The organism is Undibacterium parvum (genome assembly GCF_003955735.1).
Lineage (GTDB): Bacteria > Pseudomonadota > Gammaproteobacteria > Burkholderiales > Burkholderiaceae_D > Undibacterium > Undibacterium parvum.
This window is the reverse complement of sequence record NZ_CP034464.1, coordinates 1,899,276-1,956,946: the sequence shown is the minus strand read 5'-3', so window position 1 is coordinate 1,956,946 and position 57,671 is coordinate 1,899,276. Positions and strand designations below refer to the sequence as shown.

Below are 57,671 nucleotides of genomic sequence, written 5' to 3'. Positions count from 1 at the left end.
TAACCCTAGCCCAGCAATGACTGCGGGTGACGTTGCTGGTTTGGGCGGTGCGGTGCCTCCAATTGATCAAAGCCGGACTATTAATTCTGTATTTGGTGAATTGAGCGTTCCTTTCCTGAAAAACCTGGAAGGTGGCTTAGCCGTACGTAACGATCGTTATAATGACGTTGGCGCATCAACAAATTACAAGGCTAATGTACGTTGGCAGCCGACTAAACCATTGGTGTTGCGCGCTTCTGTCGGTACAGGTTTCCGTGCTCCTACTTTGACCGATCTGTGGACTCCTCAAACAACAGGATCAACTGCCCAATTTAACGATCCAGCCACTGGTCAGAGCCAGTTGCAAGTGACGGGTGTTAGTGGTGGTAACCCTAATTTGAAACCTGAGAAATCCAAGCAGAAATCAGTTGGTATGGTGTTGTCGCCATTTAATAACTTCACATTTGGCGTGGATTTGTTCGAAGTTCAGGTTAAGGACATTCTGGCGACTCCTTCTGCGCAAGAAGTTGTTTCTCGCTTCAGAGCTGGTGACCCTGCTTATAAGAACTTGGTCACTTTGAACGGTAACGATGTTGATACGGTTCAAACGACTTTAGCGAATACTGGCGATGCGATAGTTGCCGGTGCTGATGTCTTTGCAGTATGGCGTCTTAATAGCTCAGTCGGTAAGTTTGATTTTGCCTTAAACGGTACCTACATGAGCAAGTATGATCAAACTAGCCCAGGCGGAACTATTTCTCAGAAAGTCGGTACTTTGGTTGACGCCAACGGCGATCCTGTTTTGGGCGCAGATAGCGGCGGTATCGTATTGCGCTGGAAGCATGCTTTGAGTGGCACTTGGACTTATGGTGATTTTGCTACAACTCTGATTCAGAACTATTACAATGGTTACGAAACAGGTTTCAGACAAGTTGATGGCGAGCGTAACTTCGTCTCTGCGCAATCTTTGTACGATGCAAACGTAACTTACAAAGGCATCAAAGGCTTAACATTGGGTCTGGGCGTACGTAATTTGACAAACAAACAGCCACCAATATTTGTACCTGTAAGTAATCAGTTCCAATCTGGCTATGATATTACTCAATACGATCCACGCGGACGTTTCGTGTATGTCACAGTTGGATACCGCTTCATGTAATATTAAACTCCCACAATACCTGATCTAGGTAATGTGGGATGCATTAAAAAGCCCGGACATTTGTGATCGATAATCAATTTATCGTTCATGCATGTCCGGGCTTTTACGTTTTTACTTTGAATTGTTGAACTGAAAAGTAAATTTGCAGTTATAGATCCTATAACTGCATGTGCAGATAGAAATTTGCGTAAAAAAACTGATTAGATTTTTAAACAGATAATTTGATATTCCATTTGCCCGAAAAATCGATCTGATTCAATTTTTGCGGTGCACAGCAATCATTTATCTTCCTATCGTCAACGGGCCGTTACTACGTTTTGTGGCCTCTATTTCCTCTTTACTCATTTGACCCACATTACTGCTTCCTTTTTTCTGAGGAAGATTGCTACCAGTTATATAGACCTTTTCTTCTTGTGGCGTATTTTGACTCGTGACTAAAGGTTCCGCGCAGCCAAATAGAAGCGAGAAAATAGGCAAAAGAAAAAGTGATTTTGAAGTCATGAAAAATTCCTTTCATTTTTAAAAATAATTATTCTACATTACTGTCAGATACAAAAAGCACAAGTTATAAATATATTTTTTATTAACAATCTGAATGCGCCGCGAGTAACCTTGAAAGCTACCCCATTTCTTATTTTAGCAATTTATTGCTAGACAACAAAAATCATGGAGAATATTTTTTCGGGATAAAGCTCGCATCCTTTTTGGCCGTTGAACTTTAATAATTCAGTCCGCCATATCAAACATTGTTTGGTTTGATTTGTAGCAAAGAAAATTTGGGCTAATAGGGCAATTTTTTCCGATAGTTCTCTTCTTATTTTTAAGAAAAAACTGATGGATTCATAAAAATCGAGACGACTTTAAAATTTCTTATCAACGATGAATCGAGCTGCTTTTTGACTTCAAAAAATCTCTTGCCTTCAAAAAATAATAGAGTATATTCGACGCAAGTATGTTTTCTGGTTTGTCGGAAAACGTCAAAAAAATAATAATAAAAATGTAGAAAATCTACAAAAAAATTTCGATATGCTGTGTACGGCAAGCTGGGCACTGCAGGCTTGTTTAAATTAAGTAAATTCGAAGTTGATAGCGTTTCTGACTCACAATTCCCATCAATTTTAGATATCACTCAAAATATAATGAATTTCACAAAAATGAAGGTAGGGAAACGTTTGGGCTTAGGCTTTGCGTTGGTCTTGGTCTTGTTGACTGTGGTTACCTTGTTGGGTATTACGCGCATGGCGCAAATCCAGGACAGGCTGGAAAAGATCGTTGGTGTGAGTAACGTCGAGACCCGTTTGGTGATGGACATGCGCGCCATTGTTTTTGATCGCATGGTGTCTTTGCGCAATTTGACTTTATTAAATGATGCCGATGATATGGCACCGGATCTGGCGAAGATCAAAGAACAGTCTAAGAAGTATGCGGAAGCGGAAGAAAAGCTGGCGAAAATGTTCAGCACTGAGACTGCGACCACCGCTGAAGAGAAGGCTCTCTTGGCGAAAATTAAGGAACAAGAAACTGCCGCTGCGGCCTTGCCAGCTAAAGCGCAAGAATTAGGTCTGGCGAATAATCCTGAAGTAGCGACTGTCGCCTTGATCAAAAAAATCCGCCCTATCCAGAAAAAATGGCTCGATACCCTTGATGAGTTGGTGGCCGTCGAGGATAAGCTCAATGCTGAAATCGCTCAGGACGCCAAATCAGCCTTTGCCAGTGCCAGGGCCCTGATGTTGGTACTGGGTGCATTGGCTTTGCTGGCGGGGATTGCTGCTGCCGTGGTGATTACCCGTAGTATCTTGAAGCAGCTCGGCGGTGAGCCGGATTATGCCGCGCAAATCGCTAGCCAAATTGCGGCAGGCGACTTGGCCGCTGTGATTGAAACTAAGGCGGGTGATGAGACTAGCTTATTGGCTGAAATGAAAACCATGCGCGACAGTCTGGTGAATATTGTCGGTCAGGTGAGAGTCGGTACCGACACCATCGCTACCGCTTCCAGTGAAATTGCCAGCGGTAATCTGGATCTCTCGAATCGTACTGAGCAACAAGCAAGTTCGCTGGAGAAAACCACCTCTTCCATGCGTGAACTGACCACCACGGTTAAGCAAAATGCGGATAATGCCCGTGAGGCGAATCAGTTGGCAGCATCGGCTTCAGAAGTGGCGCGTCAAGGCGGCGTGGTGGTGACACAAGTGGTCGAAACCATGAGCTCGATTAATGAATCCTCCAAGAAAATTGTCGACATCATTAGTGTGATTGATGGGATCGCTTTTCAGACCAATATTTTGGCCTTGAATGCCGCGGTGGAAGCGGCGCGGGCTGGTGAACAGGGTCGTGGCTTTGCTGTGGTTGCCTCAGAGGTGAGAAACCTGGCGCAGCGTAGTGCCGCGGCCGCCAAAGAGATTAAGACCTTGATAGGGATCTCAGTAGAGAAGGTTGAGATTGGTACCAAGTTAGTTGGGCAGGCCGGCGTTACCATTGATGAAGTCGTCACTAGCGTCAAGCATGTGACCGATATTATTGCCGAGATCAGTGCCGCCAGCCAGGAACAAAGTTCCGACATCGAGGCGATTAACCGCTCGGTGATAGAAATGGACGGTATGACTCAGCAGAATGCGGCGTTGGTAGAAGAAGCAGCCGCAGCGGCTCAGAGTTTGCAAGATCAGGCCTCCGAATTGGCAAAAGTGGTCAGCATATTTAAACTCAACGCGGGCGAACAGCGTGGCCAGATCAAGGCAGCGGTAGCACCAGCTCGTCGCGCCGAAGTGACACGTCTGCCTGCAAAAACTAAGCCTAAAGTTGCTGCCTACAAGTCTTTACCAGCGACTAAAGCGGTACCGAAAAAAGCCGCTGCTGCCGGTGCTGACGAGTGGGAAGAGTTTTAAGGACTTACGCAAAACCGTCCCAGCGTTGTTGTATCCGCCTTGCCGTACTAAAGTACTGTCTGCGGCGGTACGCCTAGCTGGAACAGTTTTGAGTAAGTCCTTAAAGACTGGGGCAAAGCTGCCTCAGGATTGGCGCTGTTATCGTAAGTTGACGTAGAATTTTTAATTATTTAATAAAGTAGAGTGTATTTATGAAAACTCGTTTGTCTCTGATTGCTAGCGCTTGTTTATTGGCTGCCGCTTCGTCTTCATTTGCGGCAGAGGTCGCACCCGTGATGGATAGTAAGTCTTGCGATCCTCCAAAATATCCAAAAGCAGCGCTCATGAACGAAGAGACCGGTACGGTCGGCATGGGTTTCCTGGTTGGCACCGATGGCAAGGTAGTCGAATCCAAAGTCGAAAAATCGAGTGGTTCTAAGAGCTTGGACAAGGCGGCGCTGAGTGCTTTGAGCCAGTGTAAATTTAAGCCTGGTAGCAAAGACGGCAAAGCTGAACAACTGTGGTCTAAAGTTGATTTTGTCTGGAAGCTGGAATAAGTTTTATCTGCGTCAAATAAGAAAGGGAGCCTAGGCTCCCTTTTTGCATCTACGCTAGTTTCAGCGAAGCTATTTGCTCTCGGTCTTGAGTCCACGTCGCAACAGTAAGGGGGCGATTTGGGCATCGCGTCCGCGGAACTGGCGGAACGCTTCGATGGCATCGACGCTGCCGCCGCGCGAGAGTAATTGTTGACGGAACCAGTCGCCATTTTTACGGCTCAAGCCGCCGTTCTCCTTAAACCAGTCTACCGTATCTGCGTCTAGCACTTCACTCCACAGATAAGCGTAATAGCCGGCCGAATAGCCGCCGCCAAATATGTGCGAGAAATAGCTGCTACGGTAGCGTGGAGGTGCAGGAGCAAAGGCAACCCCAGCCTGCTTGAGTGCTAGCGCTTCAAATTCCAATACATCCGTAGGAATCTGGTTGGCTGTGAGCTGATGCCAGCGCTGGTCCAGCAAGGAAGCGGCCAGATATTCAGTGGTGGCAAAACCTTGATTGAATTTGCCAGTGGCAGCGATCTTGGCGAGTAACTCGGCCGGCATCGCTGCACCAGTCTGGTAGTGTTTGGCATAGTTTTGTAAAACCTCAGGCCAGGTTGCCCACATCTCATTGACCTGGGATGGATACTCGACGAAGTCTCTGGGCACATTAGTACCCGAGAAGCGTGGGTAACGGACATTCGAGAACATACCGTGTAGTGCATGGCCAAACTCATGGAAGGCAGTGCGTACTTCATCGTAACTGAGTAAGGTCGGCTGGCCAGCTGGTGGTTGTGGAATATTGAGATGATTGGCAATCACAGTTTGCGCTGCAAACAGACCCGATTGTGGCGTGTAGGCATTCATCCAGGCGCCGCCGCGCTTGCTCTGGCGCGCATACATGTCGGCGATGAACAAGGCCATGGATTTTCCATCGACGTCAAACACTTCAAACACCCTTACGCTAGGATGATAGACCGGTAAATCCTTGCGCTCTTTGAATGTGATGCCGTATAGCTTGGTGGCGGCAAAGAAAACGCCGTCGATTAGCACGTGATCGAGTTCAAAGTAAGGGCGCAATTGGGATTCGTCAAAGCTATATTTTTGCTTGCGAACTTGTTCGCTGTAATAGGCGCTGTCCCACGCCGCCAATTTGAAGCCGCCCTTTTTTGCATCGATCAGCTTTTGCATGTCGGCCGCTTCCTGGCGCGCATTGGCCACCGCTGCCGGGGCTAATTCACTGAGCATTTTATTCACTGCGCTGGTGGTTTTAGCGGTTTCATCTTCCAGCGTGTAGGCCGCATGGTTGGCGTAGCCCAACAAGGCGGCGCGTTCGGCGCGTAGCTTGACGATGCTCAGTATGGTGGCTTGGTTGTCGAACTCTCCGCCGTGGCTGGCGCGCTCGGTCGAGGCTTCATACAGGCGTTTGCGTAACTCGCGATCGGCGAGGCTGCTGAGGTAGGGCTGGCCAGTGGTGTTCATCAAGGCGATCAGGTATTTGCCTTCTAAGCCGCGCGCCTTGGCGGCATCGGCAGCGGCTTTAATCTCATCTTTGGATAAGCCCTTTAACTCCGCCTTGTTTTCCACGATCAAGGCCGACAGATTGGTTTCGTTCAAAATGTTTTGGCCAAAGCGGGTGGCCAGTGTTGCCAATTGGGCGTTCATGCTTTTCAGATTGATTTTGTCAGCGGCCGAGAGCTTGGCGCCGGACCGTATGAAGTCAGTGTAATAGCGCTCTAGCAGACGCCGCGATTCAGCATCCAGCGCCAGGTTAGCGCGGAATTCATACACCGCACTGAGGCGCTCAAACAGTTTTTCATTGAGATAAATGGTGTCGTTGTGCGCCGCCAGTTTGGGGGCTAAGTCGCGCGACAAGGCTTCCATGGTCGGATTGGTATTGGCAGAACTGAGATTAAAGAAATCACGAGAAACCCGCCCTAAGGTTTGCCCGGCGCTCTCCATCGCGAGCACGGTATTGTCAAAGCTCGGTTTGGCTGGATTGTCGGCGATCGTTCTGATTTCGGCGTTGTGCTGACGCATCGCCTCGGCAAACGCCGGTGCAAAATGGGCGTTTTGTATCTTGTCGAAAGGCGGGAATTGGTACTGCAAAGTGCTGACGCTGAGCAAGGGGTTGAGACCAGACACGTCAATTGGGGTAGCAGCTAGCTTAGTCTGGGCAGAATTTTTTTCTGCCGGCGTGCTTGGGGTCGTGTCTGCGGCTAGACTGGCTTGGATTGCCAGGCTAGAACACAGCAACATGAGCAAGGTTTTTGTCATGATCGCTTTCTAGGTTGGGTCGGGGCAGCGGGCTGCACCAGATATTTTTAGGGGGAACATTGCGTTTTAAAGGTACTAGCTATTTGCCAAGCGAGCTAAAAAACGCATACACAAAATCATAGCATTGGATCAGCTTGGTAGTGATCAGTTCAAAGAATAAACCGCCAAGCACCTCTGCCAGCGCGCATATTCCATGCGGGCTGCAGGCTAGGCAGGCTGGAAAGCCGCATGGGTACTGGGTCTAGGGCGCATCGATTTTCAGCACAAAATAAAACGATTGGCCAGATCGAGTACAAATGCTGGTTGCAGATAAGCCAGAAACGCCAGCGTCAGTATGGCTGCCAGCAAGGCGCTCAGCAACAACTTGGCGAGTAAGGGATGGCTCTTCATGCGGCTAGTGCGCTGGCGCGCTGTATCGGCTTTTCATTGATAGGTAAATTAATCAAAGTGGCAAAGAGGCCCAATGCCAGCGTGATCATCCAAACCATATTGTAATTACCGGTCTTGGTATAAATATAGCCGCCCAGCCAAACCCCGAGGAAGCTGCCTAGCTGGTGCGAGAAGAATACAAAGCCCGACAACATAGACAGATATTTCATCCCAAAAATACCGGCAATCACGCCATTGGTGAGCGGCACGGTCGAGAGCCACAATAAGCCCATTGCAGCGGCAAAAATATACACAGAATAGGGCGACAAGGGCGCCAGTAGGAACAAGCCTATAACCACGGTGCGGCTGATGTAGATGGACGAGAGCAAGTAGTGTTTAGGGAAGATGCCGCCTAGCTTGCCTGCGTAATACGAGCCGAAGATATTGAACAGGCCTATCAGCGCCAGTGCGTAGACCGCCACGTTGGGATCCATAATTCCTTTATCCTTCAGATAAGCGGGCATGTGCACCGCGATAAATACGACCTGGAATCCGCATACAAAATACCCTGCTAACAGCAGGCGGAAAGGGCCATGCGCGAAGGCTTCGCGGATCGCTTCCATGATGCTTTGCTGTGGCCCGTCGTGATGGATGATGGCGGGTTCACGCAGACGTAATGCCATCGGTATCATCACCACCAGTAGCAGCGCCGCTAGCAAGTAGAACGCATTTTGCCAGCCGCTATGGTTAATCAATTGCTGCTCGACCGGCATCATCACAAATTGCCCAAAAGAGCTGGCAGCAGACGACATGCCAAAGGCCCAGGAGCGTTTCGCTTCCGGTGCGGTGCGCCCTATGATGCCGCTGACCGCGCCAAACGCAGTACAGGCCAGCGCCGCCCCGATCAAAATACCGGAACCGGCAATGAACAGAGTGGGCTGGTCGATGAGCGACATCCATAGCAAACCGGCGGCATACAAAACCGCACCGATGATGATGACACGGGTGGTGCCGAATTTATCCACCGCCATACCGGCAAACGGGCCGAACACGCCCCACATCAAATTTTGTACTGCCAGTGCCAGCGAGTAGGTTTCGCGGGTCCAGCCATGTGCCTGCGAGATCGGTTGCATCCAGAAACCAAAACCATGCCGCACCCCCATCGCCAGAGTCAGAATAAAGCCAGTGGCGATCAGTACGGTTTTTAAATCAGGAGTAGAGGCTGTGCGCATGGGACTGTGTGTTAGTTGAGGTAAACGTAGCTAGCATCAAGCTTCACGCTTGAGCAAATCAGTGTAGCGCAATTTAAAACTGCATGTGGACTGGTCAACCCGACCTGCCAGAGCTGGAGGAAACCAGGCAGGCGGCTACAGGATAGCGGCACGCTGAAATGGAAAAATAACTAGGTAGCCCAAGGCGCATATTCCATGCGCCTTGCAGGCAAGGCTGGCTGGAAACCCGCATGGAATATGCGCCTTGGGCATGCCTAATTTTATTTTCAGACAGTTGCGCCAAAGCGGGGCACGGCGATGGTTGCTACGCGTAAGCTCAGATTGGAGGCCGGGCAATGTGCATCTTGAATGCTGATTTACTGTCCGAAAATGGCTAGATATCGATGGTGGATTGCCGTATAACGATCAATATCTTACAGAAAAACAGGCAATACCCGCATTCGATATGGCTAGTATACGCACACCACTACACTCCCAGTCCGACTTGCCGGACGCCCCATTCACCAGCATGCCTTGCGAGTCTGCGTCCAATTCTGCGCCGAATTTTAGTCAGCGGGATCAAGCCTATTACCGTGCGGTGCTGTCTAAGGACAGCCGTTTCGATGGTGTATTTTTTACTGGCGTTACCACCACCGGGATTTATTGCCGGCCAGTTTGTAGTGCCAAGAAACCGCGTGCTTCGTCCTGTGTCTTTTATAGTTCGGCGGCGGCGGCTGAGGCCGCTGGTTTTCGGCCTTGTCTGCGTTGTCGTCCTGAACTGGCACCGTATGCTTTACAACAAAATCTGGCCTTCGGGGTCTGGCAAAAAATTGTTGCCGGTGCCTTAAACGAGGGCAGCATAGAACAATTGTCGGAACAGGTCGGTTTATCCTCACGCCAGTTACGGCGGGTCTTACTGCAGGAGTTTGGCGTCACGCCAGTTGAGTTAGCGCAAACCCAGCGCCTGCTATTTGCCAAGAAGCTGCTGCAGGAAACCCGCTTGCCAATGGCGGAACTGGCTTACGCCGCTGGCTTTGGCAGTCTCAGACGCTTTAATGCCTTGTTTGAACAACGCTATCAAATGACACCGAGTTCAATCCGGCGCGCCAGCAGGGACGAGAGTGAAGGCCTGGTACTGCGTCTGGCATATCGTCCGCCATATGCCTGGGATGCCTTGCTGGCTTATTTAAAAGGGCGCGCCATGCCGGGGCTGGAGGCGGTTTTGGAGAGTGGGGCGTATGTACGTAGCGTGCAAATGAACGGCAAGAGCGGCTGGATCCAGGTCAGCCATTTGCCTGAAAGCGGACAATTGGCCTTGCAGGTTGCTCCTGGTCTGTCATCGGTGTTGATGCCCTTGTTGGCGAAAGTGCGCACGCAGTTTGATCTGGAAGCCAATCCCAGTGTGATTCAATCGCATTTAGAGAGCGATGCGTTGATGGCGGCGCAGATGGCGCGCAATCCCGGCTTGCGCGTGCCTGGCGCTTTCGATAGTTTTGAGCTGGCGATACGTGCAGTACTGGGGCAACAGGTCAGCGTGGCGGGTGCCACCACCGTGTCAGGACGACTGGTGCAAAGATTTGGTGAAAAAATTGAAACGCCATTTGCCAGTGTCAGCCATCATTTTCCTAGTCCTGCCTTACTGGCACAATTGCCGCTTGAAGAGATCGCCAGTATAGGTGTGCCAAAGACACGCGCCGCGACGATACAAAACCTTGCGCGTTTCACCCTGGAAGGTGGCTTGCAAGCACCGCTGCAATCGAGTCAGGAACAGATGGTCGTGCATCTTAAAACTGTCGTTGGCATCGGTGAGTGGACCGCGCAATACATCGCTTTGCGAGCTTTGCGTTACCCGGACGCTTTTCCCGGCGGCGATCTGGGTTTGCAAAAAGCGGCTGCGATCGCGCCGGAAACCAGGTTGACTGAGAAACAGTTGTTGGCACGCGCACAGGCTTGGTCGCCTTGGCGTTCGTATGCCGCTTTATTGTTGTGGCAATCTTTGTCTGAGGAATAAACATGCTTGAGTATCTCTATTATCAAAGTCCGCTCGGCCCTCTGTTACTCGCGGCGAGCGAGCGTGGCTTGGCAGGTGTGTATTTTGCAGAGCACCGTCATTTCAAGGGTATGGCCGGTTGGCGACGTAATGATGAGCATGCTGTGTTGCAACAAACTGCTGCACAGTTAGGCAGCTACTTCAAAGGGCAAAGACAAGAGTTTGATTTGCCGCTGGATTTGTCGCAGGGCACGCAATTTCAACAAGCGGTATGGCAAGCTTTGCGTAAACTTACTTACGGCAGCACGGCAAGTTATGCCGATATCGCAGCTCAGATCGGCAAGCCAGCTGCTGTGCGTGCAGTGGGCGCTGCGAATGGGCGGAATCCAATTTCGATTATTGTGCCCTGCCATAGAGTGATTGCCAGTTCAGGTGCACTCACAGGATATGCTGGTGGTTTGCCCAATAAAGTGGCATTGCTAAGTCTGGAGAAAAGCATAAATACTTAAATAATTTACATTATTGTTTTAAGATAAGATGCAATAAATATATTTGGTGCAGCGCACAAAAAGTGCTTGACTCGATTAAATTAAGGCGTAGAATAGAATTTGTTGCAGTGCGTTATTCAAGTAAATTTTTGAACATCACTGCCATTTATGTTTATTTTTTACTACACCGGAGAAGACCATGTACACAACACCAGAACAATTTATTGCCGCTACTAAAGCTAGTTTGGAAACACAATTCGCTGCTTTGACTTCATTGAACAAAAAAGCATTCGAAGGTTTGGAACAATTCGTTTCCCTGAACGTGAATGCCGCTAAAGCTTCTTTCGAAGAAAGCTCAGCCGCTGCTAAACAATTAGCTGGCGTAAAAGACGCACAAGAATTCATCTCTTTGACTACTGCACAAGCTAAACCAACTGCTGAAAAAGCATTGGCATACGGTCGCCACTTAGCTAGCATCACTACTGCAACTCAGCAAGAATTCACTAAAGCAGTTGAAGCGCATATCGCTGAAACTAACGCTAAAGTATCTTCCCTGATCGACGAAGTAACAAAAAATGCGCCAGCTGGTTCCGAGCAAGCTGTTACTGCATTGAAAACAGTGGTTGGTAACATCAACGCAGGTTACGAGCAACTGTCTAAGACAACTAAGCAAGCCGTACAAACTTTGGAAGAAAACCTGGCGAATGCAACTCAGCAATTCACTCAGGCAGCAGACAAAGTGACAGCAAAGAAAAAATAAGTTGAAACCGTATTTTTGGTTTTAATGCTTTAAAAAAGCTCCCGTTTTTGCGGGAGCTTTTTTTTGTCCAAAATTCTTCATGCCGCATTCTCTTCAGCAGCTTTTCAAAACTTTCATGTGAAAAGGGCATGTAGATTGCAGTAAACTGTTTTTTGCAGTTTCCCCACTAGGCTCGTCTGCTACGGGCATTTTTTCTTAGGAGTATCACATGCAAGATGTCGTCATCGTTGCTGCGGGCCGTACCGCAGTCGGCAAATTTGGTGGTTCTTTGGCAAAAATAGCCGCCTCTGATCTCGGTGCGCATGTCATCAAAGCGCTGTTGGCGAAGACCGGTTTAAGTGGCGATTTGATTAATGAAGTGATTCTGGGACAAGTTTTGACTGCCGGCGTAGGCCAAAACCCTGCACGCCAAGCGGTGATGCGCGCGGGTCTTCCGCATATTGTGCCAGCGTTTACCCTGAATAAAGTATGCGGTAGCGGTCTAAAGGCAACACATCTGGCGGCGCAAGCGATCAAAGCGGGCGACGCCGACATTATCATCGCCGGAGGCCAGGAAAATATGAGCGCTTCACCCCATGTGCTGAATAATTCACGCGATGGTTTCCGCATGGGCGACGCTAAGCTGGTCGATACCATGATCGTCGATGGTTTGTGGGATGTGTATAACCAGTACCACATGGGGATCACTGCCGAAAACGTGGCTAAAAAATTTGGCATCAGCCGCGAAGAGCAGGACCTTTTCGCGCTAGCCTCGCAAAACAAGGCTGAAGCAGCGCAAAAAGCCGGCAAGTTCAAGGATGAAATCATTCCTTTCGATCTCGTCAGTAAAAAAGGCACGACGGTATTTGATAGTGATGAATTTATCAAGCATGGCGCAACTCTGGAATCATTATCGAGCTTGCGACCAGCTTTCGATAAAGCCGGTACCGTGACCGCCGGCAACGCTTCCGGTCTGAACGACGGTGCTGCTGCCGTGATCATGATGTCCGCCAAGAAAGCCGAAGAACTCGGTCTGCCGGTGCTGGCACGTATCAAGGCTTACTCTTCGGCCGGTATTGATCCGACGATTATGGGTATGGGGCCGGTACCTGCCGCTCAGTTGTGCCTGAAAAAAGCGGGCTGGACGCATCAGGATCTTGATCTGATGGAGATCAACGAAGCGTTTGCCGCCCAGGCGATAGGGGTCAACCGTGAAATGGGCTGGGATACCAGCAAGATCAATGTCAACGGCGGTGCCATCGCTATTGGTCATCCTATTGGTGCATCAGGTGCACGTATTTTGGTCAGTTTGATCCATGAAATGATACGCCGCGATGCCAAGCGCGGTCTGGCTAGTCTGTGTATCGGCGGCGGCATGGGGGTAGCGCTGGCGATAGAACGTTAAGCGCGATTGTTGACGGTATAAAAAAACCCGCGAAAATCGCGGGTTTTTTTGTTTCGCAAAGCCTAGGCTTGCGCTAGCCGATTCGTTAGGCTTTGCCGTGCATCAGTTTTTTCAGCAGTGGCGTAATCATGAGTAACACGATACCGGCACCGATAGAGCTGACCACCAGGAATCCGAACAGTGGGAAGGACGAACCTTTGAGTATCTCTTCGAGGAAACCTGCCAAAGTATTTGCCGCTGCATTCGCCAAATACCAAACGCCTAACATCAAGGCGCCGACGCGAGCTGGGGCTAGCTTTGTGACCATAGACAAACCAACTGGTGACAGGCAGAGCTCACCGATAGTATGTAGCAAGTAGACAAAGAACAGCCATTGCGGCCCGACAGTGCCAGAGACATCAGCTTTGCCTTGTGCCATCGCCATGACCACGAAACCCAGACCAAGAATGATCATGCCGATTGCCATTTTGACTGGCGTCGGTAAGGAAAAGCGAGATTGTGCATTGCGTGTCCAGATGAAAGCCATGATAGGGCCGAGCAAGACGATGCCTAGTGGATTAATGGCTTGAAAATACGAGGTCGGGATTTCCCAGCCGCCAACATGACGATCGGTTTGTTTATCGGCAAACAAACTCAAGGTGCCACCAGCTTGTTCAAAGCCCATCCAAAAGAAAATCACGAAAAAGCCCATGATGAAAATAGCGATGATGCGGTGCCATTCCTCGGTAGTCAATTTTTCCACATTCTCTTTTGGTTTGTTACTGAACCACAAGACAGCGAAGATAGCCAGTACGATCGCCATCTTCACAGGGAAGATGAAACCACTCCAAACCGGACCTATCATAGACCAGAGACTCAGTACTGCCAACACCAGCGGTATCATGCCGCCGCTAATGAGCAGAATATGCAGCCAGTCCGTTTTGTCCAGGCTAGTCTTGTCACCGATAAAACCAGCGTTGCCCAGTTTTTTCTGGCCCAAGACAAATTGCAATAGACCACAACACATACCTACGCCAGCTGCAGCAAAGCCATAGTGCCAGCCGACTTTTTCACCTAAAGTACCAGCGATCAAGGGCGCTAAAAATGCGCCGGTGTTCACGCCCATATAAAAGAAGGTAAAGCCGCCATCGCGGCGTGGATCGTTTTCACGGTACAGTGAACCAAGCAGGGAGCCGATATTTGGTTTAAAAAAGCCATTACCAATAATCAGCAGACCCAACGCCAGATGCAAGAAGGCAGGGAAGGCCATGGCAAAATGACCGAGCGCCATAGTGAAGCCACCGACCAGAATAGCCTTGCGTTTTCCTAAGTAACGATCGGCTAAATAACCGCCCATCAAAGGCGACAAATACACCAGTCCGGTATAGGTGGCGTATAAGGCTAGCGCGTTAGCACGGTCATAGCCTTGCGCATTGACCAGATAAATTACTAAGAGCGCACGCATCCCATAGTAACTAAAGCGTTCCCACATTTCCGTTAAAAACAACATGGGCAATGCAGCGGGTTGACGTTCTTTTATATGTGCAGCGTTGATGGGTATCGCTGCATTCACAGTGCTACTGGTAGTCACATTTTTCTCCTTAGGATGGAACACGTCTCTGGTATGGACGTTTTAGTGTGGTTCTTGCATATCAATATGTGGGCAATTCGGCGGCAAGCTTAACATGGCATTGTGTTCATTTATTACAAAGTGTGTACAACCGAAAAATCTTCGCTAAATAGGCAAAACTCAGCAAATTAATATGGTGATACGCAGCAATTTCTGTGGATTTGCTGGGTGTAAGGCTTTTCTTGGACAGGTTTAACTAGCACAAACACATAAGTTTCTTGCAGATATGCTACTTAATCAGCCCCGTGCATCCGTTCTCGCTTAGCGCATTTTGCAAATGCGGTGGGGTTAAGCTACTTGGCGTTATACGCATTTCGCTAGCAAGGGGCTCTTCTCATGGGGCGCGCTCAATATTGTATTTACTTGGATATTCCTATCAATACGGTAAATATAGGGAGTATCTGGTAATCGCATGCTATTGCGCACGTGTTTAAAGGGCGATCGTCAGATTGCTATTGATACCCCTACCTAGTATTAGGCGTACTGTAATCTTTTGGCACAAATCCTTACTTTTCATTTATGATGATTTTTCAATCTACTCTCTGGCTTCTACTATGCTAAAGGTCGTCATTCTCGACAATCAAGCCGTCGCACGTAATCTTTTGGGCTCTGTCTTGACTACGGGCGGCCATGAAGTTGTCGGTGATAGTAATACCAGCTTGTCAAATTTGGCGCGCATGGTGAAATTGCAGCCGCAAATCGTCTGTGTTGATATCGGTGAAAATAATGCCGACGGCGTGGCGCTACTAGATAATCTACGCAAGGAGTTATCCAGGGCCTTGATATTTTTGGTGTCCTCAAAAATGGATGCCGAGCTAATACAGATGGCGCAACAACATGGGGTCAGTGGCTTTATCGTCAAACCTTTCAATGCAGTTGCCGTGCTCAGTTCTATCCGCAATACCATCATCCGCATCTCTAAGCAAGCCAAAGCCAAAGATCAACCCGCTTCAGCTGAGTGAACGATCTCGCGCCCTCGTTTAATATAAATTACTTTCCTTGCGCAAATAAGCTTGGCAATCCTGAGCAAGCTTTGCTATAGTTCGCCTCCCGCTGAAGAGCGGGGCGAAATGAAGAAAGTAAGGCAGACGAAGCAGTCCTAGGTTTGAATGACGATGTGAATCAAATTCAAGCGCTCGTAAAACAAGGGGTTGACGAGTAGAAGGAAATGCCGCATAATCTCATCTCTCTGCTGCTTACAAACAAAACGCTTTGTAGCAATCTGGCAGAAACGCAACGCAGTCGGTGAGAATCGATAGTGAAGCGCAAAAAACAGACAACAGATCTTTAACAATTAACAGTCAATAAATGTGGGCACTTGATAAAGAGCGCGGCTAATTACTTCGGTAGTTAGTTCAACTTAAAAAATATCAAATGTTCGCAAAAGTAATAAATAGGATGCTTGAGAACGCAAGTTCAAAAGTAGCCTGTCAGTTATTTGAGTGAGCGACACCGTTCGCAAGAACGGAGTTCAGAAATGAACACAAAACAGAGATTAAACTGAAGAGTTTGATCCTGGCTCAGATTGAACGCTGGCGGCATGCCTTACACATGCAAGTCGAACGGTAACGCGGAGCAATCTGGCGACGAGTGGCGAACGGGTGAGTAATATATCGGAACATACCCTAGAGTGGGGGATAACGTAGCGAAAGTTACGCTAATACCGCATACGATCTGAGGATGAAAGTGGGGGATCGCAAGACCTCATGCTCATGGAGTGGCCGATATCTGATTAGCTAGTTGGTAGGGTAAAAGCCTACCAAGGCGACGATCAGTAGCTGGTTTGAGAGAACGACCAGCCACACTGGAACTGAGACACGGTCCAGACTCCTACGGGAGGCAGCAGTGGGGAATTTTGGACAATGGGGGCAACCCTGATCCAGCAATGCCGCGTGAGTGAAGAAGGCCTTCGGGTTGTAAAGCTCTTTTGTCAGGGAAGAAAAGGTAGTCTCTAATACAGACTGCTCATGACGGTACCTGAAGAATAAGCACCGGCTAACTACGTGCCAGCAGCCGCGGTAATACGTAGGGTGCAAGCGTTAATCGGAATTACTGGGCGTAAAGCGTGCGCAGGCGGTTATATAAGTCAGATGTGAAATCCCTGGGCTCAACCTAGGAACTGCATTTGAGACTGTATGGCTAGAGTGTGTCAGAGGGGGGTAGAATTCCACGTGTAGCAGTGAAATGCGTAGATATGTGGAGGAATACCGATGGCGAAGGCAGCCCCCTGGGATAACACTGACGCTCATGCACGAAAGCGTGGGGAGCAAACAGGATTAGATACCCTGGTAGTCCACGCCCTAAACGATGTCTACTAGTTGTTGGGTCTTAATTGACTTAGTAACGCAGCTAACGCGTGAAGTAGACCGCCTGGGGAGTACGGTCGCAAGATTAAAACTCAAAGGAATTGACGGGGACCCGCACAAGCGGTGGATGATGTGGATTAATTCGATGCAACGCGAAAAACCTTACCTACCCTTGACATGTACAGAATGCCGAAGAGATTTGGCGGTGCTCGCAAGAGAACTGTAACACAGGTGCTGCATGGCTGTCGTCAGCTCGTGTCGTGAGATGTTGGGTTAAGTCCCGCAACGAGCGCAACCCTTGTCATTAGTTGCTACATTAAGTTGAGCACTCTAATGAGACTGCCGGTGACAAACCGGAGGAAGGTGGGGATGACGTCAAGTCCTCATGGCCCTTATGGGTAGGGCTTCACACGTCATACAATGGTACATACAGAGGGCCGCCAACCCGCGAGGGGGAGCTAATCCCAGAAAGTGTATCGTAGTCCGGATTGTAGTCTGCAACTCGACTACATGAAGTTGGAATCGCTAGTAATCGCGGATCAGCATGTCGCGGTGAATACGTTCCCGGGTCTTGTACACACCGCCCGTCACACCATGGGAGCGGGTTTCGCCAGAAGTAGGTAGCTTAACCGTAAGGAGGGCGCTTACCACGGCGGGATTCGTGACTGGGGTGAAGTCGTAACAAGGTAGCCGTATCGGAAGGTGCGGCTGGATCACCTCCTTTCTAGAGTGCGCTACAAGTTAAGTGTCCACACTTATTGACTGTTAATGATAAAGAACGTAGCGATGGAGCGATTCATCGGTACCGAGTTCCCGAATTGGGGGTTTAGCTCATCTGGTAGAGCACCTGCTTTGCAAGCAGGGGGTGAACGGTTCGATCCCGTTAACCTCCACCATTTACGTAGTAAAGAAGTCGTAAATAAGTGGGGCTGTAGCTCAGCTGGTTAGAGCACCGTGTTGATAACGCGGGGGTCGTTGGTTCGAGTCCAACCAGCCCTACCAGTAAAATGGAGTGGGAAGAAAAAACAAATGTGAGTAGCGCGCGCGCTATTGAGATTTGTTCTTTCGAAACGAAAGCAAAGTATCAAGTAAGACCGTTCTTTAACAATTGAGAAGAAGTAAAGTAGAAATAATCAAAATTATTTCTGTGAAGGAAATTAATAACGACAGTTATTAACGATAATTCATGGAAGGGTTGTGATTGTATCAAACAAACATAAAATGTATTAAAAAGAGTTTGAAAAGCACTGTAGCAATACAGGGTTTTAGAAAATCAAATATCTTGAGATACGGCAAACGCTAAAGTAATACTCATAGTAATAAGAACTATAGCGATTTTTTGGTGATGAACCTGAGCGTAGGTGTTACTGGAAAAATCATCTGGCTCTGCCAGTGATTTTGAACTAGCACCACATCAAAGTAGATTTTTACTTTGATGTGAACAATCAGACGCCAGAATCTAAAGTTATAGGGACAAGTGACTAAGTGCACATGGTGGATGCCTTGGCGATTACAGGCGATGAAGGACGTAGTAGCTTGCGATAAGCTGCGGGGAGTGAGCAAACACACTTTGATCCGCAGATTTCCGAATGGGGAAACCCACCCTTAGGGGTATTGCATACTCAATACATAGGTATGCAAGGCGAACGCGGCGAACTGAAACATCTAAGTAGCTGCAGGAAAAGAAATCAACCGAGATTCCCAAAGTAGTGGCGAGCGAAATGGGAACAGCCTGCAAGATTTAGCATCTTTGATAATAGAATGGAATGGAAAGTCCAGCCATAGAGGGTGATAGCCCCTTATATGAAATCATCGGTGTGGAACTAAGTTTGCGACAAGTAGGGCGGGACACGTGAAATCCTGTCTGAACATGGGGGGACCATCCTCCAAGGCTAAATACTCGTAATCGACCGATAGTGAACCAGTACCGTGAGGGAAAGGCGAAAAGAACCCCGGAAGGGGAGTGAAATAGATCCTGAAACCGTGTGCATACAAACAGTAGGAGCGGACTTGTTCCGTGACTGCGTACCTTTTGTATAATGGGTCAGCGACTTACATTCAGTGGCAAGGTTAACCGCATAGGGAAGCCGTAGAGAAATCGAGTCCGAATAGGGCGAAATTAGTCGCTGGGTGTAGACCCGAAACCAAGTGATCTACTCATGGCCAGGATGAAGGTGCCGTAACAGGTACTGGAGGTCCGAACCCACTAATGTTGAAAAATTAGGGGATGAGCTGTGGGTAGGGGTGAAAGGCTAAACAAACTTGGAAATAGCTGGTTCTCTCCGAAAACTATTTAGGTAGTGCCTCAAGTATCACCATCGGGGGTAGAGCACTGTTATGGCTAGGGGGTCATCGCGACTTACCAACCCATTGCAAACTCCGAATACCGATGAGTGCGAGCTTGGGAGACAGACGTCGGGTGCTAACGTCCGGCGTCAAGAGGGAAACAACCCAGACCGCCAGCTAAGGTCCCAAAGTATCGCTAAGTGGAAAACGAAGTGGGAAGGCTAAAACAGTCAGGAGGTTGGCTTAGAAGCAGCCACCCTTTAAAGAAAGCGTAATAGCTCACTGATCGAGTCGTCCTGCGCGGAAGATGTAACGGGGCTAAGCGATACACCGAAGCTGCGGATATGTTTTAGGACATATGGTAGGAGAGCGTTCTGTAAGCCTGCGAAGGTGTCTTGTAAAGGATGCTGGAGGTATCAGAAGTGCGAATGCTGACATGAGTAGCGATAATGGGGGTGAAAAGCCTCCACGCCGTAAGCCCAAGGTTTCCTGTTCAACGTTCATCGGAGCAGGGTGAGTCGGCCCCTAAGGCGAGGCAGAGATGCGTAGCTGATGGGAAGCAGGTTAATATTCCTGCACCGTCGTATGATGCGATGGGGGGACGGATCGCGGAAGGTTGTCAGGCGGTTGGATGAGCCTGTTCTTGACTTGTAGAAGGCACTTAGGCAAATCCGGGTGCGTAATTCAAGGGGTTGAGACGAGTGAACTTGTTCACGAAGCAATCGGAAGTGGTTCCAAGAAAAGCCTCTAAGCTTCAGTCATACGAGACCGTACCGCAAACCGACACAGGTGGGCGAGATGAGTATTCTAAGGCGCTTGAGAGAACTCGGGAGAAGGAACTCGGCAAATTGGTACCGTAACTTCGGGATAAGGTACGCCCTTGTAGTTTGACCCCCCTGCGGGGGAAGGATGAAAGGGTTGCAATAAACTGGTGGCTGCAACTGTTTAATAAAAACACAGCACTATGCAAACACGAAAGTGGACGTATATGGTGTGACTCCTGCCCGGTGCTGGAAGATTAAATGATGGGGTGCAAGCTCTTGATTGAAGTCCCAGTAAACGGCGGCCGTAACTATAACGGTCCTAAGGTAGCGAAATTCCTTGTCGGGTAAGTTCCGACCTGCACGAATGGAGTAATGATGGCCACACTGTCTCCTCCCGAGACTCAGCGAAGTTGAAATGTTTGTGATGATGCAATCTACCCGCGGCTAGACGGAAAGACCCCATGAACCTTTACTGTAGCTTTGCATTGGACTTTGAACCAATCTGTGTAGGATAGGTGGGAGGCTTTGAAGCGTGGACGCCAGTCTGCGTGGAGCCATCCTTGAAATACCACCCTGGTTTGTTTGAGGTTCTAACCTTGGTCCGTTATCCGGATCGGGGACAGTGCATGGTAGGCAGTTTGACTGGGGCGGTCTCCTCCCAAAGTGTAACGGAGGAGTTCGAAGGTACGCTAGTTACGGTCGGACATCGTGACGATAGTGCAATGGCATAAGCGTGCTTAACTGCGAGACTGACAAGTCGAGCAGGTACGAAAGTAGGACATAGTGATCCGGTGGTTCTGTATGGAAGGGCCATCGCTCAACGGATAAAAGGTACTCTGGGGATAACAGGCTGATTCCTCCCAAGAGTTCATATCGACGGGGGAGTTTGGCACCTCGATGTCGGCTCATCACATCCTGGGGCTGTAGCCGGTCCCAAGGGTATGGCTGTTCGCCATTTAAAGTGGTACGTGAGCTGGGTTTAAAACGTCGTGAGACAGTTTGGTCCCTATCTGCCGTGGGCGTTGGAAGTTTGAAGGGGGCTGCTCCTAGTACGAGAGGACCGGAGTGGACGAACCTCTGGTGTATCGGTTGTCACGCCAGTGGCATTGCCGAGTAGCTATGTTCGGAATAGATAACCGCTGAAAGCATCTAAGCGGGAAACTAGCCTTAAGATGAGACTTCCCAGAGACTAGATCTCTTTAAAGGGTCGTTCGAGACCAGGACGTTGATAGGCTGGGTGTGGAAGTGCAGTAATGCATTAAGCTAACCAGTACTAATTGCCCGTAAGGCTTGTCCCTATAACTTTAGTGTTATAGATTTACGACAAGTATTGTTTGTGTGTTTGCCTTATGTCGTCGAGGAATCGACGAAGTTTGGTACAAATCACAACCGCCTAAGTCCTGCACTCAACATGCAGGCACGCTGCAGCGATGGTCAATCGCTCAGCACACATGATTATTGATGGACAAGTGAACCATGTTCGCTTGCCTTGGTGGTGCAAACCGCCCTACGACCCTTCTTCCCAATTGGACCTTGTGCGACTCACAAAGCAACGTGAACCACACAAAGTCAACAAGTTATGCCTGATGACCATAGCAAGTCGGTACCACCCCTTCCCATCCCGAACAGGACCGTGAAACGACTCCGCGCCAATGATAGTGCTGCAACCAGTGTGAAAGTAGGTCATCGTCAGGCTTTTATTAGAAAACCCCTCAACAGCTACCTGTTGAGGGGTTTTTGCTTTGCGCGAAATTCGTGCAAAAATAACTGATTCTATGCTTGCTTAGACCTAAAAAGTTTTCAGTGACGTTGAAAATTTTATTTAATGGTATTTATGACTAAACTATTTTTTTATCAGTTTCTACGTTTTGCCGCTGTCGGCTTGTCTGGGACTGCGGTTCAATATGCATGTGTTGCCATAGCAATTGCGGCGTCCGGAAACGCAGCTACCGTGTTTGGATCGGCCATCGGTTACCTGTTAGGTTCGGTCGTGAACTACATTCTGAATTATTTCTTGACGTTTGATAGTGGCAAGTCACATATGGAAGCTGCTTCCAAGTACTTTGCAGTGCTTGGAATCGGTTGGTGTCTGAGCTTGGGTTTGATGAGCATGTTCGTCCTTCATTTGGATTGGAACCCATGGCTGTCGCAATTGATTACTACGGGCATAGGACTGTGCTGGAACTTTGCAGGAAGTAAATTTTGGGCCTTTAAGGACGCGCCTGCAAAGCATTAAAATAGCACTGAGTTGCAATTACCTTTTCTTCGTGTTTTGGGTTTTACGTGCAACCGATGCATTAAATAATAAGAAATTCTGCATAGACTCTAGACAGAATCGATCGCATGCCCTATAATCTTTCTTCTGTAGTCGTGGTGACAAACGATGAATGTTTATCTGAACTAAGCGATAATATTGGGTGCTTAGCTCAGTTGGTAGAGCGGCGCCCTTACAAGGCGTAGGTCGGGAGTTCGAGCCTCTCAGCACCCACCATCAGATAAATATTGTAGTTCAAGCTTTAGTAGTTTCGGAGCGGTAGTTCAGCTGGTTAGAATACCGGCCTGTCACGCCGGGGGTCGCGGGTTCGAGTCCCGTCCGCTCCGCCAGTAATACGTTTCATGCAGTGCCATGAAGCCCCAAAAACCGCATACCTCACTATGAGAGATGCGGTTTTTTTGTTTCAGGACGTGCCAAGGCGTGCATTGACATCCCAAGTTTTTGCATCCATGCTTACATCCATGGATTAAACCATCGAAACCCCATGCATCGTTTCTAGTTTGGGCGACGTTAGATGTAAAAAAACGAGCGAATTGCCCGTTTTTTTGTTCGCGATTTACTGGAATCGGTAGTTGATGAAAAAATCAACAATCTAACTGATCCTCGCACATCGAATCTAAGCTGCCTGTGCTTTATCCAGTTCCCCGCCCAGCGCGAATACCAAATCATCCAACATACTCGCCAACTCCGCAGCCATCAGCACAAAATCTCCATCGAAGCGCTCATCTTCATTGGTGGTACGGCTCTCCTTATCTTCGTTTAGTATCTCCAACGGTTTAATGCGTTTAAGGGCAAGTGTTTCGGTCAGGATAAAAGAGATTCGGTCGTTCCAGGTTACTGCTAATTTAGTGCACTGCTTACCCGCTGCTATGTGACGCTGCACATCATCTGTATCTATGGAGTGGTTGACGTAACGTACAGTTGCCTTGTCTTCAGTATGGGCACGTAACTCAGTATCTTGATCGATAGTGAAGCCCTTTGGCGCTTCGTTGCCCACCAACCAATCTGTCATTGCGGTTTGCGGCGACAATTTAACGCGTAAGCTTTCCAGCGGCATCTTATCGCATTTCAATATAAGCTTGATGACCTCATCGGCTTTGCTTGGGCTGGATGTGTCAATTACTAGCCAGCCATGTACCGGATCTATCCAAACCCAGGTGCTACGTTTTATTCCAAAGGCGCGTGGTAATAACTCCTCGGTCACTCTTTCCTTTAAATCCTTCATCGCTTTACGACCCGGCGCGAAACCTTGTTGCTCTTCCAACTCCGCGGCTCTGGCTTTCGCTACTTGATTAACCACGGTTGACGGCAACAATTTTTTTTCTGTGGACAGTAACAGAAGTATTTGTTGATTAACGCTATGCACCAGAGATCCATTGTCTCTCGGTGACGCCCAACCTTCGCTTTGCATCTCGTTCGACGGACACTGAGAAAAGGCTTGTGATGCTAACTGGGTAGCTAATTGCTCGATGTCTACTTTCCAAGGGGCAGGTAGACGAAAAATCTGTAAATTCTTAAACCACATGGTAAATCCAAAGAGGGGGAAACGATCCATTTTACACGCTCAGCTTAGGAATAGCCTCATGCCATCTGCGATTTTCGGCCTTAGTAAAGAGCGCGCCATGTTGGCGGGAAGTTAAAGTGGAAATTGGTCTGTGGATTTTTCATCGAGACTGATAAGCTGACGGACAAGCCTGCATGCTAGACAGTATAATGTGCGCTGTCCTTCACTTCACATTTGCTTTTATGCAAATGAAATAGACCTGCCATGCTAGCCCAACAAAAACAAGAAATACTGGAACTTCTGCAACAAGCCGTTCATCCATTGTTGGAAGGAAGTGAGCTTACCCCAAATATTCTGCTAGAGCGCCCGCGCGATCCTTCGCATGGTGACATCGCCTGCAATATTGCGATGCAGATTGCAAAGCCACTAAAAAAGAATCCACGAGAACTAGCGCAGGCGATAGTCAGTGCGCTGTTGGCACAGAACAATGCTTTAATTTCGGCTGTAGAAATTGCCGGTCCTGGCTTTATAAATATTCGACTCAATTCGTCGGCAAAACAATCTATTGTTAAGCTAGTTCTTCAGCAAAAAAACCAGTTTGGGCGCGGCATTATTGGACTAGGTAAAAAAGTGATCGTGGAATTTGTTTCAGCTAATCCAACTGGTCCACTGCATGTGGGACACGGGCGCCAAGGGGCCCTGGGTGATGCATTAGCAGCCTTGTTGGAAGCGCAGAGTTACGAAGTTACACGTGAATTTTATTACAACGATGCTGGGGTACAGATTGGTAACCTTGCCACGTCGGTACAAGCGAGGGCTAAGGGCTTCAAGCCCGGTGATGCAGCTTGGCCTGAGTCTGCTTATAACGGTGACTATATTGCTGAAATAGCCCAAGATTTTCTGGCTAAGAAGACCGTCTCTGCGATTGATGGTGCGCCAGTTATCGCTAGCGGCGACGTGGCAGACTTAGATTCATTGCGCCAGTTTAGTGTGACCTATTTACGGCGTGAGCAAGATATTGATTTGATGGCTTTCGGCGTCAAGTTTGATAATTATTATTTGGAGTCTTCCTTATATCTTGATGGCAAGGTCGAAGCCGCGGTCGATGCACTGAAAGCTGTTGGTAAGACCTATGAGCTAGATGGCGCTTTGTGGTTGCGTACAACTGAATACGGTGATGACAAAGACCGCGTGATGAAAAAATCCGATGGTAGCTACACCTATTTTGTACCTGATGTCGCGTATCACATCGTCAAATGGCAACGTGGCTATACGCAAGCGATCAATGTTCAGGGGAGTGATCATCACGGCACTATTGCCCGCGTACGGGCAGGGTTACAAGCTGTCGATGCCGGAATTCCTCAAGGCTATCCTGACTACGTGTTGCACAAGATGGTCACTGTGATGAAGGACGGTGCCGAAGTTAAAATTTCCAAGCGTGCGGGTTCCTACGTGACGGTACGCGATTTAATTGACTGGTCTGGCAATGGAGATGTCGAAAAAGGGCGAGACGCAGTACGTTTTTTCCTCATCTCGCGCAAGGCAGATACCGAATTTGTATTTGATGTCGACGTCGCGTTGGCGCGCTCAGATGAAAATCCGGTTTACTATGTGCAGTATGCGCATGCTAGGATTTGTTCGGTTTTGGCTCAATATAGCGATGATGACGCAGTACTTGCCAACTTGGTGTCGGTAGATCTTTCACCATTGACCGCTCCGAGAGAAGCTTTGTTGCTGGCAAAATTGGCAGAATATCCGGAAGCTCTGCAAAGGGCGTTAGAGGAACTGGGGCCACACCAGGTCGCTTTTTATCTCCGCGATTTAGCCGGTGAATTACATAGTTATTACAATGCAGAACGCGTTTTAGTGGATGATATTCCAACCAAAATGGCAAGGCTTGCACTGATGTTGGCAACGCGGCAGGTGCTGCGAAATGGTTTGGCATTGATCGGTGTATCTGCACCAAATAAAATGTAATGAAATTTTAAAACGGAGACGCATGAAACTTCATCGAAAATATTTGTCACGCCAGGATGGCGGTACACTCATGGGCTTGATCCTGGGATTAGTTATCGGTCTCGGTATAGCGGTGGCAGTGGCTTTATTGATCACAAAAACCTCCATGCCTTTCACGAACAAGAATATTAAGGCAGATAAGGCCGATGTACCTGCGGCGCAAATGCAAGACCCAAATAAGCCTTTGTATGGTAGCAAGGACGCCGTGAAAGAAGCAGCGAAAGAGCTTGCTAAAGCGATTGATACTAGTAAGCCTGCCGAAACTGCGGCGAAAGTGGCGGAAGTAAAAGCCGAGACTAAACCGACTCCTGCTCCCGCAGAAAAAAATATAGAGAAAGCTCAGGATAAGCCGGAAACTAAAACCCCTGATTCAGCCTCGAAAACCGATGTCGCTGACGACAAATATGTCTATTTTTTACAGGCTGGCGCATTTAGAGAGTTGGCTGATGCGGAGAGCGCGAGGGCAAAATTGGCCTTACTTGGATTTGAGGCAAAAATTAGTGAAAAAGCCTCAGACAACGGAGCCCTCTATCGTGTCAGGATAGGACCGTTTGCTCAGCTAGAAACAATGAACCGTATGCGTAGTAAATTGTCTGAAAATAGTGTGGATGTGGCCGTGGTTCGTACGGCTAAATAATGACTTAATCAATTACAAGGAAATATGATGCGTTTAATTCGACATTTGCTGATATTACTGAGCTTAGGTTTTATCGCAATAGGTGCAAGTGCGGCGGTTGGCAATCCTGAAAACGGTAAAGAATATAAATTACTAGAGCGCCCACAGTCAGTTGATAGCGGGAAAAAAATTGAAGTCATAGAATTTTTTGGATATTTTTGCCCACATTGCAACGCGCTTGAACCTTTGCTCGCAGAATGGGTAAAAAAACAGGGCGACAATATCGTTTTTAAACGTGTACACGTCAATTTTCACGGACTGACCAGTCAACAAAAACTCTACTATTCTCTAGAGGCTATGGGGAAAATTGATGAGTTTCATATTAAAGTATTCAATGCCTATCACGTAGACCGTAATCGTTTGCAAACGGATGCTGACGTCATGGAGTTTGTGGCTAAATCGGGCATAGATAAACAAAAATTTCTAGATGTGTACAATTCTTTCGCCATTCAAAGCAAGCTTAGCCGTGCTGCGCAATTGATGACTGCCTTCCAAGTTGATTCAGTCCCTATGCTTGCCATAGACGGACGTTACATTACGGCCCCAGCAATGGCTGCAGTGACGATGGGTAGAGTTACCGAGCAAGCGCAAAATCAAGCGGTATTCCCAGTCTTGGATTGGTTGCTCGCAAAGGTACAAAAAGAGAAAAATTCAACAGCGCAAGCCGCGGATCCTGCGAAAGCAGTAGCCAAGAAAAAATAGATATTGTTGATATAAATAGAAAATCCGCCGGTTAAGGCGGATTTTTTTTGAATAAGTCGATTTAATAAAATGCTTTGAGTTCCGCTGCAGTATCGAAAAATAGCTAAGAGTATTGAGTCACAAAAATTTGCATCAATTTTATGGAAATGTGAAAAATGACGACCGTATTCATCACCGGAGCGTCCTCAGGTATTGGGGCTGCACTGGCTGCGCAGTATGCAAAACAGGGCGCTAAACTTGGCTTAGTTGCGCGTCGCAGCGATCTGCTGGAGCAATTGCGCTCAAGTCTAGTCAATCCGGAGCTGCATAGCGTGTATGCCTTGGACGTGACTGATCATGCTGCCTTGTCTGCTGCCGCCGCAAATTTTATAGACTTACATGGCGTAGTTAATATTGTGATTGCGAATGCGGGTATTTCTGTTGGGACATTGACTGAATATACCGAAGATCTCGCGGTTTTTGAGCGTGTTATACAGACCAATCTTGTCGCAACAGTGGCGAGTTTTGCTCCATTTATTGAAAATATGAAGCCGCATGCTACGACGCAATCATGTCGCTTGGTCGGAATTGCCAGTGTCGCCGGTATCCGCGGATTGCCGGGGGCTGAAGCGTATAGCGCATCGAAGGCCGCGGTCATCAGTTATTGCGAGTCCTTGCGCGTTGGGCTCGCCGCAAGTGGAATACGCGTGGTGACTATCGTGCCTGGATATATCGATACCCCGATGACCAAGCTAAATACCTACGCCATGCCTTTTTTGATGCCTGTGGATAAATTTGCGACGGCTGCGGTCGAGGCGATAGCATCAGGTAAATCATATAAAGTGATCCCTTGGCAAATGGCAGGAATCGCCAAATTATTACGTATATTGCCAAATTGGCTCTATGACTATATTTTCCTAAATGCACCACAAAAATCTAGAACGAAAATCTGATGGAATTCATTGATGCAATCGGGCAAAGGCACCACGCAATTTCTTTGGAGTCAGGCACTCCTCGTATCCTTAGTCTGGTTCCTTCCATTACCGAACTACTGTGTGATCTCGGCCTTGCGCAATATATGGTGGGGCGCACTGGTTTTTGTATCCACCCTAAAAATTTGGTGAAACAGATTCCTAAAGTTGGTGGCACCAAAGATGTTGATGTTGAAAAAATTCGGCAACTTGCACCTACTCATTTATTGGTTAATATAGACGAGAACCAGAAACCGGTTGTGGATTTGCTGAGCACATTTATTCCTAGCGTCATCGTTACTCATCCACTTACGGTAAGAGATAATCTTGCACTTTATCGTCTGCTAGGAGGGATTTTTCAGGTGCAGTTGCAGGCTGAAAAATTGTGTACTGAGTTTGAGCTGGCTTACGCTGAACTTGGACCGATTAAGTCTAGGCAAAGGCTGCTGTATTGCATCTGGAAAGACCCCTGGATGAGTATTGCCTCTGACACGTATATTTCGAATATGCTCAGTTTAATTGGTTGGGAAACCTGGCGTTCGCCGAGTTCGCAAAATCGATATCCGGTATTTGAATGGAACGCCGACGTACTATCGCAAATCGATGGTGTTGTGCTTTCTAGTGAACCATATCGCTTTTCTGAGAAGCACGTGGCTGACTTGCAGCAGCAGCTCTCAAAACCAGTTCGCCTGCTGGATGGGGAGATGCTCTCGTGGTATGGCAGTCGAGCAATCGCAGGTTTGAAATACCTTCGCAGCCTATAAAAGTTTGCTTCGAACGCGACCGTACTCGGCTGATTTGCTTAACAATTATGTGGAAATATGAGGAATCGCAATATTTTGTAACAATTTTATGGTCGAATAAAATTCGATCATGCTCGATAGATAGCTTGCTTAAACCTGTTAATTCTCAATTAACTAAATTTTTATCGGTGTACTGCACGGATTTCTAGCTATTGGCCACCTCGGCTTATTCTTAAAAGAGACAGCCTCCTTGACTTCAAAGTCTGGGCACAGGGATACTCAAAAGCATGCTCAAGTATGACTCCTAATTTGCTGTATTGACGCTGGCCTCGTGTCTGTGAACTAGCGTTTATTGGGAATATGCATTGACGATACGCGCCTGTCTTGAATTTCGGAAGGCATAGATTTAAATCAAACTTTAGGATTTTTCTATGATAGCAATAAGAAAAGCTGTTCTGCTCGCCTTGTATGGCGCGGGCACAGTGACTGCGCTTACACCTTATATTAGCTTTGCTCAAAATACTCCAGTTACCGACAATGCGACTGAGTCGACGACCGCAACAGTTACGGTGAGCGTAGTGGGTTCGCGTCGTGCAAATTCTTCTTCAACCAATACGCCATTGCCAGTTGATTTTATTTCCTTATCTAAGGTCGCGGAGCAAGGCGGACAGTTCGATCTGGCGCAAACTTTGCAGTATTTATCTCCCTCCTTTAACTCCACCCGGCAAACTGGGGCAGATGGTGCTGATTTGATTGATTCGGCGGCTTTACGTGGCCTAGGCTCAGATCAGACTTTAGTACTGGTCAATGGCAAGCGCAGACATACGACAGCGCTGGTCAATTTATTTGGTGCTCGCAATCGAGGTAACACAGGAACCGATCTAAATGCCATTCCTATGATGGCGATTAGCAATGTGCAGATTTTGCGAGATGGTGCAGCGGCTCAGTATGGCTCGGATGCGATTGCTGGTGTTATGGATATAGGTTTAAAAAAGAGTTTAGGTTGTGAGGCTGTATTCGGTTATAGCCAGTATTCAGTGGGTGACGGAAAGAGTTATTTGCCTTCTGCCTATTGTGGGGTAGGGATAGGCAATCAGGGCGTACTTGGGATCACCGTAGAATACAACGACAGAGGACGTTCTAACCGAGCTGAACCAGGCGATTTGCGGACTATCGGTGACACCAAAGTACAGGGAAGTACGGTCTATTTGAATGGTGAACTACCAAATGGAGAAGGGAATAAATTTTATTTCACGCTGGGTGCACAACATAGAAAGGCATCTTCTGCAGCATGGGGTAGAAATGGAACCGACGACATTCCTAGTCGCAATTCTGCTGCGATGTATCCAAACGGTTTCGTACCCTATATTAATGGTGAGATCAATGATGTGTATGGTACTGCCGGTTATCGTTGGCAACTGGGCGAGTGGACTGCTGATTTGTCACAGACCTATGGTTACAATGAGTTGATGTATAACATTAGCAATACGCTCAATGCTTCAATTGCCAACAAAGATTTATTGGCGGGCGGAAAGGGGATTAGCCCGAGCTCCTTTGATGCTGGTGGATTTTCTTTTTCCCAGGCAACGACTAATCTTGATTTCAGTCGTTTTTACAGCGGCTTTATGAACGGTGTTAATTTTGCCTTTGGTGGTGAATATAGACGTGAAAATTATAAGATTTCTGCTGGCGAACCTGGCTCGTATATTGATGCTGATGGTGTAGGGTTTGGGGGGAATGCAGGTAGTCAAGGATTTCCCGGGTTTCAACAAGCCGATAGAACCAATCAAAGCCGTAACAGTATCGCCGCCTATGTTGATGTAGAAACGGATATAAGCAAGCAATTTAAGGTGCAAACTGCGATACGTGCGGAGCATTATAGCGACTTTGGTTCTACCCTTACAGGTAAATTGGCTGGCAGTTATCAGCTCACTGACAGTACGATGTTGCGTGGATCCTTAAGCACAGGTTTTCGCGCGCCCTCTTTGCAGCAAGTGTATTTTTCATCGACATTTACTGATTTTATTGGAGGAGTTCCTACCGATGTAGTGTTAGCCCCGAACGGCGGAACGGTCGCAAATGCTGCGGGCATTCCTAAATTGAAAGAAGAAAAATCTAAAAATTATAGTTTCGGAATTACGCTTAAACCTAGCAATACATTCGCGATTACTGCTGACGTTTATCGTATTGATATTTCAGATCGTATCGTGTTATCGGGGCGTTTTGATTCGAATAATTATCCCGCATTGGGAGCAACTTTGGGTGCCTTAGGCGTTGGACAGGCGCAGTTCTTCGTCAACTCTATCAATACCAAAACCCAGGGCTTAGATCTAACGGCATCGCATAAAGCGAACTTAGGATCGGGTAAACTTTCCACTTACCTAGGTCTGAACTACAGTAAAACAGAAGTGACCGATGTAAAGGCACCTCCTTCGCTGCGTGGCTTTGAAGATGTCTTATTGTCTGAGCGCGAACGTCTGTTTATTGAGCAAGGTGGACCACGTCTGAAGGCCACTTTAGGGTTTGATTACAGTCAAGGCGCTTGGGCCGGTGATTTCAAAATTATCCATTTTGGCGAGCAAACCTTGGGGACATTTTCTGGTACCGCCGCTGGTGTTCCTAACGCCTATTACGCACCAAAAACTTCGGCAGATACTAGTTTGACCTATGCTTTCAACGAGCGTACTAAATTGACTTTGGGCGTGAATAATATTTTCAACGTCAAACCTAGTGAGCAAAATCCGAATGAAACCGACAACGGCTTTAAATACGATAGCGTGCAATTCGGTTTAAATGGTACGGCCTACTTCGCACGCCTCTGGATGAAATTTTAAGCAGCAAGCTTAATGTGTAAAAAAAATGGGGGTTGCGATAGCGACCCCCATTTGTATTTTAAATGTCAAATTACGGATTTAATAATTGGGCAATGGCTTTTTCCAAATCAGTTTTTTGCATAGGTTTTTCTATCGTCCCAAGAAAATTTTGACGTGATAGTTGTGCTACCAGAGAGGCGGTATACAGTACTTTAGCGCCTTGGCCCGACATTAAGATGACCCCGCCCTGGTAGTTGCGCTCGCCCAGAGCACGCATAAATTCAAAGCCATCGATGTCTGGCATTTGTATGTCGCAAATCAATAAATCTGGTTTTTTTTGTGTTTTATCAAAAATATTTAAGCCGCTTTGTCCGCCGCTAGCTGAAATTATTTGATCTATGCCTAGCTCACTCAATAGTTCGCTGACAAATTCGATTTGAAATTCATCATCGTCGATAATCATTACTTTTAAAGCTATATCTTGCTGTTGCATGGTGGTTTTCATTGTATGTTTCTCTCTTCATTTATAGACGGCTATTCGTTTCTAGTTCAGGTGCGGTCTGTTGGCTTTCCCAGAGAATTTTCCAGTTTATAAATTCTTGAGCTGGCATGGGCTTGGCAATAAAAAAACCTTGTACTTCATCGCATCCGGAATCGACAATTAAATCCCAGTCTTGTTGCGTCTCTACGCCTTCCGCAACCAAATTTAAATTAAAAATTTTGCCAAGTTGGATATTTGAATCGAGAATCGCGCGAGTGGCTTCATCTTGCGATGCGCCATTGACAAAGGCTCTATCAATTTTGAGTTCAGTAAACGGTAATTGCTTTAGATTTTCCATGGTCGAAAATCCAGTGCCGAAATCATCAATTGATAACTTAAACCCCTTCAGCCGCAAGCGCGTGAGGATTTCTAAACTGACCGTCAGATTTTCCATCAATCTGCTTTCAGTTAATTCCAGAGTAATCTGCGAAGGTTGCACGCCTGCACGTTTTACTATCTGCTCAAATTCCTCGGGTAGGTCTAGCTGGTTTAAATCGTCCATAGAAACGTTGATAGCGAGCTTAATCTGATGTCCCGCGCTCAGCCATTTGCCCAACTGCATAGCGCTCTTTTCCAGCACTTGGCGGGTCAGAATACTGATCATCTGATGGGCTTCCAGAACAGGTATAAAACAGGCCGGCCCCAAAATGCCGCGCTCCGGGTGTCGCCAACGGGCCAGGCACTCTGCACCAACCACGTGTTTGTCTATGACCGATACTTTGGGTTGAAAAAAAACTTCGACATGGCCCTCTTCCAAGCCTAGACGAAGCTCGGACACCGACAACGCTGTGAGTTTTTGTTGTGGTTGAAAATTCGGTTTAGATGAATGTTGGCGCGTTAATGCTGAAAGCAAAGCCTCTTTTTGTAGAGGTTTAGTGATCGCAGCAAGCAAGTGCAGACCATGGGCTTTGGCCAAATTTTCAGCGGCCTTCATGACACTGCGATCGACCCCACTCAAGAGTATCACCGCACCAGAAAAACCCTGCTCCGCGACTTGGCGCAAGAAGGAAATACCGTCCATGCCCGGCATGTTCAGATCGCACATGAGTAGATCGGGATTATAAGTGCGCGCTAAGGCTAAGGCTTGGTAGCCATCCACACAACTGGCAATCCGCGTCACCCCCAAGCTACGTAATAATGCGCTGGAGGCCTCCATCTGCAGCGCGTCGTCTTCTAGTATCATGACATGTAGATGTTGCAGGTGTTGCAGATGTGGATGTAGCGCCACGGTTGGCGTATGCTCCTTTAAGGCTTCTGATTTTAGCGTGTCCGGTGATGTGCTTATAGTATTCGGTGCCAGATATTCCTCCACGCGTTGCGTAATTTTTTCTAGCAATGGATGAAGTTCCTTAACGATCAGCGTGGCTTGCGATAAATTTTCAGTTCCTTTTAAATGCTCGAGTTGCTCGCATAGGTCAGCAAAATGATTTGCCCCAACCGTACGGGCGCTAGACTTTAATTTATGGCCCAATGCGCATAGCTCATTGAGATCATTTTTAGTGCAGGCATCATCGAATTCCTGCATTCCTTTTTGTGCTGATTCGATAAATTTTTTGGCAAATTTGGTGACTTTTTCAGGCGCGTTATTAAATAATTTAGCGAGCACTGCGAAATCTATGTAGGTGACTTCATGCAAGGAAGCTTCCGCATGTATTTCTGGCACTGCCTCCATGAATGGTATTAAACCAGGGCTGACATCGGCTGAAAGCCAGCGTGTTAGGGTGTTATAAAATAATTCTGGGGCAAATGGCTTAGAGATGAAATCGTTCATGCCGGCCGCCAGGCAATGCAAGCGGTCCTCGTGCATCGCATTGGCGGTGATGGCGATGATAGGCAAGTCGGCTAAACCAGGCATCTTGCGCAGCAGGCGGCTGGCCTCCAAGCCTCCCATCACCGGCATCTGTATATCCATCAAAATGCAATCGACTTTTTCGTGCTTTAACAGGTCGATGGCTTGCTGGCCATTTTCTGCCAGTAGCACAGTAAAGTGCACTGCTTCCAGCAGTTCGCTGGCAATTTGTTGATTGAATTGATTATCTTCTACCACCAGTATCCTTACTCCTCCACGTGTTGCTGCCAAATGTTGCAAACGGCTGCTAGATGTTTGCGCATCCAAAATGTCAGGAGCTTGCGACAACACCCCGCTGGCTTGTTCTAGGTGTGCAGTGAACCAAAAGGTACTGCCTTGCCCCAGCACACTGATGACACCGACTTCGCCGCCCATCATAGTGGTTAATTGTTTGCTGATGGCCAGTCCTAGTCCGGTGCCGCCATATTTTCTGGTGGTGGAGCTATCTGCTTGCTGGAAAGATTTGAACAAGGCTTCTTGTTGCTCCTTGCTCATGCCTATGCCGGTATCTTCGACTTCAAATCTCAGCATCCAGCCATTCGGGGTGGTATTGAGTTTGCGTACGAAGATATTAATTTCACCGCGCTCGGTGAATTTGATCGCATTGTTGGTGTAGTTAATCAGGATCTGACTTAAGCGATGCGGATCACCGCGCATTTCGTTTGCGATCTGCGTGTCAATATCAACGTGTAGTGTCAAATTGCGTGCGGCAATTTTGCTTCCCATCATGTTGACGATATTATTAAGCAGCTGCGGAAGTGAAAAATCGACTGCTTCCAAGCTCATTTTTCCGGCTTCAATTTTTGAAAAATCTAAAATGTCATCGACGATGTGGAGTAAATGTTGCCCAGATAAATGGATTTTTTGCAGGTAGTCACGCTGTTTCGGGTCTTGGGTCGCGGCCAAAGCCAGATAGGTCATGCCTAATACCCCGTTCATAGGGGTACGTATTTCATGACTCATATTCGCAATAAAATTGCTTTTTGCCTGATTGGCAGCCTCTGCCTGTTGCTGTGCTGAGACCAATTCCACTGTGCGACTTACCACCAAGTCTTCTAAATGATGTCTATGTTGGTCAAGTTCTTCGCCTAATTGTTTCTTGATGGTGATATCTTCTTGCACCGACACATAATGGGTAATGCGGCCATCTGGTTGGCGCAAAGGAGTGACGATGGCATACACGATGAGGTCACTGCCATCTTTATTGGCATTATAGAGTTCACCTTTCCAGGTGTTGCCAGAGCGGATCGCCTCTGCCATGGCGATCAAGCGCTCAGGCGGGGTTTTCTCAGACACCAGTATGCGCGGATGTTGTCCGAAAATCTCTGCGCGGGTGTAACCGGTGGTTTGTACGAAAGCCTCGTTGACATACTCGATAATCCCATTTACATCAGAAATAATGATGCTTTCAGGGCTTTGTTCGACCGCTAGCGAGAGTTTGTTTAACTGGCGTTCGGCGGCCTTGCGCTCGGTGATGTCTTGTACCTGGGAGACAAAGTGCAAAGGCTTGCCATCTATATCTCTGACCAAAGAGACATTCAACTGTACCTGCACCTCATAACCTTGCTGGTGCCTATAGCGTTTTTCCATCTGGTAGGTCTCGCGCTGCCCCTCCAGCATTTCTTGTATGAGCTGACGGCGAGGTGCGAGGTCATCGGGGTGGGTAATTTCTTCGAAATTGAGCGGGATAGGGGTAGCTTCGCTCCAGCCCAACATCTGCCTTAAAGCGCGGTTGACTTTGAGAAAATGCCCATCCAGGGCGACGAGTGCCATGCCTATTGGTGAAGCGCCAAAGGTTTGCTCTAGCTGTGCTTCGCGTTCGCGTAATGCCAACTCGGCTAGTTTTCTTTCGGTGATGTCATGTGCGATCGAGACCATTGCTGGTTCACCATCAAAAATAATATAGGTGCCTTGGGCTTCGACGTCGATCACGGTACCGTCTAATTTTTGATATTGGAGTTCCATCATGGGAACGTTACCGCCATGGGCGGCGACCGCATCGACACGTTTTTGTACGATCTCGTGATAATCGGGATGTACCAGATCGAGTATAGGTCTGCCTATCAACTCCTGAGGCGATTTGGCCCCGAACATTTCCAGTGCGGCGGGGTTGGCATACAGTAGTTTTCCGTTACGATGTACGCGTATAGATTCTGGCATCCATTCGACCATGGCGCGGTAACGGCTCTCGCTTTCACGTAAGGCCGCCTCGGTTTGCTTGCGCTCGGTAATATCTTGAATAATTCCTGTGACTTTGGTAATTTTTCCGTCGCTATTTCTGCTGGTTTTGCCGGGCATGGCCCAGATATTTCTCAACTCACCATCGGGTAAAACGATCCTGTATTCGAAAGGCACTAAGCTAGACACCATGAAGTCGGTGCGGGTAGTTCTGATCACGCTTTCTAAGTCATCCGGATGCACTCTTAGGCCTATCATTTTTATCAGGTCTTTACTTTCGACATGCATCGGACATTGCCAAATGCGCGCCATCTCGTCCGATAAGTGCACTTGATTGCTGAGTAAATCCCAGGACCAGTGCCCCACGTGCGAAACAAATTCTGCTTCACTTAAATCCAGATCTTTTTGGCGCAAGGCTGCGCTGATTTGTTTACGCTCGGTGATATTGCGTACCACCACATGGGTGGCCTCTAGACCATCAAAAATGATCTGCGTGCCCTGTACCTCTACATCGATTACCGTGCCGTCTAGTTTCAGATGTCTTAATTCGGCCAGAGGCGTAAACGGCGTGCTGCCTGAGACATTGCTAGCGCGCGCCCCTACCATGCCATGGTAGTCAGGATGTACGCGGCTCAGCACGCTTTTCCCTACCAGCTCTTGTGCCGATTGTGCCCCATACAGCTGAAGTGCGGCAGGGTTGACGTACAGCACGATGCCTTTTCTATGCACGGCGATGGCGTCGGGTGACCATTCAATCATATTGCGATAACGTAGTTCGCTCTCACGCAAGGCAGTATCACTGATTTTTTGCGCACTAATGTCACGAGTCACGCCTAGCTGCATGGTAACCAAGCCATCGGCATTCTTCAGGGGAACTGCATGCGTCTCTAGCCAGCGCTGGGTGCCATGTAGTCCGCACACCTCAAATTGCAAGGTCTCGCGATTGCCTTGCATCACGCTTTGATGCAAGGCGCTAAAGGCGGCGCGATATTCGGGCAAAATAAAGCCTATCACGCTATGCCCTTGCACTTCGGCCAGTGAGGCAGCCTCCAGCATGGCCAGGCCAGCGGCATTCATTTCGAGTATGTTGCCTTCGGCATCGACAACCTTGACGCATTCTGGTTCCGCATCAAAAATAGTTCGGAAGCGCAATTCACTCGCCTGCAATCTGGCTTCCGCCCTATGCTTGTAAAGCGCCATTTCCAAAGCGGCGCGTAATTCTTGATCCGAAAAAGGTTTAATGATGTAGCCGAAGGCCTCGACTTGCAGGGCGCGCTCTAGGGTTTCATTGTTGGCACTGGCGGTCAGAAATATCACTGGGATGGCGAACTGGCGGTAAATCGCCTCGGCCGCTTGTATGCCATCCATATTGCCCGCCAACTGTATATCCATCAGCACCAGATCGGGGCGCAATTGCGCTGCCAGAGTGATGGCGCTGTCGCCTCGAACGCTATGGCCTACACATTGGTAGCCTAACAGTTCGAGTTTGAGCTGTATGTAAAGCGCGACCAATTCATCGTCTTCGACGACCAGTATTCGCGACTTTGTCTCGGGCGTGCGCATGAGTCAGCCCTCCGCTTAAAAGAAAGTAATTTCCGTTTCAGTACTAGAATTTTGCGATGTGGCCTCGCCGGGGGCATGATACTCATCTTGCATGGTGTAGGTAGATTGCAAACTTTCTATCCATTCTTCGCTACTCGGTAATTGTTCATTATCGATTTGCGCCACGCTCATTTGCAGTTTGTTGATATCAGTGCTGACGACATCAAGAATTTGGCTGATGCGGTCTTGGAACTGTAAGCTGACCAAGAGGTTCTCGACATCACCGCGTATGATCTTGCCGTAATGCCGCATTTGCTCGGCTGAATCGCCCATGCTTTCTACGTGTGCCAAGACATCGCGCACCACCGCGCCTGACACCTCCAAGACCTTGCGATCTTGTATGGTGGCGCGGTCTGCCGCATTCAGGGCTTGCTTCATGATGACCGAGACTTGATCGACTCTTTGACCTATGCGTTTGCCAGTATCGGCAGAAAGAAAAGAGAGTTTTCTAACTTCATCGGCAACCACCGCAAAACCGCGTCCCTGCGGTCCGACTCGGGCCGCCTCTATGGCTGCATTGAGGGCCACCAGATTGGTCTGCGCGGCGATTTGCCCGACTTCGTGTGCCATGCTTTGCATTTCGGTGGTAGCGGCCGCCAACTCACGTATGCTTTGGAGTAATTCATCCTTGCTGGCGATCATCTTGCCCAGAGAATCGATTACCGGCGTCAGTTCTTTTTTGCACAATTGCAAAAGCGTGATGGTGGCATCGGTGTTTTTTGTTGCATCGGTATTGCCGACAGCACCAAAACCGGCTAAGTCGAATTGATTAATCATGGAAGAAAAACTGCCTATCAGTTGTCCAACCGCATTTTCTGCTTGTTGTTTGACTGAGCCTACATGGGTATTCCAGAGTGGCAAAATACTGCTCAAAAGATGCGCAACCTCATAGACCAGGGCTGCGCTCGCTCTGAGGTTTTCATCTTGTTGTTCCAGTTCGGCCTGGCGCTGTCGGCTAATGTGTAACTGCCAGCCTAAATACGTAGTGGCAAAGACGATGGCAGCGCAGGCGCCGAGTTGTGCAAACGAGAAGTGCTGGACTAGCAAGATGATGCTGATGATCAGCACGCCGCTCACGGCAAGCAAGAGATCGGCGTTTTTTCGGGACAGAATAGTAGACATAATTCTTGATCCTCAATGCGATGCGGTGTGGAATTTAGGGAATTCTTAACACTTGCTCAGCGAGATATTAGCTTGCCATCTTTTCTTTAAGTAAGATAGTTTTAATTTATCGAAGTAATCTATTGTAGTCAATTTTTAAATGCTATTTGCAAAAAATCATTGAATTTTTCTTACTTTTTCGAAAGGGATGGATTGCTTCAAGCGCTTTTCCGTATATATCGATGGCAGCAAAATGCGCAGTGAGTTCACAGGTGTTAAAACGGCGATGCCGTTTGTGTTTCTCCTTGCTCGCTGGTTGTGCGTGGAGCAGGCGGGATGCTGCTCAGGCTATCGCACGTAAGGGCTCACGCGCTTCATTTTGGCGGATTGCACATTGCGCCAGTAAGTCCTTGCTTTTGGCAGAAAATGCTTCAATTACCTGAGGGGTCTTAAAATATTCCGCCAGCATTAATTTATTTAAAATGTCGCGGCTTTGCAGATCGGCTTCCAGTTTGCGATCTTCCTCGCTCATGGCTGGGCGTGCTGCTTCGGTGGCGGCAGGCAAGGGCATACCTTGCAGATACGCCAGCAATTGCGGGATTTGAGTGGCGAAGGCAGGGCGACTGAAATAGGCATCGATCGCGTTCAGATCGGCGCGTGACAGGCGTTGTTGTAATGCCACTTGTATCATTTCCGAAAAACTATCTTTGGGCAAAGATTCTACGCAGCTCAGACTTTGTTTCGACTGCGCACCCAGCGCGCGTGAACTCAAAATGGAATGTTGAAATGCCGCCAGCAGTGGCTGCGCTAAAGTCTGCGCGGCGGCACCTGCGTAGCCCCTATCATTGGCCGCGTGGCTAGGTAAAAATGCGAATAGACCCAGCCCCAGGCAGGGCGCTAGCAGGCGTTTCAGGGCGTTCTTTGAATGGCAAGTCATGAGGCACCTCAGCATGGCAAGTTGGAATGTCAGTGCCAATTGATTGGCGCGACTGAGTGTCGCGCAAATGCTCATTAATAACAAAAAAATAAGTAAAAAGTACTGAAAATCGCCCTGTTTGGTGGCGTACTTCAGTACTTAGCTTGGTAATTGTGCAGCGATAGTTTAGCGATTGGTGAGCGAAACGCCGCCTATCACCAGCAAGCCACCGATCACCATCGAGGCCAAAATCGGCTCGCCCAGAAACACCGCGCTAAAAGCTATGCCAAATACCGGCACCAGATTGTTGAAGACGGCAGTGCGCGCCGGGCCGATTTTTTTCACGCCCTCGTAATACCAGACAAAGCCGATCACGGTGCCAAATACGCCCAGATAGGCGATCGCGGCCAGTACCGGCAAAGTCAGGTGACTGCGATCGAGTTGCGGCAATTGAAACAGGGCACCGCAAGTTAGCAATAGCAAACCCCACAGCGAGGCATAGGTGGTGGCGGCAATCGGCGATAAGCCCTTCAAGGCGTGGCGACCGATGATGGTGTAGGCGGCCCAGGCGCAGACTGCGGTCAGCATAAACAATTCGCCGCTACCGAGTGAGGCCGAGATATCGTGCGCGGCACTCATCAATTCGCCGCGGGTGATGACGATGGCGGCACCGACAAAGGCAATTGCGATTCCCAGCCACTTTTTAAAACCCAGGCGCTCGCCAAACAGCGCGGCCAGAGCCAGCGCGGTGACGATGGGATTGAGTGCCACAAACAGCGCGCTGCGGCCAGCCGGCATGCGTTCTAGCGCCGCAAAAAAGCAGATGTTGTAGAGAAAAATACCGGTCGCTCCGAGGCTGAAGGTGGCATGGATCTGTTGGCGGTTCAGCTTAGGCAAGCCGCCTTCCATACGCCACGCCAGCAACAACAACAGCACGCAGGCCACCAAAAAACGGCCGGCAGCGGCGATCATGTGCGGCAACTGAGTTGCCACCACGTGGCCGGCGATAAAAGTGCCACCCCAGAAGACGGCAACGCAGATCAGTTTCAGGTAAGTCAGGTAGTTAGATTTTTGCACGATGGGTGGCGCTGAACGGCCAGAAAATATTTCAATAAATATGAAGGACTAGGGGGAGTATAATGGTTTAATCTTCGATTGCGCAGGTAGATACTGCGCAATCGGGAATTCAAATATTATACTACCCACCAGTATATCTAGGCGGCAGCGGCTTCTCGGACCACAAAACGCAGCACCCCATCCGGGTCTTGCTGGCGCTGTAAAACGCCGTCAAACCAGAGCTTGTGCAGATGCGCCAGCGCTTCGCCCAAGGCGAAGGTGAGTTGATGTGCGTCTAGCGGACGGCTGAACATGATGGGCACGATCTCAGTGGCCGAGCGCGGCGTGGCACAAGCGACGACTACCTCGGCCAGCCGGTCGCGGTGATGATCATTGAGTTGGCGTATGCGGGTATGAATGCCAGTAAACGGTTTGCCATGCGAAGGCAGGATCAGCACATCGTCTGGCAAGCCTGCATATTTTTGCAGCGAATCGAGATACTGCTGGACCGGATTGGCTTCCGGCTCGACCGCAAATACCGAGACATTGGTCGAGATGCGCGGCAGCAGCATGTCGCCCGAAATCATGAGATTGAGTGCTGCGCAATACAGTGAGACGTGCTCAGGCGAATGCCCAAAACCGGTGATGATGCGCCAGCTATGCGCGCCTATCGCTAGCTCTTGGCCGTCCTGCAGGCGACGGTAGGCAGCCGGCATGGCCGGGACTAATTTGGTGTAATAGCTTTTGCGCTCGGCGATTTTTTCCTGCATTTCGGGCGACACCAGACCGTGTTTTTTAAAATGCGGATACATGGCCGAACCATCCACGCCCGGCAGGCTGGCCGACATCATGCGGGCAAACGCGTATTCGCCGGTGCTCATCCAGAGTGGCGCATTCCAGCGCGAACAGAGCCAGTCGGCCAAACCGACGTGATCCGGATGGCAGTGGGTGGCAATCACCCGCACGATAGGCAGGCCGCGTAAGCCAGTGGCGCTGCTATTGTCGCCGAACAGGATTTCCCAGGCATCGCGGCTGTCATCGCTGGCAATCCCGCAATCGATCGCGGTCCAGCCATGCACGATACCCTCATCGGTAGGGTAATGATCTTCGATCAGCCACAGATTGATGTGATTGAGGGCAAACGGCAAGCCCATTCTTATCCATAAAACACCGGGCGCCACTTGCAGGGCTTTGCCAGCTTCCGGCAGCGTCTCGCCTAGCGGATAGTTGAGTTGCATTTCTAACGTGTTCATAAAGTCTCACTGTTTCTTTTTTGCCGCTGTTGTGGAATTCTGCAATCAGAATGTCCTACAATGCGTTTAATTGTTATTTGACGTTAACGTAAACTGCGGTTATCTGAGATTGTAATCAGAAAATCGATGTTGAGTATTTTGATGTTAAATTTTTTTGCTGCATTTTTGATCTCTCCTTAATTTTATGGCCACATTTACCATTACCGAACTCGCCCGAGAATTTGACATCACGCCGCGCGCGATTCGATTTTATGAAGATCAAGGGCTGATCAGTCCTAGCCGTGAGGGCCCTAGCGGGCGCAATAGGGTCTATACCGCGCGCGAACGCACGCATCTGAAACTCACGCTACGTGGCAAGCGCCTGGGGCTGAGTCTGGCCGACATCAAGAGCCTGGTGGATATGTACGACTCTCCCAAGGACACCGCGCCGCAGCTACAGAGTTTCCTGCAAGTACTGGCAAGACATAGGGCGGCGCTGGAATTACAGCGCGAAGACATAGAAATCATGCTCGCTGAAATCAGCGCACATGAAGAAGAGAGTCAGCGTCTGCTGGGCTTGGCGGCGCCAGACGTGGCTGAAATAGTAGTCAAATAGTGCTTATTTTTATAATTGACGTTTACGTTAACGTCAATTAGAGGTATTATTTTTGCTGACGTGAAAATTCGCCTAGTTTTTAGACGATCGATTTTCTGATAGTGACGGAGTATTCATGAGCAATGAAACCGCGACGCTCGATTACAAGCTGGCGCTGGTGCTGCTGGAAAGCTTCAACGCACAAGGCGTGATGCAGGCCTGGAACGCCAGACTCACCAGCATGACGCCCGGTGCTTGTGAAATAAGCCTGCCAATGAGCGCTGCAGTGACCCAGCAACATGGCTATTTTCATGGCGGTGTGATCGGCACTCTGGCCGATGCCGCCGGGGGTTATGCCGCGAATACGCAGTTGATGCCAGTGAGTGAGTGCTTATCTGCAGAGTATAAAATTAACTTTGTCGCACCGGCCATCGGCGATATGTTGATCGCGCGCGGTAAGGTGCTCAAGGCGGGCAAGACCTTGGTGGTCACCAGCGCAGAGGTGTTTGCGGTGCATCAGGGCAAAGAGAAATTGTGTGCAATTATGCAACAAACTTTATTTGTGATTCCCAAGGGATCGCCTAAAGTTGATTAGGCACTAAAAGTAAGAAACATTAGAAATTTAACCCTGCGAGGAAGACATGTTGCATTTACCCGGTTTGACCTTTGATCATGGCGAAGATATCGCCGCTTTACGCGAAGCTGTACAAGGATTTGCCAGCGCTGAGATCGCGCCGCGTGCCGCCGAGATCGACCGCAGCGACCAGTTTCCTATGGATCTGTGGCGCAAGATGGGTGATTTAGGCGTACACGGTATGACGGTGTCGGAAGAATACGGTGGCGCGAACATGGGTTACCTGGCGCACATCATCGCGATGGAAGAAATTTCACGCGCCTCCGCTTCGGTCGGCCTGTCTTACGGCGCGCACTCGAATCTGTGCATCAACCAGATCAATCGCAACGGCAGCGCCGAGCAAAAAGCTAAATACCTGCCTAAGCTGATCAGCGGCGAGCATATCGGTGCTTTGGCGATGTCCGAGCCCAATGCCGGCTCCGACGTGGTCAGCATGAAATTGCGCGCTGACTTGAAAGGCGATCGCTACGTGCTCAATGGCACCAAGATGTGGATCACCAATGGCCCTGATGCCGATACCCTGGTGGTGTACGCTAAAACCGATCTGGAAGCTGGCTCACGCGGCATGACCGCTTTCCTGATCGAAAAAGGTTTCAAGGGTTTCAGTATTGCGCAAAAATTAGACAAGCTAGGCATGCGTGGTTCGCACACGGGTGAGCTGGTGTTCCAGGATTGCGAAGTACCGCTAGAAAACGTACTTGGCGGTATTGGCAAAGGCGTCAATGTCTTGATGTCGGGTCTCGATTTTGAGCGCACGGTGTTATCCGGCGGCCCGCTGGGGATCATGCAAGCCTGTATGGATGTGGTGGTGCCTTACGTGCATGACCGCAAGCAGTTTGGTCAGGCCATCGGTGAGTTCCAGTTGATGCAAGGTAAATTGGCTGACATGTATTCGACCATGATGGCGTGTAAAGCCTATGTCTACGCAGTCGGTCAGGCTTGCGACCGTGCCAAGAACCCAGACGCGATCCGTGCGATTCGTAAAGATGCCGCCGGCGCGATTTTGTACTCGGCTGAAAAAGCCACCTGGATGGCGGGCGAAGCGATCCAGACTCTGGGCGGTAACGGTTATATCAACGAATACCCGGTTGGTCGTCTGTGGCGCGATGCCAAATTGTATGAGATCGGTGCCGGTACCAGCGAAATCCGTCGCATGTTGATCGGTCGTGAGTTGTTTGCAGAGACCATGTAATTCTCATTAGGGAACTTCTAAACACCCTATACTCGGGCGCACCGCGGCGTTGCAAATCCTCGCAATACTGACGTATTGCTCCGGTTTGCGCCTTGCGCTGCATCCCGATTAACAGGTTTTTAGAAGTTCCCATTAGGTAATGCGCACTATTCATGCGCTTTGCGAGCCGATTTAGGCTGGAAAGCCGCATGGATACTGCGTATGCTATTTAAAAATGTGTGTCTGGACTTAGTTTGAACGTTGTTGCGGCACTCACCAGGATTTGCTAAAAGGGCAGCTTTGGGGTATTTGTTATGAAAGAATTCCCCCGACTATTGCTGAGACTACTATGACCCAAGTTGCCTTCCCTAAACTCTTGTCTTCCCAGATCGCCTTCGACATCGCCAGGACTATCCTGGACGGTTTTGATAAGCATTATCGCCTGTTTCGTCACTCTAGCCTGGGTGCCAAGCGAGATTTTGAGCGCGGCGACTGGAAGACCGCACAGCATGCAGCACGTGAACGTATAGGATTTTACGATGCGCGTGTCAAAGAGTGTGTGCAAATCATGGAAGACGAGTATCAGCAGGACGACCTGACTGACGAAGTCTGGCGCGAAGTGAAATTGCATTACATGGGCTTGCTGATCGATCATCTGCAACCTGAGCTGGCCGAGACTTTTTTTAACACGGTCTGTACCAAGCTTTTGCACAGAAATTATTTCCACAATGATTTCATCTTCGTACGCCCAGCCACCTCGACCGAGTACATAGAAGCGGAAGACACGCCGCACACCTATCGTGTGTATTACCCGGCTAAAGACGGCTTGAACTTCACGCTCAAGCGCATCGTCACGAATTTTCAATTGAACGCCAATTTTGCCGATCTGCAGCGCGATGTAGATCTGGTAGAGCAGCGTTTGCGCGCCATTTTTGGCAGCGCCACACTAGAGCCTAATCACCAGATCCAGGTCTTGGCCAGTCTGTTTTACAGAAATAAATCGGCCTACATCATAGGCAAGGGTATCAACGGTAATCGCGAGTATCCGTTTGTGGTGCCTATCATGCACAACCGCAAGGGCGAGCTGGTGCTCGACACCGTGCTGTTCGACACCATGCAGATCACGGTCTTGTTTTCTTTCACGCGTGCCTACTTCATGGTCGATATGGCGGTGCCTTCGGCCTATGTGCAGTTTATCCGCAGCATTTTGCCAAAGAAACCGCGCAGTGAGATTTACACCATGCTGGGTTTGCAAAAGCATGGCAAGAATTTGTTTTATCGCGACTTTTTGCATCACCTTAAATATTCGTCCGACATCATCGATGCCGCACCCGGTATCCGCGGTCTGGTGATGCTGGTGTTCGCGCTGCCCTCGTTTCCGTATGTGTTTAAACTGATCAAGGATTACTTCCCGCCGCCTAAAGAAACGACCAAGGCGATGATCAAAGAAAAATATCTGCTGGTAAAAAACCATGACCGCGTCGGACGTATGGCCGACACACTGGAATACTCGGATGTGGCGTTCCCGCGTGAGCGCTTTTCCGAAGCGCTGCTCGATGAAATCACCAAATTTGCCCCCTCTTTGTTAGAGGTCAATGATGAGGAAGTCATCATCAAACACATGTACATAGAGCGTCGCATGGTGCCACTCAATATCTGGTTGACCGAGGCTGAAAAACGCGGCGATTACGCAGCCATGGAGCATGGCATTTTTGAATACGGCAATGCGATTAAAGAGCTGGTCGGCGCGAATATTTTTCCTGGCGATATGCTGTATAAAAACTTCGGTGTCACGCGTCATGGTCGCGTGGTGTTTTACGATTACGATGAGATCGAATACATCACCGATTGTAATTTCCGTACCATCCCCTTGCCACGCAATGAAGAAGATGAGATGTCGGCCGAGCCGTGGTATTCGATCGGTAAATACGATGTCTTCCCCGAACAATTTGGCACCTTTTTGTTAGGCAATGACAAGGTGCGCGAATACTTTATGCGCCACCATGCCGATTTGCTGACTGCCGCCTACTGGCAGGGTCGCAAGCAACGCATTGTGGACGGCAAGGTCGATGATGTGTTTCCGTATCCTCAAGAAATTCGCTTTTGCAATCAGGGTAAACTTGAACTTATTGAGAAGCCAGGTAGCACTATGGAAGACGACAACACAGAAAACAGTGCTGACACAGATTGTGTCAGTGCCGAGTAAACCGAAATTAATTTAAATATCAACACAAACCCACACTAGCCCACTATCTGGAGATGAACATGAATGATCCTATCGTTATCGTCGGTGCCGCCCGTACCCCTATGGGCGCGTTTCAAGGCGATTTTTCTACGGTTACCGCCAGCCAGTTGGGCGCGGTTGCCATCAAGGCAGCGGTAGAGCGTGCCGGCGTCAAGCCTGAGCTGGTGGAAGAAGTTTTATTCGGTAATTGCCTGATGGCGGGTCAAGGTCAGGCTCCAGCGCGTCAGGCTTTGCTGGCGGCTGGCTTACCAGTGTCGACCGGCGCCGTCACCTTGTCCAAAATGTGCGGTTCTGCCATGAAGGCGACCATGATGGCTTTCGATTCCATCAGCGCTGGCAGTAACGATATTTTGGTTTCAGGCGGGATGGAATCGATGACCAACGCACCTTATCTGATCCCGAAAGCACGCGGCGGTTATCGTATCGGTCACGGCCAAATTTTGGATCATATGATGCTCGATGGTCTGGAAGACGCTTACCAAAGAGATGAAAAAGGCGGCGGCCGTTCTATGGGCACTTTTGCCGAAGATTGCTCGGCCAAATACGGTTTCAGCCGCGAAGCGCAAGATGCTTTCGCGATCGCCTCGGTCAAGCGCGCGCAAGCCGCCACTGCCGATGGTTCGTTTGCCTGGGAAATCGCGCCAGTGACGGTGTCAGGTCGTGGTGGTGACGTTGTCATCGATAAAGACGAAGGTCCTTTAAAAGCCAAGTTAGATAAGATTTCATCCTTAAGAGCCGCCTTCAAAAAAGACGGCACGATTACCGCTGCTTCTTCTTCATCGATCAATGACGGTGCCGCCGCTTTGGTCTTGATGCGCGCATCCAAGGCGAAAGAATTAGGCCTGACACCTATCGCCAAGATCGTCGGCCATGCCACGCACGCACAAGAACCGAGCTGGTTTGCGATTGCCCCGATAGGCGCGATCAATAAACTCTACAAAAAAATAGGCTGGAGCACCGCCGAGGTTGATCTGTTTGAAGTCAATGAAGCCTTTGCGACGGTCGCTATGGCCGCCATGCAAGAGCTGGCGATTCCTCACGATAAAATCAATGTCCACGGTGGCGCTTGTGCACTGGGACATCCTATCGGTGCCTCCGGTGCCCGTATCATCATCACCTTGATCGGTGCCTTGAAAAAGCAGGGCAAAAAGCGCGGCGTGGCGGCACTGTGTATCGGTGGTGGCGAAGCGACGGCGATGGCGATAGAGCTGCTGTAAAAAAAATGAGCGCATCAGCCGCATAGGCTGATGCGCTTGCTAGCAATTGTTGGATTTAATTTCAACTAAACTAAACTTAGGACAAAATGCCAACTGCCCTCATCATCGGCGCTTCACGCGGCATAGGTCGCGAATTTGCGCAACAGTATCGTGCAGCGGGGTGGCGTGTGATCGCTACCGCCAGAACCGAAGCAGGACAGGCCGAATTGCGCGCGCTCGGTTGTGAACCCTTGCCGCTCGATGTAAATAATATCAATGACTGCGCCGGTTTAGGCTGGCTGCTCGACGATGAAAAAATCGAAGTTGCGGTACTCAATGCCGGTGTGTTTGGTCCGCGCACAGCGAGCCTGGCTTCACCGCAGGAAGATCACTTTGATGAGGTTATGCATACCAATGTACTGGCCGCCATGCGTCTACTGCCGATAGTGCTGCCCCTGGTCGAAAATGCTGCTGGCAAATTGGCCGTGATTTCATCGCGCATGGGCTCTATCGCTAGCCGCAGCGACCCCGAGGCTTGGCTGTATCGCGCTAGCAAGGCGGCCTTAAATTCGGTATTGAAAGACATTTCACTGGCGGCAAAAAAATCGACTTGCATCGCCTTTCATCCTGGCTGGGTAAAGACCGAAATGGGCGGTGCCGGTGCTGAGATCGATGTGCAAGAAAGTGTCGCTGGTATGCGCGCTACTTTAGCCAGTTTGGCACGCAGCGACAACGGGAAATTTATAGATTATCAGGGCGCAGCGATAGCCTGGTAATTGCCTAGGCTAATTGTTAAAACCTTGGTTTTATTTACAGCCACTAACCAATTTGAAGCTCACATGTTACTCACACCAGAACACGAAATGATACGCGACGCTGTGCGCGCCTTTGCCCAGGAAAAACTGGTTCCCAATGCCGCGCGTTGGGATAAAGAGCATCACTTTCCGGCCTCGGAATTAAAAGAGTTGGCGCAAATGGGTGTCTATGGTGTGGCGGTGCCTGAAGAATATGGTGGCGCCGGCATGGATTACCTGTCGCTGGCGCTGGTACTGGAAGAGGTTGCCGCCGGTGATGGCGGTACTTCGACCGTGATCTCGGTCAACAATTGTCCGGTATGCAGTATCGCCATGATGTATGCCAACGAGGCGCAGAAACAACAATGGCTAAAGCCCTTGGCGCAGGGCGAGATGCTCGGTGCATTTTGCCTGACCGAGCCGCATGCCGGCAGCGATGCCTCTGAATTACGCACTACCGCTAGGCTGGACGGCGATCATTATGTGCTCAATGGCGTCAAGCAATTCATCACCAGCGGCAAGACTGCCGACGTGGCGATCGTGATGGCGGTGACCGATAAAGCAGCCGGCAAAAAAGGCATTAGCGCGTTCTGGGTCGATACTAAAACACCCGGTTATATCGTCGCTGGTATAGAGCAAAAGATGGGCCAGCATTCCTCCGATACAGCGCAGATCCTGTTTGAAAACTGCCGTATTCCTGCAGAGAATCTGATCGGCGTCGAAGGCCAGGGTTACAAAATTGCCTTGTCCGGTTTAGAGGGCGGGCGCATTGGTATCGCTTCGCAGTCAGTCGGCATGGCGCGCGCCGCTTTTGAGGCAGCCTTGGCTTACGCTAAAGACCGTACCAGCTTCGGCAAAACGATATTTGAACATCAGTCCGTGCAATTTAAATTGGCTGACATGGCGACCCAAATTGAGGCGGCACGCCAATTGATCTGGCACGCGGCCAGCATGAAAGACGCTGGCTTGCCTTGCCTGAAAGAAGCGGCGATGGCGAAACTGTTTGCTTCAGAAATGGCGGAAAAAGTGTGTTCGGATGCGATACAGATCCATGGTGGCTACGGTTATGTCAGCGATTTCCCGGTAGAGCGTATTTATCGTGACGTGCGGGTCTGCCAGATTTATGAAGGCACCTCCGACATACAGAAAATCTTGATAGGGCGTGCTTTGCTGGCGAGTTAGCTTAAGTTAGCTTAAGTAAGTTTATTAAGGATAAATCATGAGTGCAGCAATCGAATACTGGTTTGATTTCGTCTCGCCGTACGCGTATCTGGCCAGCCAGTCTATCGAGACTTTAGCGGCAAAATATGGCCGCACGGTAGACTGGAAACCGATACTTTTGGGTGCCGTATTCAAGAACACCGGCTCTATGCCTTTGACCATGCGTCCGCCCGTGATGGCGGAGTATTTCAAACATGATTTTCAACGTTCGGCACGTTTTGCAAATTTGCCTTTCGTCATGCCCGATCCGTTTCCTATCAACACGCAAAATACCGCCAGGGTGTGTTTGTGGATGAAGCAAGCCGCACCGCATTTGGTGGGGGCCTTTGTGCGACAGGTGACGCTGGCCTATTTCAGTGGCCCGGCAGCGATCAATGAGCCGCAATGGTTAGCCGCGCAGGTGCAGGCTTTAGGTTTAGACGGCGCTGCGGCTGCGGCGGCTTGTGAGGACGTAGCGCGCAAGGACGAACTGAAAGCCGCTTGCGAGCAAGCGATGGCGCAAGGTGTATTTGGCGCACCGTGGATAGTGATAGATGGCGAGGCATTCTGGGGCAATGATAGATTGCCGCAGGTTGAGCTATGGTTGGCGAATGGCGGTTTTTAAGTTAGGACTTAGGCATGCCTAGCTGGAACAATTTTGCGTAAGTCCTCTAAGTAAGTTCACAGACATCATCGGAGACGAAAATGAAAAAAGGCTACAAGCAATTGGTAGACGAAGCCAGCGCAGAGATTAAGACCTATAGCGTGGCCGAAGCGCTGGCGAAGATGCATGACCCGCAGGTGCAATTCATCGACGTACGTGATGTCCGTGAACTGGAGCGCGAAGGCGTGGTGCCAGGTGCCTTTCATGCGCCGCGCGGCATGATAGAGTTTTGGGTCGATCCTGAATCGCCGTATTACAAACCAGTATTCGGAGAACGTAAAGAATTTATTTTGTTTTGCGGCGCCGGTTGGCGCAGTGCCTTAACCACCAAAACGGTACAAGACATGGGCCTGGAAAACGTGGCGCATATCGAGGGCGGTTTTGGTGCATGGAAGGCGGCTGGAGCGCCGGTGGCGGAAAAAGAAAAAAAAGAAAGTAAGTAAAAAATATGAAGTGCCCTTGTGACTCAGGTAAAAATTTTGAACTGTGCTGCCAGCCGTATCTGACAGCTGCTGCGCTAGCGCCCAATGCCGAAGCCTTGATGCGTTCGCGGTATACCGCCTATAGCTTGGGTGACGAAGCCTATTTACGGGCCACCTGGGATGAGCGCACCCTGCCGTCTGAGCAACTGGTGCACGACGACCCTACGCAATGGCTGGGTCTGGAAATTAAACGTTTTATCCCCGACGGTGGCAGTGCTACGGTCGAGTTTGTGGCACGTTACAAGATAGGCGGGCGCGCACATCGCCTGCACGAAGTAAGCCGTTTTGTACAACATGACGGTAAATGGTTATACGTGGATGGCACGTTTCCTAAAAAATAAAGTTAGGATTTACGTAAAACCGTCCCAGCGTTGTTGTACCCGCCTTGCCGTACTAAAGTACTGTCTTCGGCGGTACGCCTAGCTGGAACAATTTTGCGTAAGTCCTAAAAGTAATTAACGCTACAGCGAGATTAAAAAATGACGACTCTGGATTCCAAACTCAATAGCCGCTCGGAAGACTTCAAGGCCAATACCGCTGCCATGCAGCGCGTGGTCGATGATCTGAAAGAAAAAGTGGCGAAAATCGCGCTCGGTGGCGGTGACGCTGCACGCGAAAAACATCTGGCGCGTGGCAAGCTGCTGCCGCGTGACCGCGTGCAAACCCTGCTCGACGCTGGCACCCCGTTTCTGGAATTTTCTCAGCTGGCCGCCTACGACATGTACAAGGAAAAGAGCGGGCAAGATGCCGCTCCTTCGGCCGGCGTAATTACCGGCATAGGCCGCGTGGCCGGGCAAGAATGCGTGATCGTCTGTAACGATGCCACCGTCAAAGGAGGGACTTATTATCCGCTGACGGTCAAGAAGCATCTGCGTGCACAAGAAATCGCCGAACAAAACAATCTACCGTGTATCTATCTGGTTGATAGCGGTGGCGCGAATTTACCGAATCAGGAAGATGTCTTTCCGGACCGTGATCATTTCGGTCGCATCTTTTTTAACCAGGCCACCATGTCTTCCAAAGGTATACCGCAAATCGCGGTGGTGATGGGTTCCTGTACTGCCGGTGGTGCGTATGTGCCGGCGATGAGCGATGAGTCGATTATCGTCAAGAATCAGGGTACGATTTTTCTGGCTGGCCCGCCCTTAGTCAAAGCCGCGACCGGTGAAGTGGTCAGCGCCGAAGATCTGGGTGGCGGCGATGTGCATACGCGCATGTCAGGCGTGGCCGATCATCTGGCACAAAACGATATCCATGCGCTGTCTATGGCGCGCACTATTGTTTCGAATCTGAACCGCCAGAAGCCGCAGCAAATGGTACTGAAGCCTGTGGAAGAGCCTAAGTTTGCTGCGCAAGAATTGTATGGCGTAATTCCGCTCGATACCCGCAAGCCTTTTGATGTGCGCGAAGTGATCGCGCGTGTCGTCGATGGCAGCCATTTTGATGAATTCAAGGCGCGTTATGGTACGACTTTAGTCTGCGGCTTTGCGCATATCCATGGCATGCCGGTTGGTATCATCGCCAACAACGGCATCTTGTTTTCCGAGTCGGCCCTAAAAGGCACGCACTTTATCGAGCTGTGCTGCCAGCGCAAGATTCCGCTGGTGTTCCTGCAAAATATTACCGGCTTCATGGTCGGCCGCAAGTACGAAAACGAAGGTATCGCCCGTAACGGTGCCAAGATGGTGACGGCTGTCGCAACTGCCAACGTGCCTAAGTTTACCGTGATTATCGGCGGCAGTTTTGGCGCCGGTAACTACGGCATGTGCGGCCGCGCTTTCTCACCGCGCTTCATGTGGATGTGGCCGAATGCGCGCATCAGCGTCATGGGCGGCGAGCAAGCCGCCAGCGTGCTGGCCACCGTCAAGCGTGACGGTATCGAAGCCAAGGGCGGCAGCTGGAGTGCCGAAGAAGAAGACGCCTTCAAGCAACCGATCAAGGATCAGTACGAGCATCAAGGCCATCCGTATTACGCCAGTGCCCGTTTGTGGGACGACGGCGTGATCGATCCGGCAGATACCCGCATGGTGCTGGCGCTGGGACTGTCGGCGGCTTTGAATGCACCGATTCCGGATGTGAAGTTTGGCCTGTTCAGAATGTAATTTCTGACAGCAGTGTGAATTGCGGAATGAGAAAAAATTTGAAAATTCCACGCTTAGGTTTAGTACTGATAGCCGCCACTTTGTTCTATGGGATCAGTTTTGCGCAAACGCCAAATTTGGATGCAAAGTTGAACGAGCAAATCGTGTCGGTGCCGCTAGGCTCAGGCATCTTTGCTGTGGAGCTGGAAACGACAATATTCAAGCCACCTGGAGACGGGCCGTTTCCGCTGCTGATTATGAACCATGGTAAAGCGCCAGGTAATGCGCACTTTCAAGAGCGTGCGCGTTATTTCGCGATTAGCCGCGAGTTCGTCACGCGCGGATATGCGGTGGTGATCCCTATGCGCAAAGGGTTTTCGAAATCGACAGGTGCGTATGTTGATGGTGGCTGCAATATAGGCGGCAACGGGCAGGCGCAAGCGGACGATGTGCAGGGTGTGCTTGAATATGTAGTCAAGCAGGGGTGGGTGGATAGGGAACGTATTCTGGTCGCTGGTCAATCGCATGGCGGCTTAACGACGATGGCGTTTGGTACGCGTAATTTCGCAGGTGTCAAAGGCTTGATTAATTTTGCGGGTGGCTTACGCAAAGAGAATTGCCAATGGGAGTTGTCGCTGGTGGATGCGTTTGGCGATTTTGGCGCTAAGACCAAATTACCTAGTCTCTGGTTTTATGGAGAAAACGATAGTTATTTTAATCCTGAACTCGCGAATAAAATGTATGCGGCATATACCAAGTCCGGCGCGAATGCGAAATTGATCGCCTATGGGCCGTTTAAGAATGATGCGCACAGCATGAGTGGCAGCCGGGATGGCGTAAAAATTTGGTGGCCGGAAACTGAGCAGTTTTTAAAGAAACTTGGTCTACCAACTGAGGTGCTGATGCAAGTCGGGAATGTGCCGCAACATCCCAGAACAGATTTTGCGTCTATCGACAATGTCGATGCGATACCGTATGTAAAAGAGACAGGAAGAGCCGGGTATAGAAATTTTCTAGGGCGATCGATGCCGCGTGCATTCGCGATATCCGCGAGCGGCGCCTGGGGTTGGGGCAATGAGGGCGACGAGCCTAGCGTTAGGGCAATGAGCAATTGCCAGAAAAACAGTCAGCTACCGTGCAAACTGTATGCAGTCGATGATTATGTAGTATGGAAGGAGTAAGTATGAATTGGCAGACATTGGAAGTTATGCGACTAGCCTACACGGCTACCGTCACCCTAAATCGTCCTGAAGTGCGCAATGCCTTCAACGAAACCACTATCGCCGAATTGACGCAGGTGTTTGCTGCGCTCGGTGCTGACGAGGGCGTGCGTGTCATCGTGCTGGCTGCCAATGGCTCGGCGTTTTGCGCCGGTGCCGATCTGAACTGGATGAAAAAGATGGCCGACTACAGCCATAGAGAAAATCTGGCCGATGCGGCGCAACTGGCGCAGATGCTGCACACGATTTATACCTGCCCTAAACCGGTGGTGGCCAAGGTGCAGGGCGATTGCTATGCCGGCGGCATGGGTCTGGTGGCGGCTTGCGATATGGTGGTGGCGGTAGATACGGCGAATTTCTGCCTGAGCGAAGTCAAGTTGGGCCTGATCCCGGCGACCATTTCTCCGTACGTGATCAAGGCCATGGGCGAAAACGCCGCGCGTCGTTACTTTTTGACGGCAGAGCGTTTTGATGCCGCTGAAGCCAAACGCATAGGTTTTGCGCATGAAGTGGTGAGTGCCGACGCGCTTGATGCCAAGCTGGCGGAACTGGTCAAGGCGTTGGGCAATAACAGCCCGAATGCCGTCAGGCAAGCCAAGCGATTGGTACGTGATGTAGGCGGGCGCGAAATCAGCGCCGCCTTGATCGCCGCCACAGTCGAGGACATTGCACAGATCCGCGCCTCGCAGCAAGGGCGTGAAGGAGTGCGTTCATTTTTAGAGAAGCGCAAGCCGGATTGGTTGCTATAGGCCTTAGCAAAACGGGCCAGTTTGCCCACTGTGTATAATTTGCCCTCTGCATTGCAGAAGGAAACTTCTAAATTCTAAAAATCCCTAAGCCGTGATGGTAATAAATGCAAGGAAAAGCTTTTCCGCAGAGGCACAGAATAGCTTTTTTAGGTTTTTAGAAATTTCCAATAGTGATAAGGCAGTATCCATGCGCCTTCGCAGAGCAAAATGGCCTGTAAGCCGCATGGATATTGCGCAGTGGCTTTAAAAATAGGGAGTGGCATTGAATCAAAATCAACAATCTGACTGGGTAGCACGTAGCCTGAAAAGCGTCTGGCACCCTTGCACGCAGATGCAGCACCACGAGACTGTCCCGCTGATACCGGTCAGCCACGGTCGTGGTGCCTGGCTGTTTGATACCGAAGGCAAACGCTATCTCGATGGCATCAGTTCCTGGTGGGTCAATTTGTTTGGCCACGCCAATCCGCGCATCAACGCGGCACTCAAAGATCAACTCGATAAGCTGGAGCACGCGATGCTGGCAGGCTTCACCCATGAACCTGTGGTGCGACTGTCGGAAAAACTCTCAGCCCTAACCGGCGGCGTGCTGGGGCATTGTTTCTACGCTTCCGATGGCGCTTCTGCCACCGAAATTTCTTTGAAGATGAGTTTTCATTTCTGGCGCAACAGCGGTCAGGCTGAAAAACAAGAATTTATCTGCCTCAAGGGCAGTTATCACGGCGAAACCATAGGCGCTTTGGCGGTGACTGACGTGGCGCTGTTCCGCGACGCTTACGGCCCTTTGCTAAACAAGGCGCATGTAGTGGCGTCACCCGATGCACGGCAAGCGCTAGCAGGCGAGAGCGCTGCTGACGTAGCGCGTCATGCTGCCGCTGATCTGGAGCGCTGCATGCAGGAACGTGCTGGTAAAATCGCCGCCGTTATCATAGAGCCGCTGGTGCAATGTGCTACCGGCATGGCGATGCATGATCCCGAATATCTACGACTGGTGCGCTCTCTATGCGACCAGTATCAGGTGCATATGATCGCCGATGAAATCGCGGTCGGTTGTGGTCGCACCGGCACTTTCTTTGCTTGTGAAAGCGCGGGCATCTGGCCGGATTTTGTCTGCCTCTCGAAAGGCATCAGTGGCGGCTATCTACCGCTCTCGCTGGTGATGACGCGCGATGAAATTTATCAGGGTTTTTACCATAGCGATGTGCGTCGCGGATTTTTGCATTCGCATTCCTACACCGGCAATCCGCTGGCTTGTCGCGCCGCGCTGGCGACCCTAGAGATTTTTGAAAATGATGATGTGCTAGTACAAAATCGCCTGAAAGCTGCCAGCATAAGCAAGGCTTTGCAGCCACTGGCGCAGCACGAGAAGGTAGAGAATTTCCGTCAGCAGGGCATGATCTGGGCCTTTGATGCCGTTGTCGATGATGCCGCTGCCAGTAGTTTTTCACGGCGTTTTTTCAGCACTGCGCTGGAACACGAATTGTTGTTGCGCCCGATAGGAAAAACCGTGTATCTGATGCCTCCGTATATCTTGAACGACAAGGAAATTGCTGATCTCGGCAACACCACACTGAAAGTATTTAATCAGGTTTTGGGTGAATTAGCGAACGGGGTTTCAGCATGATTTTGTTAGATCAATTAGAAGCACAGCTTGAGGTCCTCAATGCCAAGAGCCTGCGCCGTCGCCGTCGCACCGCTGACACCGCCTGCGCACCGCGTGTGACAGTTGATGGTAATCCGGTGCTGGCGTTTTGCAGCAATGATTACCTGGGTCTGGCAGCGCATCCGAAAATTATCTCAGCCCTGCAGCAAGGCGCCAGCCTGTATGGGGTAGGTAGCGGCGCCTCGCATCTGATTAGTGGCCACAGCCGCGCTCACGCCATTCTGGAAGAGCGTCTGGCCGATTTTATGGCACCGCATATAGATGCATGCCGTGCGCTGTATTTTTGCACCGGCTATATGGCTAATCTGGCGGTTTTGTGCGGCTTGGCTGCGGTGTCGGGACGTGCTACCGAGATTTTTTCAGAAAGCCTTAATCATGCTTCGCTGATAGACGGTGCCAAGCTCTCGCGTGCACAGGTGCACGTGTATCCGCATGGCCAGGTGCAGGCGCTGCAAAGTTTACTGGAAGCGAGTACCGCAGCTACTAAGATAGTTGTCACTGACAGTGTGTTTAGCATGGACGGCGATCTGGCACCTTTGGCCGCTATTTTGGCACTGTGTGAACAGCATAATGCCTGGCTGGTGATCGACGACGCCCACGGCTTTGGAGCCTTGGGTGAACACGGTCGCGGTGTGCTCGAGCATTTCAATCTGCGTTCGCCAAATCTGGTGTACATGGGCACGCTGGGCAAAGCCGCCGGTGTCGGTGGCGCCTTTGTGGCGGCGCATGCCACCGTGATCGACTGGCTGGTGCAAAAAGCGCGCCCGTATATTTACACAACTGCCGCACCGCCTGCGCTGGCGCATGCCTTGCTGACTAGTCTGGATATTATCGGTGGCGCCGAAGG

General features: G+C 49.6%; 42 protein-coding genes, 4 tRNA genes and 3 rRNA genes (2 of these 49 cut by a window edge). 37 read left to right on the top strand and 12 right to left on the bottom strand.

Annotated features, from left to right (window positions below; genetic code table 11):
* A protein-coding gene (locus EJN92_RS08495) for a TonB-dependent receptor domain-containing protein (protein WP_227869767.1) crosses the window boundary here: on the top strand, window positions 1-1,138 show its end. It extends 1,655 nt beyond the left edge of the window; 1,138 of the gene's 2,793 nt are visible here — the last part of the coding sequence; the start codon falls outside the window, past its left edge; its stop codon occupies window positions 1,136-1,138.
* A 282-nt stretch (window positions 1,139-1,420) separates the two neighbouring features.
* Here the strand turns inward: EJN92_RS08495 and EJN92_RS08490 are convergent, their stop codons facing one another.
* On the bottom strand, window positions 1,421-1,639 hold the full coding sequence (locus tag EJN92_RS08490) for a hypothetical protein (RefSeq protein WP_126127415.1): 219 nt from the start codon (window positions 1,637-1,639) through the stop codon (window positions 1,421-1,423).
* Window positions 1,640-2,277: 638 nt separating this feature from the next.
* On the opposite strand from EJN92_RS08490, the gene EJN92_RS08485 reads away from it, so the two are divergent.
* Both EJN92_RS08485 and EJN92_RS08480 read left to right on the top strand, forming a co-directional pair.
* The gene (locus EJN92_RS08485) at window positions 2,278-4,020 is read left to right on the top strand and encodes a methyl-accepting chemotaxis protein (protein WP_194074974.1); all 1,743 of its coding nucleotides are present in this window, start codon (window positions 2,278-2,280) and stop codon (window positions 4,018-4,020) included.
* Window positions 4,021-4,211: 191 nt separating this feature from the next.
* Window positions 4,212-4,556: an energy transducer TonB gene (locus tag EJN92_RS08480; RefSeq protein WP_126127414.1), complete on the top strand. Its 345-nt coding sequence runs from the start codon at window positions 4,212-4,214 to the stop codon at window positions 4,554-4,556.
* Between the two features lie 69 nt (window positions 4,557-4,625).
* Here EJN92_RS08480 and EJN92_RS08475 read toward each other — a convergent pair whose 3' ends face one another.
* The 3 genes from EJN92_RS08475 to EJN92_RS08470 form a co-directional block, all read right to left on the bottom strand.
* Window positions 4,626-6,812 (bottom strand): M3 family metallopeptidase, encoded by a 2,187-nt coding sequence (locus tag EJN92_RS08475; protein ID WP_227869766.1) that lies wholly within the window; start codon window positions 6,810-6,812, stop codon window positions 4,626-4,628.
* Window positions 6,813-7,070: 258 nt separating this feature from the next.
* The gene (locus tag EJN92_RS21995; RefSeq protein WP_265415601.1) at window positions 7,071-7,202 is read right to left on the bottom strand and encodes a hypothetical protein; all 132 of its coding nucleotides are present in this window, start codon (window positions 7,200-7,202) and stop codon (window positions 7,071-7,073) included.
* Complete coding sequence (locus EJN92_RS08470) at window positions 7,199-8,413, bottom strand: MFS transporter (RefSeq protein ID WP_126127413.1); 1,215 nt, start codon at window positions 8,411-8,413, stop codon at window positions 7,199-7,201. Before EJN92_RS08470 ends, EJN92_RS21995 begins: the two co-directional genes overlap by 4 nt.
* A 445-nt stretch (window positions 8,414-8,858) precedes the next feature.
* Here EJN92_RS08470 and EJN92_RS08465 point away from each other — a divergent pair, with 445 nt between their 5' ends.
* The 4 genes from EJN92_RS08465 (at window position 8,859) to EJN92_RS08450 (ending at window position 13,014) form a co-directional block, all read left to right on the top strand.
* On the top strand, window positions 8,859-10,403 hold the full coding sequence (locus EJN92_RS08465; RefSeq protein ID WP_227869765.1) for a DNA-3-methyladenine glycosylase 2: 1,545 nt from the start codon (window positions 8,859-8,861) through the stop codon (window positions 10,401-10,403).
* Between the two features lie 2 nt (window positions 10,404-10,405).
* Window positions 10,406-10,891 (top strand): methylated-DNA--[protein]-cysteine S-methyltransferase, encoded by a 486-nt coding sequence (locus tag EJN92_RS08460; protein ID WP_126127412.1) that lies wholly within the window; start codon window positions 10,406-10,408, stop codon window positions 10,889-10,891.
* Between the two features lie 178 nt (window positions 10,892-11,069).
* A complete protein-coding gene (locus EJN92_RS08455) occupies window positions 11,070-11,630 on the top strand; it encodes a phasin family protein (protein ID WP_126127411.1) in 561 nt (186 codons plus the stop codon).
* Between the two features lie 208 nt (window positions 11,631-11,838).
* Window positions 11,839-13,014: an acetyl-CoA C-acetyltransferase gene (locus EJN92_RS08450; RefSeq protein WP_126127410.1), complete on the top strand. Its 1,176-nt coding sequence runs from the start codon at window positions 11,839-11,841 to the stop codon at window positions 13,012-13,014.
* Between the two features lie 85 nt (window positions 13,015-13,099).
* Here EJN92_RS08450 and EJN92_RS08445 read toward each other — a convergent pair whose 3' ends face one another.
* The gene (locus tag EJN92_RS08445; RefSeq protein ID WP_227869764.1) at window positions 13,100-14,584 is read right to left on the bottom strand and encodes a peptide MFS transporter; all 1,485 of its coding nucleotides are present in this window, start codon (window positions 14,582-14,584) and stop codon (window positions 13,100-13,102) included.
* Window positions 14,585-15,177: 593 nt separating this feature from the next.
* On the opposite strand from EJN92_RS08445, the gene EJN92_RS08440 reads away from it, so the two are divergent.
* From EJN92_RS08440 to EJN92_RS08400, 9 genes are all read left to right on the top strand, one after another.
* Window positions 15,178-15,585 (top strand): ANTAR domain-containing response regulator, encoded by a 408-nt coding sequence (locus EJN92_RS08440; protein WP_126127409.1) that lies wholly within the window; start codon window positions 15,178-15,180, stop codon window positions 15,583-15,585.
* Between the two features lie 535 nt (window positions 15,586-16,120).
* Window positions 16,121-17,653, top strand: a 16S ribosomal RNA gene (locus EJN92_RS08435).
* Window positions 17,654-17,749: 96 nt separating this feature from the next.
* Window positions 17,750-17,825: transfer RNA gene (locus EJN92_RS08430), tRNA-Ala, on the top strand.
* A gap of 29 nt (window positions 17,826-17,854) precedes the next feature.
* Window positions 17,855-17,931, top strand: a tRNA-Ile gene (locus EJN92_RS08425).
* A gap of 469 nt (window positions 17,932-18,400) precedes the next feature.
* A 23S ribosomal RNA gene (locus EJN92_RS08420) occupies window positions 18,401-21,277 on the top strand.
* Between the two features lie 284 nt (window positions 21,278-21,561).
* Window positions 21,562-21,674 (top strand): 5S ribosomal RNA (gene rrf / locus EJN92_RS08415).
* Together the 16S, 23S and 5S rRNA genes with 2 tRNA genes alongside form the textbook arrangement of a ribosomal RNA operon.
* Window positions 21,675-21,813: 139 nt before the next feature.
* The gene (locus EJN92_RS08410) at window positions 21,814-22,215 is read left to right on the top strand and encodes a GtrA family protein (RefSeq protein ID WP_126127408.1); all 402 of its coding nucleotides are present in this window, start codon (window positions 21,814-21,816) and stop codon (window positions 22,213-22,215) included.
* Window positions 22,216-22,394: 179 nt separating this feature from the next.
* Window positions 22,395-22,470, top strand: a tRNA-Val gene (locus tag EJN92_RS08405).
* A 36-nt stretch (window positions 22,471-22,506) separates the two neighbouring features.
* Window positions 22,507-22,583: transfer RNA gene (locus tag EJN92_RS08400), tRNA-Asp, on the top strand.
* Window positions 22,584-22,870: 287 nt separating this feature from the next.
* On the opposite strand, the gene EJN92_RS08395 is transcribed toward EJN92_RS08400, so the two are convergent.
* A complete protein-coding gene (locus EJN92_RS08395) occupies window positions 22,871-23,779 on the bottom strand; it encodes a recombination-associated protein RdgC (RefSeq protein ID WP_126129841.1) in 909 nt (302 codons plus the stop codon).
* A gap of 243 nt (window positions 23,780-24,022) precedes the next feature.
* Between EJN92_RS08395 and argS the strand changes: the two genes are divergently transcribed.
* The 6 genes from argS (at window position 24,023) to EJN92_RS08365 (ending at window position 31,679) form a co-directional block, all read left to right on the top strand.
* A complete protein-coding gene (argS, locus tag EJN92_RS08390; protein WP_126127407.1) occupies window positions 24,023-25,735 on the top strand; it encodes an arginine--tRNA ligase in 1,713 nt (570 codons plus the stop codon).
* A gap of 22 nt (window positions 25,736-25,757) precedes the next feature.
* A complete protein-coding gene (locus tag EJN92_RS08385) occupies window positions 25,758-26,411 on the top strand; it encodes an SPOR domain-containing protein (protein ID WP_126127406.1) in 654 nt (217 codons plus the stop codon).
* A gap of 27 nt (window positions 26,412-26,438) precedes the next feature.
* The gene (locus EJN92_RS08380) at window positions 26,439-27,152 is read left to right on the top strand and encodes a thiol:disulfide interchange protein DsbA/DsbL (RefSeq protein ID WP_126127405.1); all 714 of its coding nucleotides are present in this window, start codon (window positions 26,439-26,441) and stop codon (window positions 27,150-27,152) included.
* Between the two features lie 155 nt (window positions 27,153-27,307).
* Window positions 27,308-28,084 carry an SDR family oxidoreductase gene (locus EJN92_RS08375; protein ID WP_126127404.1) on the top strand — a complete coding sequence of 259 codons (777 nt, stop codon included), beginning with the start codon at window positions 27,308-27,310 and terminating at the stop codon, window positions 28,082-28,084.
* Window positions 28,084-28,866, top strand: coding sequence for a helical backbone metal receptor (locus EJN92_RS08370; RefSeq protein WP_126127403.1), 783 nt, complete (start codon window positions 28,084-28,086; stop codon window positions 28,864-28,866). The genes EJN92_RS08375 and EJN92_RS08370 overlap by 1 nt, the downstream gene beginning before the upstream one ends.
* 410 nt (window positions 28,867-29,276) lie before the next feature.
* On the top strand, window positions 29,277-31,679 hold the full coding sequence (locus tag EJN92_RS08365; protein ID WP_126127402.1) for a TonB-dependent receptor plug domain-containing protein: 2,403 nt from the start codon (window positions 29,277-29,279) through the stop codon (window positions 31,677-31,679).
* A gap of 70 nt (window positions 31,680-31,749) precedes the next feature.
* Here EJN92_RS08365 and EJN92_RS08360 read toward each other — a convergent pair whose 3' ends face one another.
* The 6 genes from EJN92_RS08360 to EJN92_RS08335 all read right to left on the bottom strand — a co-directional run bounded on the left by EJN92_RS08360 (window position 31,750) and on the right by EJN92_RS08335 (window position 42,154).
* Window positions 31,750-32,163 carry a response regulator gene (locus EJN92_RS08360; RefSeq protein WP_126127401.1) on the bottom strand — a complete coding sequence of 138 codons (414 nt, stop codon included), beginning with the start codon at window positions 32,161-32,163 and terminating at the stop codon, window positions 31,750-31,752.
* Between the two features lie 19 nt (window positions 32,164-32,182).
* Window positions 32,183-37,789, bottom strand: coding sequence for a PAS domain S-box protein (locus tag EJN92_RS08355; protein WP_126127400.1), 5,607 nt, complete (start codon window positions 37,787-37,789; stop codon window positions 32,183-32,185).
* Between the two features lie 15 nt (window positions 37,790-37,804).
* Window positions 37,805-38,950 (bottom strand): methyl-accepting chemotaxis protein, encoded by a 1,146-nt coding sequence (locus EJN92_RS08350; RefSeq protein ID WP_126127399.1) that lies wholly within the window; start codon window positions 38,948-38,950, stop codon window positions 37,805-37,807.
* Between the two features lie 322 nt (window positions 38,951-39,272).
* Window positions 39,273-39,866, bottom strand: coding sequence for a hypothetical protein (locus EJN92_RS08345; RefSeq protein ID WP_126127398.1), 594 nt, complete (start codon window positions 39,864-39,866; stop codon window positions 39,273-39,275).
* 165 nt (window positions 39,867-40,031) lie between these two features.
* On the bottom strand, window positions 40,032-40,922 hold the full coding sequence (locus EJN92_RS08340; RefSeq protein WP_227869763.1) for a DMT family transporter: 891 nt from the start codon (window positions 40,920-40,922) through the stop codon (window positions 40,032-40,034).
* A gap of 137 nt (window positions 40,923-41,059) precedes the next feature.
* On the bottom strand, window positions 41,060-42,154 hold the full coding sequence (locus EJN92_RS08335; RefSeq protein ID WP_126127397.1) for an MBL fold metallo-hydrolase: 1,095 nt from the start codon (window positions 42,152-42,154) through the stop codon (window positions 41,060-41,062).
* Window positions 42,155-42,338: 184 nt separating this feature from the next.
* On the opposite strand from EJN92_RS08335, the gene EJN92_RS08330 reads away from it, so the two are divergent.
* From EJN92_RS08330 to bioF, 15 genes are all read left to right on the top strand, one after another.
* Entirely contained in the window at window positions 42,339-42,749 is a 411-nt protein-coding gene (locus EJN92_RS08330) for a MerR family transcriptional regulator (RefSeq protein ID WP_126127396.1), read from the top strand.
* A gap of 115 nt (window positions 42,750-42,864) precedes the next feature.
* Window positions 42,865-43,323 (top strand): PaaI family thioesterase, encoded by a 459-nt coding sequence (locus EJN92_RS08325; protein ID WP_227869762.1) that lies wholly within the window; start codon window positions 42,865-42,867, stop codon window positions 43,321-43,323.
* Window positions 43,324-43,369: 46 nt separating this feature from the next.
* The gene (locus EJN92_RS08320; RefSeq protein WP_126127395.1) at window positions 43,370-44,554 is read left to right on the top strand and encodes an isovaleryl-CoA dehydrogenase; all 1,185 of its coding nucleotides are present in this window, start codon (window positions 43,370-43,372) and stop codon (window positions 44,552-44,554) included.
* Between the two features lie 328 nt (window positions 44,555-44,882).
* On the top strand, window positions 44,883-46,739 hold the full coding sequence (gene aceK / locus EJN92_RS08315) for a bifunctional isocitrate dehydrogenase kinase/phosphatase (RefSeq protein WP_126127394.1): 1,857 nt from the start codon (window positions 44,883-44,885) through the stop codon (window positions 46,737-46,739).
* Window positions 46,740-46,798: 59 nt separating this feature from the next.
* Window positions 46,799-47,995, top strand: a complete 1,197-nt coding sequence (locus EJN92_RS08310) for an acetyl-CoA C-acetyltransferase (RefSeq protein WP_126127393.1) — start codon at window positions 46,799-46,801, stop codon at window positions 47,993-47,995.
* A gap of 86 nt (window positions 47,996-48,081) precedes the next feature.
* Window positions 48,082-48,750 (top strand): SDR family oxidoreductase, encoded by a 669-nt coding sequence (locus EJN92_RS08305; protein WP_126127392.1) that lies wholly within the window; start codon window positions 48,082-48,084, stop codon window positions 48,748-48,750.
* Between the two features lie 63 nt (window positions 48,751-48,813).
* Window positions 48,814-49,950 carry an acyl-CoA dehydrogenase family protein gene (locus EJN92_RS08300; RefSeq protein WP_126127391.1) on the top strand — a complete coding sequence of 379 codons (1,137 nt, stop codon included), beginning with the start codon at window positions 48,814-48,816 and terminating at the stop codon, window positions 49,948-49,950.
* A 37-nt stretch (window positions 49,951-49,987) separates the two neighbouring features.
* Complete coding sequence (locus EJN92_RS08295; protein WP_126127390.1) at window positions 49,988-50,593, top strand: 2-hydroxychromene-2-carboxylate isomerase; 606 nt, start codon at window positions 49,988-49,990, stop codon at window positions 50,591-50,593.
* 80 nt (window positions 50,594-50,673) lie between these two features.
* Window positions 50,674-51,075: a rhodanese-like domain-containing protein gene (locus EJN92_RS08290; RefSeq protein ID WP_126127389.1), complete on the top strand. Its 402-nt coding sequence runs from the start codon at window positions 50,674-50,676 to the stop codon at window positions 51,073-51,075.
* A 5-nt stretch (window positions 51,076-51,080) separates the two neighbouring features.
* Complete coding sequence (locus EJN92_RS08285) at window positions 51,081-51,455, top strand: YchJ family protein (protein WP_126127388.1); 375 nt, start codon at window positions 51,081-51,083, stop codon at window positions 51,453-51,455.
* Between the two features lie 138 nt (window positions 51,456-51,593).
* Complete coding sequence (locus tag EJN92_RS08280) at window positions 51,594-53,216, top strand: carboxyl transferase domain-containing protein (RefSeq protein WP_126127387.1); 1,623 nt, start codon at window positions 51,594-51,596, stop codon at window positions 53,214-53,216.
* A gap of 38 nt (window positions 53,217-53,254) precedes the next feature.
* On the top strand, window positions 53,255-54,376 hold the full coding sequence (locus EJN92_RS08275) for a dienelactone hydrolase family protein (RefSeq protein WP_227869761.1): 1,122 nt from the start codon (window positions 53,255-53,257) through the stop codon (window positions 54,374-54,376).
* Between the two features lie 2 nt (window positions 54,377-54,378).
* The gene (locus tag EJN92_RS08270) at window positions 54,379-55,164 is read left to right on the top strand and encodes an enoyl-CoA hydratase/isomerase family protein (RefSeq protein ID WP_126127385.1); all 786 of its coding nucleotides are present in this window, start codon (window positions 54,379-54,381) and stop codon (window positions 55,162-55,164) included.
* A 262-nt stretch (window positions 55,165-55,426) separates the two neighbouring features.
* Window positions 55,427-56,785: an adenosylmethionine--8-amino-7-oxononanoate transaminase gene (bioA, locus tag EJN92_RS08265; RefSeq protein ID WP_126127384.1), complete on the top strand. Its 1,359-nt coding sequence runs from the start codon at window positions 55,427-55,429 to the stop codon at window positions 56,783-56,785.
* On the top strand, window positions 56,782-57,671 hold the 5' portion of the coding sequence (gene bioF, locus EJN92_RS08260) for an 8-amino-7-oxononanoate synthase (RefSeq protein WP_126127383.1). Its footprint extends 301 nt past the window's final position; only the first 890 of its 1,191 coding nucleotides appear in the window; the start codon lies at window positions 56,782-56,784; the stop codon falls past the right edge of the window. Before bioA ends, bioF begins: the two co-directional genes overlap by 4 nt.

Coding starts and splice junctions, on each gene's coding strand:
- EJN92_RS08485 (WP_194074974.1), top strand. CDS start 2,278: ATGAATTTCACAAAAATGAAGGTAGGGAAACGTTTGGGCTTAGGCTTT.
- aceK (WP_126127394.1), top strand. CDS start 44,883: ATGACCCAAGTTGCCTTCCCTAAACTCTTGTCTTCCCAGATCGCCTTC.
- EJN92_RS08285 (WP_126127388.1), top strand. CDS start 51,081: ATGAAGTGCCCTTGTGACTCAGGTAAAAATTTTGAACTGTGCTGCCAG.
- EJN92_RS08320 (WP_126127395.1), top strand. CDS start 43,370: ATGTTGCATTTACCCGGTTTGACCTTTGATCATGGCGAAGATATCGCC.
- EJN92_RS08360 (WP_126127401.1), bottom strand. CDS start 32,163: ATGAAAACCACCATGCAACAGCAAGATATAGCTTTAAAAGTAATGATT.
- EJN92_RS08490 (WP_126127415.1), bottom strand. CDS start 1,639: ATGACTTCAAAATCACTTTTTCTTTTGCCTATTTTCTCGCTTCTATTT.
- EJN92_RS08380 (WP_126127405.1), top strand. CDS start 26,439: ATGCGTTTAATTCGACATTTGCTGATATTACTGAGCTTAGGTTTTATC.
- EJN92_RS08310 (WP_126127393.1), top strand. CDS start 46,799: ATGAATGATCCTATCGTTATCGTCGGTGCCGCCCGTACCCCTATGGGC.
- EJN92_RS08280 (WP_126127387.1), top strand. CDS start 51,594: ATGACGACTCTGGATTCCAAACTCAATAGCCGCTCGGAAGACTTCAAG.
- EJN92_RS21995 (WP_265415601.1), bottom strand. CDS start 7,202: ATGAAGAGCCATCCCTTACTCGCCAAGTTGTTGCTGAGCGCCTTGCTG.
- EJN92_RS08345 (WP_126127398.1), bottom strand. CDS start 39,866: ATGACTTGCCATTCAAAGAACGCCCTGAAACGCCTGCTAGCGCCCTGC.
- EJN92_RS08465 (WP_227869765.1), top strand. CDS start 8,859: ATGGCTAGTATACGCACACCACTACACTCCCAGTCCGACTTGCCGGAC.
- argS (WP_126127407.1), top strand. CDS start 24,023: ATGCTAGCCCAACAAAAACAAGAAATACTGGAACTTCTGCAACAAGCC.
- EJN92_RS08395 (WP_126129841.1), bottom strand. CDS start 23,779: ATGTGGTTTAAGAATTTACAGATTTTTCGTCTACCTGCCCCTTGGAAA.
- EJN92_RS08475 (WP_227869766.1), bottom strand. CDS start 6,812: ATGACAAAAACCTTGCTCATGTTGCTGTGTTCTAGCCTGGCAATCCAA.
- EJN92_RS08300 (WP_126127391.1), top strand. CDS start 48,814: ATGTTACTCACACCAGAACACGAAATGATACGCGACGCTGTGCGCGCC.
- EJN92_RS08450 (WP_126127410.1), top strand. CDS start 11,839: ATGCAAGATGTCGTCATCGTTGCTGCGGGCCGTACCGCAGTCGGCAAA.
- EJN92_RS08370 (WP_126127403.1), top strand. CDS start 28,084: ATGGAATTCATTGATGCAATCGGGCAAAGGCACCACGCAATTTCTTTG.
- EJN92_RS08385 (WP_126127406.1), top strand. CDS start 25,758: ATGAAACTTCATCGAAAATATTTGTCACGCCAGGATGGCGGTACACTC.
- EJN92_RS08470 (WP_126127413.1), bottom strand. CDS start 8,413: ATGCGCACAGCCTCTACTCCTGATTTAAAAACCGTACTGATCGCCACT.
- EJN92_RS08480 (WP_126127414.1), top strand. CDS start 4,212: ATGAAAACTCGTTTGTCTCTGATTGCTAGCGCTTGTTTATTGGCTGCC.
- EJN92_RS08305 (WP_126127392.1), top strand. CDS start 48,082: ATGCCAACTGCCCTCATCATCGGCGCTTCACGCGGCATAGGTCGCGAA.
- EJN92_RS08325 (WP_227869762.1), top strand. CDS start 42,865: ATGAGCAATGAAACCGCGACGCTCGATTACAAGCTGGCGCTGGTGCTG.
- EJN92_RS08440 (WP_126127409.1), top strand. CDS start 15,178: ATGCTAAAGGTCGTCATTCTCGACAATCAAGCCGTCGCACGTAATCTT.
- EJN92_RS08365 (WP_126127402.1), top strand. CDS start 29,277: ATGATAGCAATAAGAAAAGCTGTTCTGCTCGCCTTGTATGGCGCGGGC.
- EJN92_RS08330 (WP_126127396.1), top strand. CDS start 42,339: ATGGCCACATTTACCATTACCGAACTCGCCCGAGAATTTGACATCACG.
- EJN92_RS08455 (WP_126127411.1), top strand. CDS start 11,070: ATGTACACAACACCAGAACAATTTATTGCCGCTACTAAAGCTAGTTTG.
- EJN92_RS08290 (WP_126127389.1), top strand. CDS start 50,674: ATGAAAAAAGGCTACAAGCAATTGGTAGACGAAGCCAGCGCAGAGATT.
- EJN92_RS08270 (WP_126127385.1), top strand. CDS start 54,379: ATGAATTGGCAGACATTGGAAGTTATGCGACTAGCCTACACGGCTACC.
- EJN92_RS08355 (WP_126127400.1), bottom strand. CDS start 37,789: ATGCGCACGCCCGAGACAAAGTCGCGAATACTGGTCGTCGAAGACGAT.
- EJN92_RS08350 (WP_126127399.1), bottom strand. CDS start 38,950: ATGTCTACTATTCTGTCCCGAAAAAACGCCGATCTCTTGCTTGCCGTG.
- EJN92_RS08410 (WP_126127408.1), top strand. CDS start 21,814: ATGACTAAACTATTTTTTTATCAGTTTCTACGTTTTGCCGCTGTCGGC.
- EJN92_RS08335 (WP_126127397.1), bottom strand. CDS start 42,154: ATGAACACGTTAGAAATGCAACTCAACTATCCGCTAGGCGAGACGCTG.
- EJN92_RS08460 (WP_126127412.1), top strand. CDS start 10,406: ATGCTTGAGTATCTCTATTATCAAAGTCCGCTCGGCCCTCTGTTACTC.
- EJN92_RS08295 (WP_126127390.1), top strand. CDS start 49,988: ATGAGTGCAGCAATCGAATACTGGTTTGATTTCGTCTCGCCGTACGCG.
- EJN92_RS08375 (WP_126127404.1), top strand. CDS start 27,308: ATGACGACCGTATTCATCACCGGAGCGTCCTCAGGTATTGGGGCTGCA.